At 71.6% G+C, this 56,182-nt stretch carries 48 protein-coding genes and 3 pseudogenes (1 of these 51 only partly in view); 30 read left to right on the top strand and 21 right to left on the bottom strand.

Features of this window, described 5'->3' with window-relative positions; all coding sequences use genetic code 11:
* Positions 1–53: 53 nt before the first annotated feature.
* On the top strand, positions 54–1,154 hold the full coding sequence (locus tag AAFF41_RS22415) for a citrate synthase 2 (RefSeq protein WP_060901754.1): 1,101 nt from the start codon (positions 54–56) through the stop codon (positions 1,152–1,154).
* A gap of 30 nt (positions 1,155–1,184) precedes the next feature.
* On the opposite strand, the gene AAFF41_RS22410 is transcribed toward AAFF41_RS22415, so the two are convergent.
* A complete protein-coding gene (locus tag AAFF41_RS22410) occupies positions 1,185–2,249 on the bottom strand; it encodes an isopenicillin N synthase family dioxygenase (protein WP_319748774.1) in 1,065 nt (354 codons plus the stop codon).
* Positions 2,250–2,915: 666 nt separating this feature from the next.
* Here AAFF41_RS22410 and AAFF41_RS22405 point away from each other — a divergent pair.
* Complete coding sequence (locus AAFF41_RS22405) at positions 2,916–4,301, top strand: PAS domain-containing protein (protein WP_343324523.1); 1,386 nt, start codon at positions 2,916–2,918, stop codon at positions 4,299–4,301.
* Positions 4,302–4,607: 306 nt separating this feature from the next.
* On the opposite strand, the gene AAFF41_RS22400 is transcribed toward AAFF41_RS22405, so the two are convergent.
* Positions 4,608–5,363 (bottom strand): SIS domain-containing protein, encoded by a 756-nt coding sequence (locus AAFF41_RS22400; protein WP_319748776.1) that lies wholly within the window; start codon positions 5,361–5,363, stop codon positions 4,608–4,610.
* A 275-nt stretch (positions 5,364–5,638) separates the two neighbouring features.
* Between AAFF41_RS22400 and AAFF41_RS22395 the strand changes: the two genes are divergently transcribed.
* Positions 5,639–6,331, top strand: a complete 693-nt coding sequence (locus AAFF41_RS22395) for an iron-dependent transcriptional repressor DtxR (protein ID WP_054235646.1) — start codon at positions 5,639–5,641, stop codon at positions 6,329–6,331.
* 951 nt (positions 6,332–7,282) lie between these two features.
* Positions 7,283–8,158 carry an alpha/beta fold hydrolase gene (locus AAFF41_RS22390; RefSeq protein WP_319748777.1) on the top strand — a complete coding sequence of 292 codons (876 nt, stop codon included), beginning with the start codon at positions 7,283–7,285 and terminating at the stop codon, positions 8,156–8,158.
* Between the two features lie 92 nt (positions 8,159–8,250).
* Here AAFF41_RS22390 and AAFF41_RS22385 read toward each other — a convergent pair whose 3' ends face one another.
* The 3 genes from AAFF41_RS22385 to AAFF41_RS22375 all read right to left on the bottom strand — a co-directional run bounded on the left by AAFF41_RS22385 (position 8,251) and on the right by AAFF41_RS22375 (position 11,436).
* Complete coding sequence (locus AAFF41_RS22385; protein ID WP_343324522.1) at positions 8,251–9,873, bottom strand: transporter; 1,623 nt, start codon at positions 9,871–9,873, stop codon at positions 8,251–8,253.
* Complete coding sequence (locus AAFF41_RS22380; protein WP_343324521.1) at positions 9,870–10,664, bottom strand: ABC transporter ATP-binding protein; 795 nt, start codon at positions 10,662–10,664, stop codon at positions 9,870–9,872. Before AAFF41_RS22380 ends, AAFF41_RS22385 begins: the two co-directional genes overlap by 4 nt.
* Before the next feature lie 109 nt (positions 10,665–10,773).
* Complete coding sequence (locus AAFF41_RS22375) at positions 10,774–11,436, bottom strand: bifunctional DNA primase/polymerase (RefSeq protein WP_319748780.1); 663 nt, start codon at positions 11,434–11,436, stop codon at positions 10,774–10,776.
* Between the two features lie 298 nt (positions 11,437–11,734).
* On the opposite strand from AAFF41_RS22375, the gene AAFF41_RS22370 reads away from it, so the two are divergent.
* Positions 11,735–13,120: an NsdA family TPR-like regulatory protein gene (locus AAFF41_RS22370; RefSeq protein ID WP_343324520.1), complete on the top strand. Its 1,386-nt coding sequence runs from the start codon at positions 11,735–11,737 to the stop codon at positions 13,118–13,120.
* Between the two features lie 225 nt (positions 13,121–13,345).
* Complete coding sequence (locus AAFF41_RS22365; RefSeq protein WP_343324519.1) at positions 13,346–15,094, top strand: hypothetical protein; 1,749 nt, start codon at positions 13,346–13,348, stop codon at positions 15,092–15,094.
* 22 nt (positions 15,095–15,116) lie between these two features.
* On the opposite strand, the gene AAFF41_RS22360 is transcribed toward AAFF41_RS22365, so the two are convergent.
* The gene (locus tag AAFF41_RS22360) at positions 15,117–16,445 is read right to left on the bottom strand and encodes an ABC transporter substrate-binding protein (RefSeq protein WP_319748783.1); all 1,329 of its coding nucleotides are present in this window, start codon (positions 16,443–16,445) and stop codon (positions 15,117–15,119) included.
* A gap of 171 nt (positions 16,446–16,616) precedes the next feature.
* Here AAFF41_RS22360 and AAFF41_RS22355 point away from each other — a divergent pair, with 171 nt between their 5' ends.
* Positions 16,617–17,063 (top strand): SCO4402 family protein, encoded by a 447-nt coding sequence (locus AAFF41_RS22355; protein ID WP_054235639.1) that lies wholly within the window; start codon positions 16,617–16,619, stop codon positions 17,061–17,063.
* A gap of 87 nt (positions 17,064–17,150) precedes the next feature.
* Positions 17,151–18,032, top strand: a complete 882-nt coding sequence (gene purU, locus AAFF41_RS22350; RefSeq protein WP_054235638.1) for a formyltetrahydrofolate deformylase — start codon at positions 17,151–17,153, stop codon at positions 18,030–18,032.
* A 63-nt stretch (positions 18,033–18,095) separates the two neighbouring features.
* Here purU and AAFF41_RS22345 read toward each other — a convergent pair whose 3' ends face one another.
* Together AAFF41_RS22345 and AAFF41_RS22340 are read right to left on the bottom strand one after the other, a co-directional pair.
* A complete protein-coding gene (locus AAFF41_RS22345) occupies positions 18,096–19,496 on the bottom strand; it encodes a zf-HC2 domain-containing protein (protein WP_343324518.1) in 1,401 nt (466 codons plus the stop codon).
* On the bottom strand, positions 19,493–20,074 hold the full coding sequence (locus AAFF41_RS22340; RefSeq protein ID WP_343324517.1) for a sigma-70 family RNA polymerase sigma factor: 582 nt from the start codon (positions 20,072–20,074) through the stop codon (positions 19,493–19,495). The genes AAFF41_RS22345 and AAFF41_RS22340 overlap by 4 nt, the downstream gene beginning before the upstream one ends.
* A 395-nt stretch (positions 20,075–20,469) precedes the next feature.
* Here AAFF41_RS22340 and AAFF41_RS22335 point away from each other — a divergent pair, with 395 nt between their 5' ends.
* Together AAFF41_RS22335 and AAFF41_RS22330 are read left to right on the top strand one after the other, a co-directional pair.
* Positions 20,470–20,853, top strand: coding sequence for an STAS domain-containing protein (locus AAFF41_RS22335; protein ID WP_319748786.1), 384 nt, complete (start codon positions 20,470–20,472; stop codon positions 20,851–20,853).
* Positions 20,854–21,008: 155 nt separating this feature from the next.
* The gene (locus AAFF41_RS22330; protein ID WP_319748787.1) at positions 21,009–21,521 is read left to right on the top strand and encodes an EF-hand domain-containing protein; all 513 of its coding nucleotides are present in this window, start codon (positions 21,009–21,011) and stop codon (positions 21,519–21,521) included.
* Positions 21,522–21,566: 45 nt separating this feature from the next.
* Here AAFF41_RS22330 and AAFF41_RS22325 read toward each other — a convergent pair whose 3' ends face one another.
* Complete coding sequence (locus tag AAFF41_RS22325; RefSeq protein WP_319748788.1) at positions 21,567–23,072, bottom strand: class I adenylate-forming enzyme family protein; 1,506 nt, start codon at positions 23,070–23,072, stop codon at positions 21,567–21,569.
* Positions 23,073–23,232: 160 nt separating this feature from the next.
* On the opposite strand from AAFF41_RS22325, the pseudogene AAFF41_RS22320 reads away from it, so the two are divergent.
* From AAFF41_RS22320 to AAFF41_RS22305, 4 genes and pseudogenes are all read left to right on the top strand, one after another.
* Positions 23,233–24,425: pseudogene (locus tag AAFF41_RS22320) on the top strand (amidohydrolase family protein).
* 7 nt (positions 24,426–24,432) lie between these two features.
* The gene (locus AAFF41_RS22315) at positions 24,433–25,587 is read left to right on the top strand and encodes an acyl-CoA dehydrogenase (RefSeq protein ID WP_319748790.1); all 1,155 of its coding nucleotides are present in this window, start codon (positions 24,433–24,435) and stop codon (positions 25,585–25,587) included.
* A 10-nt stretch (positions 25,588–25,597) separates the two neighbouring features.
* The gene (locus AAFF41_RS22310) at positions 25,598–26,527 is read left to right on the top strand and encodes an acyl-CoA dehydrogenase family protein (RefSeq protein WP_319748791.1); all 930 of its coding nucleotides are present in this window, start codon (positions 25,598–25,600) and stop codon (positions 26,525–26,527) included.
* Positions 26,528–27,003: 476 nt separating this feature from the next.
* Complete coding sequence (locus AAFF41_RS22305; protein ID WP_319748792.1) at positions 27,004–27,486, top strand: ATP-binding protein; 483 nt, start codon at positions 27,004–27,006, stop codon at positions 27,484–27,486.
* A 444-nt stretch (positions 27,487–27,930) separates the two neighbouring features.
* On the opposite strand, the gene AAFF41_RS22300 is transcribed toward AAFF41_RS22305, so the two are convergent.
* Complete coding sequence (locus AAFF41_RS22300) at positions 27,931–28,857, bottom strand: cyclase family protein (RefSeq protein ID WP_319748793.1); 927 nt, start codon at positions 28,855–28,857, stop codon at positions 27,931–27,933.
* 99 nt (positions 28,858–28,956) lie between these two features.
* On the opposite strand from AAFF41_RS22300, the gene AAFF41_RS22295 reads away from it, so the two are divergent.
* The 3 genes and pseudogenes from AAFF41_RS22295 to AAFF41_RS22285 all read left to right on the top strand — a co-directional run bounded on the left by AAFF41_RS22295 (position 28,957) and on the right by AAFF41_RS22285 (position 32,134).
* Positions 28,957–29,871, top strand: coding sequence for an SDR family oxidoreductase (locus AAFF41_RS22295; RefSeq protein WP_343324516.1), 915 nt, complete (start codon positions 28,957–28,959; stop codon positions 29,869–29,871).
* 58 nt (positions 29,872–29,929) lie between these two features.
* Positions 29,930–31,075, top strand: a complete 1,146-nt coding sequence (locus tag AAFF41_RS22290) for an acyl-CoA dehydrogenase family protein (protein WP_319748795.1) — start codon at positions 29,930–29,932, stop codon at positions 31,073–31,075.
* Positions 31,076–31,085: 10 nt separating this feature from the next.
* Positions 31,086–32,134: pseudogene (locus AAFF41_RS22285) on the top strand (Zn-dependent alcohol dehydrogenase).
* Positions 32,135–32,396: 262 nt separating this feature from the next.
* On the opposite strand, the gene AAFF41_RS22280 reads toward AAFF41_RS22285, so the two are convergent.
* Positions 32,397–33,464 carry a GlxA family transcriptional regulator gene (locus AAFF41_RS22280; RefSeq protein WP_343324515.1) on the bottom strand — a complete coding sequence of 356 codons (1,068 nt, stop codon included), beginning with the start codon at positions 33,462–33,464 and terminating at the stop codon, positions 32,397–32,399.
* Between the two features lie 16 nt (positions 33,465–33,480).
* On the opposite strand from AAFF41_RS22280, the gene AAFF41_RS22275 reads away from it, so the two are divergent.
* The gene (locus AAFF41_RS22275; protein ID WP_343324514.1) at positions 33,481–34,968 is read left to right on the top strand and encodes an MFS transporter; all 1,488 of its coding nucleotides are present in this window, start codon (positions 33,481–33,483) and stop codon (positions 34,966–34,968) included.
* Between the two features lie 37 nt (positions 34,969–35,005).
* On the opposite strand, the gene AAFF41_RS22270 is transcribed toward AAFF41_RS22275, so the two are convergent.
* The 3 genes from AAFF41_RS22270 to AAFF41_RS22260 form a co-directional block, all read right to left on the bottom strand.
* Positions 35,006–35,608: a flavin reductase family protein gene (locus AAFF41_RS22270; RefSeq protein ID WP_343324513.1), complete on the bottom strand. Its 603-nt coding sequence runs from the start codon at positions 35,606–35,608 to the stop codon at positions 35,006–35,008.
* Between the two features lie 68 nt (positions 35,609–35,676).
* Entirely contained in the window at positions 35,677–36,522 is an 846-nt protein-coding gene (locus AAFF41_RS22265) for an enoyl-CoA hydratase/isomerase family protein (RefSeq protein ID WP_343324512.1), read from the bottom strand.
* 73 nt (positions 36,523–36,595) lie between these two features.
* Positions 36,596–38,821, bottom strand: coding sequence for an acetate--CoA ligase family protein (locus AAFF41_RS22260; protein ID WP_319748801.1), 2,226 nt, complete (start codon positions 38,819–38,821; stop codon positions 36,596–36,598).
* 267 nt (positions 38,822–39,088) lie between these two features.
* Here AAFF41_RS22260 and AAFF41_RS22255 point away from each other — a divergent pair, with 267 nt between their 5' ends.
* Positions 39,089–40,432 carry a COG1361 family protein gene (locus AAFF41_RS22255; RefSeq protein ID WP_319748802.1) on the top strand — a complete coding sequence of 448 codons (1,344 nt, stop codon included), beginning with the start codon at positions 39,089–39,091 and terminating at the stop codon, positions 40,430–40,432.
* Positions 40,433–40,439: 7 nt separating this feature from the next.
* Here AAFF41_RS22255 and AAFF41_RS22250 read toward each other — a convergent pair whose 3' ends face one another.
* On the bottom strand, positions 40,440–41,735 hold the full coding sequence (locus tag AAFF41_RS22250; protein WP_319748803.1) for a flavin-containing monooxygenase: 1,296 nt from the start codon (positions 41,733–41,735) through the stop codon (positions 40,440–40,442).
* 230 nt (positions 41,736–41,965) lie between these two features.
* On the opposite strand from AAFF41_RS22250, the gene AAFF41_RS22245 reads away from it, so the two are divergent.
* From AAFF41_RS22245 to AAFF41_RS22230, 4 genes are all read left to right on the top strand, one after another.
* Positions 41,966–42,418 carry a DoxX family protein gene (locus AAFF41_RS22245; RefSeq protein ID WP_319748804.1) on the top strand — a complete coding sequence of 151 codons (453 nt, stop codon included), beginning with the start codon at positions 41,966–41,968 and terminating at the stop codon, positions 42,416–42,418.
* 31 nt (positions 42,419–42,449) lie between these two features.
* Positions 42,450–42,980, top strand: coding sequence for a Zn-ribbon domain-containing OB-fold protein (locus tag AAFF41_RS22240; RefSeq protein ID WP_343324511.1), 531 nt, complete (start codon positions 42,450–42,452; stop codon positions 42,978–42,980).
* A 30-nt stretch (positions 42,981–43,010) separates the two neighbouring features.
* Positions 43,011–43,634, top strand: coding sequence for a GNAT family N-acetyltransferase (locus AAFF41_RS22235; RefSeq protein ID WP_319748806.1), 624 nt, complete (start codon positions 43,011–43,013; stop codon positions 43,632–43,634).
* A 76-nt stretch (positions 43,635–43,710) separates the two neighbouring features.
* Entirely contained in the window at positions 43,711–44,610 is a 900-nt protein-coding gene (locus AAFF41_RS22230; RefSeq protein WP_319748807.1) for a GNAT family N-acetyltransferase, read from the top strand.
* A gap of 83 nt (positions 44,611–44,693) precedes the next feature.
* On the opposite strand, the gene AAFF41_RS22225 is transcribed toward AAFF41_RS22230, so the two are convergent.
* Positions 44,694–45,599, bottom strand: coding sequence for an SDR family oxidoreductase (locus AAFF41_RS22225; RefSeq protein ID WP_343324510.1), 906 nt, complete (start codon positions 45,597–45,599; stop codon positions 44,694–44,696).
* Between the two features lie 207 nt (positions 45,600–45,806).
* Between AAFF41_RS22225 and AAFF41_RS22220 the strand changes: the two genes are divergently transcribed.
* The gene (locus tag AAFF41_RS22220; RefSeq protein ID WP_343324509.1) at positions 45,807–46,784 is read left to right on the top strand and encodes a LysR family transcriptional regulator; all 978 of its coding nucleotides are present in this window, start codon (positions 45,807–45,809) and stop codon (positions 46,782–46,784) included.
* Here AAFF41_RS22220 and AAFF41_RS22215 read toward each other — a convergent pair.
* Together AAFF41_RS22215 and AAFF41_RS22210 are read right to left on the bottom strand one after the other, a co-directional pair.
* On the bottom strand, positions 46,721–47,392 hold the full coding sequence (locus AAFF41_RS22215) for a pyridoxine/pyridoxamine 5'-phosphate oxidase (protein ID WP_343324508.1): 672 nt from the start codon (positions 47,390–47,392) through the stop codon (positions 46,721–46,723). The two genes, AAFF41_RS22220 and AAFF41_RS22215, sit on opposite strands and share 64 nt — an antisense overlap.
* A 10-nt stretch (positions 47,393–47,402) precedes the next feature.
* Positions 47,403–47,810, bottom strand: coding sequence for a hypothetical protein (locus AAFF41_RS22210; protein ID WP_319748811.1), 408 nt, complete (start codon positions 47,808–47,810; stop codon positions 47,403–47,405).
* 71 nt (positions 47,811–47,881) lie between these two features.
* Between AAFF41_RS22210 and AAFF41_RS22205 the strand changes: the two genes are divergently transcribed.
* Entirely contained in the window at positions 47,882–48,712 is an 831-nt protein-coding gene (locus AAFF41_RS22205) for a helix-turn-helix domain-containing protein (RefSeq protein WP_343324507.1), read from the top strand.
* Positions 48,709–48,888, top strand: a complete 180-nt coding sequence (locus AAFF41_RS22200) for a DUF397 domain-containing protein (protein ID WP_319748812.1) — start codon at positions 48,709–48,711, stop codon at positions 48,886–48,888. Before AAFF41_RS22205 ends, AAFF41_RS22200 begins: the two co-directional genes overlap by 4 nt.
* A 10-nt stretch (positions 48,889–48,898) precedes the next feature.
* On the opposite strand, the gene AAFF41_RS22195 is transcribed toward AAFF41_RS22200, so the two are convergent.
* A complete protein-coding gene (locus AAFF41_RS22195; protein ID WP_319748813.1) occupies positions 48,899–50,068 on the bottom strand; it encodes a thiolase C-terminal domain-containing protein in 1,170 nt (389 codons plus the stop codon).
* Positions 50,069–50,182: 114 nt separating this feature from the next.
* On the opposite strand from AAFF41_RS22195, the gene AAFF41_RS22190 reads away from it, so the two are divergent.
* Positions 50,183–51,373 (top strand): acyl-CoA dehydrogenase family protein, encoded by a 1,191-nt coding sequence (locus AAFF41_RS22190; RefSeq protein WP_319748866.1) that lies wholly within the window; start codon positions 50,183–50,185, stop codon positions 51,371–51,373.
* On the top strand, positions 51,373–51,909 hold the full coding sequence (locus AAFF41_RS22185) for a nitroreductase family deazaflavin-dependent oxidoreductase (RefSeq protein ID WP_343324506.1): 537 nt from the start codon (positions 51,373–51,375) through the stop codon (positions 51,907–51,909). The genes AAFF41_RS22190 and AAFF41_RS22185 overlap by 1 nt, the downstream gene beginning before the upstream one ends.
* A 41-nt stretch (positions 51,910–51,950) precedes the next feature.
* On the opposite strand, the gene AAFF41_RS22180 is transcribed toward AAFF41_RS22185, so the two are convergent.
* Positions 51,951–52,586, bottom strand: coding sequence for a TetR family transcriptional regulator (locus AAFF41_RS22180; protein ID WP_054234406.1), 636 nt, complete (start codon positions 52,584–52,586; stop codon positions 51,951–51,953).
* 166 nt (positions 52,587–52,752) lie between these two features.
* On the opposite strand from AAFF41_RS22180, the gene kbpA reads away from it, so the two are divergent.
* Both kbpA and AAFF41_RS22170 read left to right on the top strand, forming a co-directional pair.
* Complete coding sequence (gene kbpA, locus AAFF41_RS22175) at positions 52,753–53,505, top strand: AfsK-binding protein KbpA (protein WP_343324505.1); 753 nt, start codon at positions 52,753–52,755, stop codon at positions 53,503–53,505.
* A gap of 160 nt (positions 53,506–53,665) precedes the next feature.
* The gene (locus AAFF41_RS22170) at positions 53,666–55,993 is read left to right on the top strand and encodes a serine/threonine-protein kinase (RefSeq protein WP_319748816.1); all 2,328 of its coding nucleotides are present in this window, start codon (positions 53,666–53,668) and stop codon (positions 55,991–55,993) included.
* 120 nt (positions 55,994–56,113) lie between these two features.
* On the opposite strand, the pseudogene AAFF41_RS22165 reads toward AAFF41_RS22170, so the two are convergent.
* A pseudogene (locus AAFF41_RS22165) lies at positions 56,114–56,182 on the bottom strand (enoyl-CoA hydratase/isomerase family protein); it runs 713 nt beyond the window's last position.

Below are 56,182 nucleotides of genomic sequence, written 5' to 3'. Positions count from 1 at the left end.
CCCACCATCACCCCCATAAATCCCCCGTCGTACACATCACGAGGAGCCGCCTGATGTCCGACTTCGTACCCGGACTCGAAGGAGTCGTCGCGTTCGAGACGGAGATCGCCGAACCGGACAAGGAGGGCGGCGCACTCCGGTACCGGGGCGTCGACATCGAGGATCTGGTCGGCCACGTCTCCTTCGGAAACGTGTGGGGCCTCCTCGTGGACGGCGCCTTCAACCCCGGCCTGCCGCCCGCCGAGCCGTTCCCGATCCCCGTCCACTCCGGCGACATCCGCGTCGACGTCCAGTCCGCGCTCGCCATGCTCGCCCCCGTCTGGGGCCTCAAACCCCTCCTCGACATCGACGAGGCCCAGGCCCGCGAGGACCTCGCCCGCGCCGCCGTCATGGCCCTCTCGTACGTCGCCCAGTCCGCCCGCGGCCAGGGCCGGCCCATGGTTCCGCAGAGCGAGATCGACAAGGCGCACTCCGTCGTCGAACGCTTCATGATCCGCTGGCGCGGCGAGCCCGACCCCAAGCACGTCGCGGCCGTGGACGCCTACTGGACGTCCGCCGCCGAGCACGGCATGAACGCGTCCACCTTCACCGCCCGCGTCATCGCGTCGACGGGCGCGGATGTCGCCGCCGCCCTCTCCGGCGCCGTCGGGGCCATGTCCGGGCCGCTGCACGGCGGCGCGCCCTCCCGTGTCCTCGGCATGATCGAGGAGATCGAGCGAACGGGCGACGCGGAGGCCTACGTCAAGAAGGCCCTCGACAAGGGCGAACGCCTGATGGGCTTCGGCCACCGCGTCTACCGCGCCGAGGACCCGCGCGCCCGTGTCCTGCGCCGCACGGCCCGCGAGCTCGGCGCTCCCCGCTTCGAGATCGCCGAGGCGCTGGAGAAGGCGGCCCTGGAGGAGCTCCACGCGCGCCGCCCGGACCGCGTCCTGGCGACGAACGTCGAGTTCTGGGCCGCGATCATGCTCGACTTCGCCGAGGTCCCGGCGCACATGTTCACGTCGATGTTCACGTGCGCCCGTACGGCGGGCTGGTCGGCGCACATCCTGGAGCAGAAGCGCACGGGACGGCTCGTACGGCCGTCCGCGCGCTATGTGGGCCCCGCTCCGCGCAGCCCCCAGGAGATCAAGGGCTACGAGGACATCGCGCACTGAGCCCCCGTCGAGTCCAGGAGTGGCCGGTCATCACGCGGGGGTGAGCAGCTCCGCGTGATGACGGGTGGCGACCAGGGGGTGGGCCCGCAGTTTGCCCTTCAGCTCGTTGAAGCCGTACTCCGCGAACAGCGGGTTCGCCGGGTCGTCGGTGACACCGGGAGCGGCGGAGGCGTGCGGGAAGGGCAACGGCTCCACGTGCGCGTCCAGGCGCGGGTTGTAGAAGAAGGGCACGGAGAACCGCTCGGTGGCCCCGGGCGGACTGACGACCCGGTGGTTGGTGGCGACGAGGTAGCCGTTGGTGGCCACTTCCAGCAGCTCGCCCAGGTTGACCACGAACGCCCCCGGCAGCGGCGGCACCTCGTGGAACAGACCGTCCTCGCGCTGCACCTGAAGGCCGCCGACCTGGTCCTGGAGCAGCAGCGTCAGGAATCCGTAGTCCTTGTGCGCGCCCACGCCCTGGTCGGCGCCGTCGCCCGCGCTGCCCGGGTAGCGCACGAGCTTCAGATGCGGATGGGCCCGCTCGCCGAAGATCGGCTCGTAGAAGTCGGCGGGAGCCCCGATCGCGGTGAGCAGCTCGCGCAGCAGGCGGGCCGCGACCGAGCTGAGCCGGTCGATCCATGCCAGCGCGGCGGTCCGCAGCTCCGGCAGTGCGGCAGGCCACTGGTTGGGCCCTTCCAGCCACCAGTAGGCGGGTTCGCCGGGACCGGGCCTGCGCGCGGGCCGCTCGGCCCCTATGTCGAGCTGGTCCCGCCAGTCCCGGCTGCCGCCCGTGCGCTCGTCGCCGGTGCGCGTGTACCCGCGGAAGTGCGGCGAGTTGACGTTGTCGAGGGCGAGCCGCTCGGCCTCGGGCAGCGCGAAGAACCGGTGCATGGCGTCGAGCAGGGCGGCGGTCTCGCCCTCGGTCACCCCGTGCCCGACGAGCTGGAAGAAGCCCACGTCGTGGGCCGCGCTGTGCAACTGCGCGTGCAGCAGGGCACGGGCCTGGGGGCCGCGCTCGGCCGCGGAGAGATCGATGATCGGAAGCTGCTGGTAGGGCCGGTGCTGTCGGCTCTGCCGGCTCTGCAGGTACTGAGCAGAAGACGTGTGCGTCGTCATGAGGTGCGTCCGCAGGGTGTACGGGTGCCCGGGCGGCCGCCGGGGATGGGGCGGGGGCCACGGGAGCCAAGGGGAAGAAAGGGGGCCGAGGTCAGGAAGAAGCCCGACAGCCCATGCTCGTGACGCGCACGAAGTCCACGTGTCGGCGTCGAACGAGCATCGGAAGCATGGTCCAAGAGTACTGCGGACCCCGTGAAACGCATGTGCCCCACCTCACATGCCCTGCGAAACGCAGACGACCCGCGAGCTCGGGTCCCTCCGCCTCGCGGCGGAGGAGCCGGCCGGACGTACCGGCGAGCTCGCGGGTCGGGTGACTGCTTGGGATTGGGGCCGGCTGCGCGCTCAGTTCACGCGCTGGTCCGGCACCGCACTGGATGTGGTGACGGGCCGCTAGCCCGCAGCCACCTCACGCGTCCGGTTCTTATACATCTGCCGAACCACCTCCCTTCTCGTGTAGACCACACCTTAGGAACCGATCGCCGAGAGCTCAACCACTTTTTTTTCGACCCTGCGATTCCTGGGGCTGACGGGGCGGAATCCCTGCGTACAACGATTTCGTCCAATCTTTGGGGAACACGATGTGGGCTGGGTCACGTTCGAGTTGAATGAAGGCGAGTGAGCGAACTGTCTCGCCGTACGTGCGGACGCAGCCTGCAGGGGGTCCAGGTGAGTGCTTCCCGGCGTAGTGGGACCACCGACGAGCTGGGGCCGGACGAGCCCGAGCCGGCTGGTTCCGATCTGCTTGCCGCGCTGCTGGACGGGATGGACGCGGCGCTGTGCGCGTTCGACGCCGACGGGGTCGTCACCCATTGGAACCGCGAGGCCGAGCGGATTCTCGGCTGGACCGCGGCCGAGGCCGTGGGGCGGCGCGGGTTCGCCGGGTGGGCCGTGCGGACCGCGGACGCCGAGGAGGTCGAGGCGCGGCTGCTGTCCGCCATGGAGGCCCCCGGACGTCAGGTGCACGAGTTCGCGCTGCTGACCAAGGACGGCGGGCGCGTGCTGGTGCGGACCCAGTCCGCCGCCGTGCGCGGAGCCGACGGGAAGCCCGCCGGGGTGTACTGCGCCTTCAGCGAGGTGCACGCGCAGATCGATCTCGAGCGGTCCATCGCTCTGAGCGAGGCGTTGTTCGAGGACGCCAGCTGGGGTGTGGTGCTGGTCGACGCGGACCTGCGGCCCGCCGTCGTCAACGCGCATGCGGCCCGAGCCCTGGGGATCGGGCGTACGGCGGTGCTCGGACGACCGCTGGGGGAGCTGCTCTCCCAAGGGGTCGAGGAGCTGGAGAGCGCGCTCACGCACGTGCTCGCCGAGGGCGCGCCGCCCGCGCCCGCCGAGATGTGGGTGAGCGTGCGGTCGGCCGAGGGCGAGAAGCGGCGGTGCTGGCGCAGCGGGTTCCTGCGGCTCGCCTCGCCGCTCGCGGAAGAACCGGTTCCGCTCGGGGTCGGGTGGCTCTTCCAGGACGTGACCGAGGCCAAGCACACCGAGCAGGAGGCGGCCCTGCTGCGGTTCAGGGCCAACCAGCTGCACCGGGCCGCCCGGGCGGCGGCCGAGTGCGAGGACCCCGGGGAGGCCGCCACCGTCCACCTCGACTTCGCACTCGCCGGGTTCGCCGACCACGCGCTGATCGACCGGGTCGCGACCGGGTGGTCGGCGGGGGACGAGGACGGGCCCGTACGGCTGGTACGGGCCGTCACCACGCCCGCCGGGGCGCCCGGGCCGAGTCTGCTCACCGGGAAGGCGGGGCTGCCCGTGCGGTACGCCGAGGGGCATCCCGCGCTCCAGTGCGTGGAGCGGGCCGGGTCCGTGCGGGCCAGCTCCGGTGAGACCACCCCCGAGCGCAAGCGGGAGTGGGCCACGGCCCGCCAGTGGCCGCCGGACTCGGTGCACGCCCTGTGCGCGGTCCTGCGCAGCCGGGGGCGCACGCTGGGCGTCGTGACGTTTCTGCGGGGGGCGGGGCGCAGCCAGTTCGAGCGCGCGGACGCGACGTACGCGGAGGACGTGGCGGTACGGATCGCCACGGCGCTGGATCTGGAGGGCCTGGCGGGCCACACGTAGGCCGCCGCACCCCCACCCGATCGGCCCAACGCGGCTGGAGGATTCCGGGTCGGCCCAGTGCGGGTGGAGGACTCCCGGTCGGTTCAGCGGGGTTGGAGGAGCCGGGTCGGTCCAGCGACCGTGGAGAGGCACGTTCGGCTCGGCGTCGGTCGAGGATCCGGGTCGGCTCAGCGGCGTGGGGGATCCCGGTGGGCCCAGCCGTGGTGAAAGATCCCGATCGGTCCCGTCACGGTGAAGGATCTCGGTCGGCTCAGCCGTGCTGAAAGGCCCTGGTCGGCTCGGCCGGGCTGAAAGATCCCCGTCGGCTCAGCGGCGGTAGAAGATTCGGTCGCCGTACTCCGTCATCACTCGGCCGTTCCACTCGTGACCGCCGTCGACGTTGCCCGAGCGGAGCAGGGGCGGCTCGATGCCCCGGTCGGCCAGCGCGCCCGCGGCCGTGGCCATGACGGCCTGGAGGAGGGCCGTCGTGACCACCGTGGAGGCGGGGGCGAAGGGCGCCTCGATCGTCTCCAGGGTCAGTTCCGCGTCGCCGACCGCGATCTTCGAGTCGAGGACGATGTCGCAGTGGTCCTTCAGATACGTCCCCGAGACGTGCCGGGACTTCGTCTCCGAGGCGTAGGCGACCGAGGTGACGCCGATGACCTTCACGCCCAGGGCCCGCGCGTTCATGGCCATCTCGACCGGGAGCGCGTTGCGGCCGGACAGGGAGATGATCACGAGCACGTCGCCGGCGCGCAGCGGGCTGGAGTCCAGGACCGCGCTCGCGAGGCCGTCGACCCGCTCCAGGGCCGAGCCCAGCGTCGCCGGCATGACGTCGACGCCGACCACGCCCGGCACGGCGAGCAGGTTCATCAGGGCAAGCCCACCCGCGCGGTAGACGACGTCCTGCGCGGCGAGCGAGGAGTGCCCGGCGCCGAAGGCGAACAGCCGGCCGCCGTCCGTGACGGTGTCGGCGATCAGGGCGCCGGCCGCCTCGATGTCTCCCGCGTCCTCGTCCCGCACCCGCCGGAGCAGGCCGATCGCCGCGTCGAAGAACTGCCCGGCCAGCTTGCGGTCGCTCATCGGCGAAGCCCCTTAGAAGTCTCGTCGGCGTCGGGTGGGAGCTGGGTCACGCTTCGTGTCGCGGATCACGTTGCGGTCTGGACCAGTGCGCTGTCAATACGGCCTGCGGAGCCGCCCGCGGAGGCACCCGGTGGGGCGTGCGCAGGGGCACTCGTCACCCTGCGGTTTCAACGGCGAGGCACGCTTGTCAGTGGTATGCGTCAGAATTGGGTTCAGGGCCAGCGCACACGCCGGTGAGCCACCGAGCCTTCGGCAGAGCTAATCAAGGGGCACGTATGTCCGGACTGATCGACACCACGGAGATGTATCTCCGCACCATCCTCGAGCTGGAGGAGGAAGGCGTGGTCCCCATGCGCGCCCGGATCGCGGAGCGGCTCGACCAGAGCGGGCCGACGGTCAGCCAGACGGTGGCGCGCATGGAGCGCGACGGTCTGGTGGCGGTCGCCACCGACCGGCACCTGGAGCTGACCGAGGAGGGCCGTCGTCTCGCCACCCGAGTGATGCGCAAGCACCGCCTCGCGGAGTGCCTGCTCGTCGACGTCATCGGTCTGGAGTGGGAGCAGGTCCACGCCGAGGCGTGTCGCTGGGAGCACGTGATGAGCGAGGCGGTGGAGCGGCGGGTGCTGGAGCTCCTGCGCCACCCGACCGAGTCGCCGTACGGCAACCCGATCCCCGGACTGGAGGAGCTCGGCGAGAAGGACGGCGCCGACCCGTTCCTGGACGAGAGCATGGTGTCGCTGGCCGAGCTCGACCCCGGCCTGGACGGCAAGACCGTCGTCGTGCGCCGGATCGGCGAGCCCATCCAGACGGACGCGCAGCTGATGTACACGCTGCGGCGCGCGGGTGTGCAGCCCGGCTCCGTGGTGAGCGTGACGGAGTCGGCGGGCGGCGTGCTCGTCGGCAGCGGTGGTGAGGCGGCGGAGCTGGAGTCGGACGTCGCGTCCCACGTGTTCGTCGCCAAGCGCTGACATCCGGTGATGGTGGGAGGCCTCGCACCCCGGTGCGGGCTTCCCGGCCCTGAGCCCGCGAGGGGCAGCTCCCGGGGGTGGGCCACGGGGTCCGGCATCCGCCGAACCCCGGGTCGGCCTCCGGGCGCCCGCCGGCCATCGTGGGCCGGCATCGACTCGGCCCGCCCGCTGCGCGTCGGTGGCGATCGAGCCCGCGCACGGCGACACCGCTCGTGGGGGACGACCCGGAGCTCCGTTCAACGCGCGGGGCGCGGGCATGGGCGCCCTGGCGCAGGTCGCTCGCCCTGGAGCGTGTCGTCCGCCCGCGGTGACCCAACGCTCCACCTCCTTCCCGCGCCTCCGTCGACTCACCTCGGTCATGTCAACTCCCGCGACCACAGGGGCAGTTGTGATGTTTTCGCTACCTGGCCGAAACCAAGATTCAGTGTGCGGAATCGCAGCGCCGCGACCATTTGCGTGCGAGGCTGACCCGTGAGGCATATGACCTGAGGGCTCTTGACCGTGTCCAAGAGGGATGTCGCACGGTTGGGGAAGGGGCGGGGAGGATGTGCCGTAGATGTGGAGAGGGCCCCGGCACCTTATGGCGCCGGGGCCTGTCCTCCCCTGTGCTGACCCGGAGCCCCGAGCTCCCAGGGTCATCCCCTTCGGACCGATTTCCCCGAGTGGTCCGCCTCCCGCTGAAGATCTCCCCTCGGCGGCGGCGGTCAATCCCCGAGTGGGGTCACTCGAACGAGGGGTGTTGCCGCCGAGAGGAGTATTTTCGAATACTCATTCGATAACCTGGCGGCGTATCACAGGCACATCGGGTACACGTAGAGCAGCACATCAGCAGACTCAACGGCATGAAAGCGGCACGACAGCAGCAGCAAGCGCGGCAGGAAGCGGTACGAGTGGACCGGCCGACTCGAGCGGGAGCGAGCGGTCCGAGCGAGCTAGGGGGGTGCCAGACCTATGGTGCGGCGCATCGACGTGACGGGCGCGGGCGGCCTACGGCTCGCTGCCTGGGAGTTCGCCGATCCTCCCAAGAGCGACCCGCCCAGGACCCCGCCCGCCCCCGGCGTGCTGCTTCTGCACGGCCTCATGGGCCGCGCGTCCCACTGGGCGTCCACCGCCCGCTGGCTCTCCGAGCGGCACCGCGCGGTCGCCCTGGACCAGCGCGGCCACGGCCAGAGCGACAAGGCGCCGGAGGGGCAGTACACACGCGAGGCGTACGTCGAGGACGTCGAGGCCGCTCTCGAGCAGCTGGGTCTCGCCCCGACCGTCCTCATCGGCCACGCGATGGGCGCGCTGACCGGCTGGCAGCTCGCCGCCAAGCGCCCCGACCTCGTCCGGGGGCTGATCATCTGCGACATGCGGGCCTCGGCGTTAGGGGCCGCTTCGCAGCGTGAGTGGGAGGACTGGTTCAAGGCCTGGCCCACGCCCTTCGCCACGCTCGCCGACGTACGGAAGTGGTTCGGCGAGGACGACCCCTGGGTGGAGCGCCCGAACCCGTCCCGCGGCGAGTTCTACGCCGAGGTGATGCACGAGTCCGCCGACGGCTGGCGCCCGGTCTTCGAACCCGAGCAGATGCTCAAGTCCCGCCAGACCTGGGTGTACGACGCCCACTGGGAGGAGCTCGCCCAGGTCCAGTGCCCCGCACTGGTCGTACGGGGCCTGGACGGCGAGCTCGGCCGGGCCGAGGCCCAGGAGATGGTCCGCGTCCTGCCGCACGGCCGGTACGCGGAGGTGGCCGACGCCGGTCACCTCGTGCACTACGACCAGCCGGAGGCGTGGCGCGCGGCGATCGAGCCCTTCCTCGACGGCGTACTCGCCGACCAGGACCGCTAGGACCTGTCCGGCGGATCATGCCGCGCCCGCGGGCCCTGACAGCTCGCTCTCCCCGTCGGCACGTCGGCCTCCCCGGCGCTCTCCCCGCCGGCTCAGCCCTTGCTGACGGCCGCCAGGATCTCCGGCAGCCGTCGAGCCGTCCGCGGCGCCGCCATCCGCAGCCCGAACGCCGTGATCAGCGCCCCGTATCCGGCCCCCAGCGGCAGCAGCAGCCAGCTCCACCGGTCCCCGTCCGCCGTCACATTCAGCCAGATCGTGACGGCGATGACGGGAGCGGTCAGCAGCGCCGCCGAGACCATTCCGCCGAAGATGGCGATCCAGGCGAGGCCCGCCTGCCCAGGGGCCACGTTCTTGTAGCCCTCCTGCGGGATCGAGTACGGGAAGCGGGCCGAGGACCAGGCGCCGGTCGCCAGCATCGCGCCGAGCAGCGCGAAGGACAGGCCGAGCACCTCGGGCAGCTTGGACCAGTCGTCGAGCATCGCCGTCGTCAGCACGGTCACGAGCGTCGCGTACGGCAGGGTGATCACCAGCAGCGCCAGCGCACGCCCGCGCAGTTCGACGTACGCGTCATGTGGGGACGCGATGGTCATCGCGACCATCCAGAACGCGGAGGTGTCCTGACCGAACTGGTTGTACATCTGGATGCCGAGCATCCCGGCCGCGAAGCACGCGAAGTAGATCGAGCCGGTGCCCTGCAGGGCGTTGAACACGGGCACGATCAGCCCGATCGCCAGCGAGGTCACCCACGCGGCCTTCGTCTTCGGGTCGCGCCACACGTACCGCAGGCTGCGCTCCATCACGGTCCCGGTGCGCCCCGGGGGCAGCAGCCGGCGCAGCCCGCCCGTGGGCACCCGCTCCCGCGCCGCGCTTTCGCCCGCCTGCAACGTCGACCCGTCCGGGGAGGTCATCAGCCGGGTCAGGTGCCTCGACCAGAGCGCCAGCAGCCCCACCAGCGCCGCCACGCCCAGGACGAGTTGGGCGACCCCCATCGCGTACGAGCCCCTGCTCATCGAGTCCACCGCGCCGATCGCCGACCCGGGGGGCACCCAGCGCAGCACGTCCGCCGCCGGGTCGAGCCGGGACAGTCCGCCCGCCGAACCGAGCCGCTGCGCGCCGAAGTTGACGAGCTGCGCGCCGATCGCGATGACGAGGCCGCTCAGTACGGCCAGATCGCGGCCCTTGCGGCTGGACAGCAGCCGGATGTTGGCGGCGGCGACGGCCCGCGCGAGGGCCACACAGACGAGCAGCGCCAACGGCACGGCCACGACACCGGTGACGTACGCCGCCGTGCCGTGCGCCACGGAGATGACGGAACCGACCAGCAGACACAGGGTGAACAGCGGTCCGATACCGACCAGCGAGGCCACGAGCAGCGCCCGGACCAGCGGGTGCGGTCGCAACGGCAGCATGACCAGGCGCGTCGGGTCCAGGGTCTCGTCGCCGCTGGGGAAGAACAACGGCATCACGGCCCAGCCGAGGGCCATGACCGCGATCAGCAGGACGGTGACGGACGCGGCGTGCCCGTTGCCCCGCAGGGCGATGAGGCCGAGCAGTTGGAGGGCGGCGAAGAGGAGGACGACGACGACCGAGGTGATGTACGCGGCCCGCCGCCCGGCCGACTGTCGCAGCCCGTTGCGCAGCAGCGACAGCTTCAGCCGTACGACGACCGGGGTGATCGAGGCCTCGGAGGAGACTCCGGAGGTGCTCGTGCTCATCGCGCCGCCCCGCCGCCCAGCCAGTCCAGGTCGGCCCCGCGGTCGCGGCCCTGTGCGCCGACCAGTTCCAGGAACGCCTGCTGGAGGGAGGGCGCGTCGCCGCGGACCTCCGCGAGCGGGCCGTGCGCGCGGATGCGTCCCGCGACCATGACGGCCACCCAGTCGCACAGCGATTCGACGAGTTCCATGACGTGGGAGGAGAAGACGACCGTGGCGCCCGATGCCGTGTAGCGCTCCAGGACGCCGCGGATGGTCTGCGCGGAGACGGGGTCGACGCCCTCGAACGGCTCGTCGAGGAAGAGGACCTCGGGGTTGTGGAGGAGAGCGGCGGCGAGGCCGATCTTCTTGCGCATGCCCGTCGAGTAGTCGACGACGAGTTTGTGCTGGGCGCCCGCGAGGTCGAGGACGTCGAGGAGCTGGGTGGTGCGCTTGTCGACCTCGGCGCCGGGCAGGCCGCGCAACCGGCCGGTGTAGGCGAGGAGCTCACGCCCGGAGAGTCGTTCGAAGAGCCGCAGGCCCTCGGGGAGTATGCCGATCCGGGCCTTCACCGCCGCCGGGTCGCGCCAGACGTCATGGCCGACGACCTCGACGCCGCCCTGGTCGGGCCTGAGCAGCCCGGTCACCATCGAGAGGGTGGTCGTCTTGCCCGCGCCGTTGGGCCCTACGAGCCCGATGAACCGCCCCGCGGGCAACTCCAGATCGATCCCGGCGACGGCGACCTGCTCCCCGAACCGCTTCCAGAGCCCCTGCACACGTACGGCGGGAACGTCTGCCCCTGTTTGCTCGGCCATGTGAGCACCCTAAGGGCGAGCGCCCTGCTTTTAGGCTTTTAGGGGCGCGAGGAGAACTGCGCGACCAGCCACGACGAACCCGCAGGGAAAGTACGACGCCCAACCGGCCTTACCGATCCCTGCCGCACGCATAGGCAAGCGGCGAGATCAATTCCTCCGCATCCGGCAGCCACCGATTCGCCGGCGTCGGCCGGCAGGCCCACTGCACCGCACCCCGCGAACCGAACCGGGTGGGCGGAGCCGCCACGTACGAGCCCTCGCCCAGGGTGACCAGGTCGAGCGAGGCGGGCGGCCAGCCCAGCCGGCGTACCAGGTCGGGGACCTTCACCGCCGCGCCGGGAAGGACGAAGAAGTGCATGCGCCGGTCCGGCGTGCACGTCACCGGCCCCAGCGTCAGCTCCATCCGCTCCATGCGGGCGAGCGCGAGGAACCCGGCCGTCTCCGGCACATCGATCGCGTCGAACGTACGCCCGGTGGGCAGCAGGATCGACGCGTTCGGCTGCTTCGACCACATCCGGCGCGCGACGGTCGCACTGCCCGTCGCCTGCGTCGCCCAGTCCTCGCGTGCCGCGTGTGCGCCCGGCGCGGGGCAGGTGGCCTCGCCGCAGGAGCAGCGTTGCATCCCCTCGACGGCCTCCAGCCACGTGCCCGGGAACACGTCCCAATGGCGCTCTTCGGCATATCGCACGGCGGTGTCAAGCAATGATTCGCCACGCTGCTTCGGGATTTGGACGGCCTCGGGCCCCGCGATGGTCTCTTCCACGATGAACACAACTCTAGCCGCCACAGGGGGTTACGGGGGTCCCGTGCGCGGGGGAGGGGCATCGTTCCCGCGTGTGGGGCGCATGGATGCACGGGTGGGGGCGCGCAGGGGGAATGACAGCGGGTCGTGGGTAACCAGGGGTGGGGTCGGGGCAACCGCCTTTACCCCGGCAATCCTCACATGTCTCGCATCTTCGGTATGTCGGCGGGGCATTGATCTTCACGGCCGACTTCCTTCGCTGTGGTTGGCCGATGAGGACACGTCAACTCGGTGCGTGGGCAGGCACCGCAGCCACAGGGGGTACGCCATGGCCGCAAGGCCTCTCGTCGCCAGGCAGCCGAACGAACGGTTGCAGGCGCTCATCCAGGAAGCGGGCTGTTCCAACGCCGGCCTGGCCCGCCGGGTCAACATGTGCGGCGCCGAGCACGGCCTCGATCTGCGCTACGACAAGACCTCGGTGGCGCGCTGGCTGCGCGGTCAGCAGCCGAGGGGGCGCGCTCCCGCGATCATCGCCGAGGCGCTCGGCCGCAAGCTGGGCCGTACGGTCACGATCGACGAGATCGGCATGGCCAACGGCAAGAACCTCGCGTCGGGCGTGGGGTTGCAGTTCTCGCCCACCGTCCTCGGCGCCATCGAGCAGGTGTGTGAGCTGTGGCGCAGTGACGTCGGGCGCAGGGACTTCCTGTCCGGCTCGTCCGTCGCCGCCTCCGCGCTCGTCGAGCCGAGCCGCGACTGGCTGATCTCCGCGCCGGACTCGCAGGTGGCGCGTGCGGCGGGTCCGCGGGTCGGGCTCTCGGACGTGGCGGCGGTCCGCGCGATGACCCAGGCGCTCACGGACCTGGACCACCAGTACGGCAGCGGGCATGTGCGCCCGGTCGTCGTGCACTACCTCAACAGCGTGGTCTCCGGGCTGCTCGCGGGTTCGTACCGGGAGGGCGTCGGCCGCGAACTCTTCTCGGCGGTATCGCGGTTGACGGAACTCGCGGGCTACATGGCCATCGACACCGGTCAACCGGGCCTCGCCCAGCGGTACTACATCCAGGCGCTGCGGCTCGCCCAGGCGGCCGGGGACCGGGGATACGGCGGGTACGTGCTGGCCGCGTCCATGAGCCACCTGGCGGCGCAGCTCGGCAACCCGCGCGAGATCGCGCAGCTGGCGCGCGCGGCGCAGGAGGGGGCGCGGGGTCGGGTGACACCGCGCGCGGAGTCGATGTTCCACGCCGCGGAGGCGCGCGGGCACGCCCTGATGGGCGACGCGCGCGCCGCTCAGGTGGCGTCCGGGCGTGCGATCACCGCGCTCGAGGGCGCCGACGCGGCCTCGGGGGACGACCCGACGTGGATCGCGCACTTCGACGAGGCCTATCTCGCCGACGAGTTGGCGCACTGCCACCGTGACCTGGGTCAGGCGGAGGCCGCCGCGCGCTGCGCCGAGGAGTCCCTCGCCGGGCATCCGGAGTCGCGGGCCCGCCGCCGGGCCATCGGATACGTCCTGCTGGCCACCGCGCAGGTCCAGCAGCGCGAGGTGGAACGGGCGTGCCACACGGGTCTGCGCGCGGTCGAACTCCTCGGCACGCTCCGCTCCAACCGCGGCGCCGAGTACCTGGACGACTTCCAGCAGCGCCTGGAGCCGTACCGGGACGAGGCGGTGGTACGGGAGTTCGGGGCGCGGCTGGAGTTGCAGGCGGCGGCGTGAGTGGATCGTGTGCGCGCCGGTGAACACGCGGTGTGCACGGGCGTGAACGCCGGGCCAACGAAGGCGCTTGGAGTGGGAGGAGTCAGATACAGCGCACAGTGGGGCGTATTCGTTACCTCGGTCACAGGAGGTGGGGGTGACGCCCTGTGCTGCGTGGCACGGGCGCGTGGGGACCCGGTAGCGTGAGCCGACGATTCCGAAGGTCCCCCATTAGTAGGAGTCCCGGTGACGCAGAGTGGACAGGGCGAGCAGCCCTCGGCGCGCACGGCGCGCGAAGGCATCGTGCTGCCCTCCGACGGCGGCGAACCGCTGTTGCCGGGCATGACGGGCGACCGGCCCGTTCCGGCGGCCCCGGCGATCCCGGCGGGCGGTCAGACCTGGGACCAGCCGTGGGGACCGGACCCGTCGGCGGCACCGGCCCCGCAGCCCGCCGAGGGCTGGGGAGCGCCCGTGAACGGCACCCAGACGTGGAGCGGCTCCGAGCCGTCCCCGTCCGGCGCCCCCACCCCGGACTGGGGCGGTCACGACCCGTCCACCCAGACCTGGGCCGCGCCCGAGCAGCCGGCGCAGGGATGGGGCGCCGCCGCCCCGGCCCAGCAGCAGGGCTTCCCGGCCCAGCAGGCCCCCGGCGGCCCGCTGCCGGCCGAGGGCACCCAGCCGCCGTCGTACGGGGAGCAGCGACCGTACGGGGAGCAGCAGCCGCCGTCGTACGGCGGCCAGGAGACGTCCTCCTACGGAGGCCGACAGGATCCGGCGTTCGGCGGCCACCAGGGCGGTGCCCTACCCCCGCAGCAGCCGCAGGGCGCGCAGGCCGCCGCGCTGCCGCCCGCCGTCGACGAGGGCGCCACGCGGTACATCCCGCCGGTTCCGGCCGCGGCCGAGGGCGCGACCCAGTTCCTGCCGCCCGTCCCGGCCACGCCCGACGAGGGGGCCACGCAGTACATCCCGCCGGTGGGCCCGGGTGCGCTGCCGCCCGAGGTGCCTTCGGGGCCGTTGCCCCCGGCCGCGCACCCCGACGCCGAGGCCACGCAGTACATCGCCCCCGTGCCCGCCGAGCCGGGCGCGGCGCCGTACGGGATACGTCCGGGCGGCCCGGAGGACCGGCAGCCGCCCGCGGAGTTCGACAACCTGTTCCGCAGCGCGCCCGGTGCGCAGGGCGCGTCGGAGGGGCCCGCGTCCACGCAGCAGCTGCCGCGGTTCGAGGCCCCTGCCCCGCACGCCCCTCACACCCCGCACGCCCCGTATGCCGCGCAGGCACCGGGGATGCCCGGAGCGCCGGGCGGGCGGGCCGCCACCCGGCGCGGCGCGGCCGACGACGACGGCGGCGGTGGCCGCGGTGGACGGAGCCGCTCGCGCGTCCCGCTGATCGCGGGCGTCGGTATCGGCATCGTCGTGCTCGGCATAGGGGCCGGCGCCATGCTCAGTGGCGGCGGAGGCAGCGACGGCGGCAAGAACGGCAGCAGCAAGAACGTGTCGGCGACGGCACAGGCCACGGACGGCTCGTCGTCGGGGGCCGACCCGGCCAAGGCACAGGCCGTCGCGCTGGACAAGCTCCTCGCGGACAGCAACAACAGCCGCGACTCGGTGATCAACGCCGTGGAGAACGTGAAGGCGTGCAACAACCTGGACCAGGCGGCCAGTGACCTGCGCGACGCGGCCAAGCAGCGGTCCGAACTGGTGACCAGGCTCGGCGGACTCTCGGTCGACAAGCTTCCGGACAACGCCCAGCTGACCGCCGCGCTGAACAGCGCCTGGCAGGCCTCCGCGTCGGCCGACAACCACTACGCGGCCTGGGCCGACCAGGTCAAGGACAAGAAGGGCTGCAAGAAGGGCCACGCCCGTAGCACCGGCCAGAGGGCGGCGGGCGACCAGGCCAGCGGCACCGCGAGCGCGCAGAAGGCGAAGGCCGCCAGGCTGTGGAACTCGATCGCCTCGACGTACGGACTGACGCGGCGCACGACGACCCAGCTGTGACCGCCCGGTCCGAGCCCGCCGATCAGGTCGAGTCCGCGTTCTCCAGCGTCTTCGACACGTCGATGAACCCGTTGCGCTCCGAGGCCAGCTGACCCTTGCGTACGACCTGGAAGGTGACGTGGGCGTTGACCAGGCGCGGGAAGTCGACAGCCGCGATCAGGTCCTCGTAGCGCCAGCTGAGGGTCGGGGTGAGTCGGCCGGTGGTCACCTTGAGGCCGTTGTCGAGGGCGTGCCGGATCGCGAGCGAGGTCACCTGGCTGTCGCCCAGGGACTCGACGACCGACTTGAGCACGTTGTACGCGATCCAGGTGGTCTGCACGCCGGCGTCCGCGGGGTCGATCCGGTTGTCGCCGAAGGCCTGCTCCTTGATGACCTTGCGCATCGGGTCCCAGCGCTTGTCGCTCGCCACCGGGTACCAGCCGGTGACGTGCGCGCCCTCGTACGGGCTCGACGGGCCGCCGGTGGAATCGATCAGGGACTGGTCGAGGCTGCCCAGCACCGTGCCCGTGCCGACCTTCGGATAGTCCTGGCGGTCGCGCCGGAACGAGTCCATGAAGGTCTCCGTACGGTCCCCGAGCGCGGACACCACACAGCCCCGCTTGAGCGGGTCCGAGGTCGCGCGGCCGAGCGCGAGCTCGGTCTGCTTCGAGTACTCGGTCGCGTCCTCGGCGGCCCGCTGGTCGGTGCCGGGCGCGTGGCCCTCCGCCTTCAGGCCGGCGTTGAGCAGCACCGGGAGCTGGTCGCCCGCGACGGTGTCGGGGCGGACGAGCGCCACCGGGCCGCACGCCTTGCCGAGCTGCTCCCCGAGACCGGCCAGCAGGGCGGGCTCGCCGCCGTTGATCGGATAGGAGAGCGGGCTCGAGAACTCGTCGTCGGTGACGCCGTAGCCGCCGATGTACGGGATGCCGGCGGCCTCCAGCGGGGCCAGGAAGGAACGGCCGTGCTGGCTGTAGGAGCCGACGACCGCGACCACGTTCTCGTCGGCCGCGCGCCGGGCGCACTTCGCCGCGTACACGGTGTCGTTGTGGTCGTTGCAGGTCAGGACCTTGAGCTTGTGGCCGTTGATGCCACCGTTCGCGTTGACCCAGCGCGCGTAGGCCTGGGCCATGGCGGGCATGCCGGGCTTGTTGGTCGCGGGGGTGTCCTGCGGCGCCCAGGTCATGACGGTGATGGTGTCGTCCCCGGAGCCCCCCGTGATACCGGGGACGACACCACACCCGACAGCGATCGACGCACACGCCACCGCCGCGCCCGCGAAGAGGGCTCTGGCCTTGACCTTCGTCGAGACTCTGGATCCGGTCCGCTGGGGGAGGACGGGTGGGGTGGTGCTGGTGCGTCGCCTACCGGTCATGGACACGCACGATTCCGTCACATCACTAACCCGCGTGTGACCCGTGGTCAACGTGGGGTGACGTAGAGGTGAATTACGGGGGGCGATGATCGCATTTTCGCGGAGAACGTACGATCGTCGACTGTGCAAGGTTCGGAGAACTCTTCCCGTCGCGGCCGTCGCTCCTCCACCATGGGCGGCATGCCACTGAACGACATGCCCTGGTGGCGCTGGCGCAGCAATGTGCGTTCCGCGCTGCACATGCTCTCCGACCCCACCTTCCAACGTGACGTCTGGCTCGCCGGGATCGACGGGTACGGGGACGTCACCGACGCCGTGTACCGCCTGGTCGAGGACACCTGGCTGGACAACTGGTCCGCCGAGAAGTACGTCGGCACGATCTTCCGGGACTCCCAGGAGGCGGCCCTCGTCGACACCGCCGTGCTCCGCGTCCTGCGGATCATGCACCAGGTCGGGCCCGACGCACCCGTCTCCGCCTACCTCGACCACCAGGCGTGGCCGGAGGCACTGCGGGCGGCGCGTGACGCGCACGTACGTCTCGCGGTGAGCGACGGCGAGGATCCGGACACTCCGCCGCGGACGCTGGAGGTCCTGCGGATCCTGACGCGCTCGGCGTAGCGTCCGGGGTGGCCGGACGCCCGGTGCCGCGTCCGCGTGGCGGGACGGTTCGTCCGGCGCGGTGCCTCGTATGGGACCCTGTCCTGCATGAACGATCAGTCCACCCGCGCCGCCGCGCCCGCCGAACAGTACGTCCTGACCCTCTCCTGCCCGGACAAGCAGGGAATCGTGCACGCCGTGTCGAGCTACCTCTTCATGACCGGCTGCAACATCGAGGACAGTCAGCAGTTCGGCGACCACGACACGGGACTGTTCTTCATGCGTGTCCACTTCTCGGCGGAGGCGCCGGTGACCGTGGACAAGCTGCGCGCGAGCTTCGCGGCGATCGGTGACTCCTTCCACATGGACTGGCAGCTCAACCGGGCCGAGGACAAGATGCGGGTCGTGCTGATGGTCAGCAAGTTCGGCCACTGTCTGAACGACCTGCTCTTCCGCGCGCGGACCGGCGCGCTGCGCGTCGACATCGCGGCCGTGGTCTCCAACCACACGGACTTCGCCGAGCTCGTGGCCTCGTACGACGTCCCCTTCCACCACATTCCGGTGACGAAGGACACGAAGGCGCAGGCCGAGGCACAGCTGCTGGAACTGGTCCGCTCCGAAGGGGTCGAACTGGTCGTGCTGGCCCGCTACATGCAGGTCCTCTCGGACGACCTGTGCAAGCAGCTCAGCGGCCGGATCATCAACATCCACCACTCCTTCCTGCCGAGCTTCAAGGGCGCGAAGCCGTACCACCAGGCGCATGCGCGCGGTGTGAAGCTGATCGGCGCGACGGCGCACTACGTCACCGCCGACCTCGACGAGGGGCCGATCATCGAGCAGGAGGTCGAGCGCGTCGGCCACGACGTGACGCCCGACGGGCTGGTCGCCATCGGGCGGGACGTGGAGTGCCAGGCGCTGGCGCGCGCGGTGAAGTGGCACGCCGAGCGCCGGATCCTCCTGAACGGCCGCCGCACGGTGGTGTTCGCCTAGGACGCGCGGCGGCTTCGCCCCCGGCCCCGAGGATCGTTTCGGCCGCGGGCGGACGGGGGCGGCCTACATCCGGCTCAGGGACGCGGCGGCGAAGAGTACGTCTCTGATGGCCTCGCGGTCGCCCACCTGACCCGCCGCCGCTTCCTCCGGCGACACATGCCCCGCCGCCAGCCGACAGAACTCCACCCCGTCCAGCGCGACATGCGCGACCTCGTGCTCGGCGGAGGCGACGCTCGCCGGGGAGTCGAGCGGGATCAGCCACTCGCCCCCACCGGAGCCCTCGATCTCCAGACGCAGACTGCGTCCGGGCGCCCCGGCGGCGACGAGACGGCGGGGCGCCGGAGCCGACAGCCCGGCCCGCCGCCGCTCGGCGAGCGACACGGGCAGCATCCGCGCCGCCAGGTCGATCATCCGGTGCAGATGACGTGGCGCGGGCGGCTCGTACGGATAGTCCACGGCGTCCGCGATGTCCCCCGCGTGCACCCAGCACTCGAAGGCGCGATCCAGCATCGAGTCGCTGAGCGGCAGTGCGAAACCGCCGTACGACACGGCGAGCCGCCCGGAGCCTCCGCCCGCGAACGACACCGTACGCACGATGTGGTGGCTCTGCTCCCGCCAGGGCGCGCGCACGGCCCGGGTGGGCGGGAAGTGCGAGGCCCGCCAGTACGCCTCGGTGCGCTGCGAAGGGGTCGGGGCGCCCGCAGCCGCCCCTTCCGCCTCGGTCTTCTCGGCCGTCGCGGCGCCGAGCGGGTCCTCCAGGCCCAGCGCGACCCCCACCAGCCCGTCCACGGAGAGCAGATGCGCGATGACCCCGGCCACGGTCGTACGCCGGCTCACGGGCCCGTCGCCCTCGAACCAGCGCAACCGCACCGGCGCGTGCCACTCCGCGTCTCCTATGTCCTGCAACAGCGCGTCGAGCCGCGCGGCCTCCGCGTCGTAGGGCGCCGCCCACTCGGGCACCGGGATACGCGCCGGACGCCGGTCCAGGCAGCCCTCCAGGACCCGGGTGCGCAGCGACGGGTCGAGATCGAGGCTCTCCGGGGGATGCAGCAGCCCGACCGCGCCGCGCAGCCGCAGCGCCTCGTCCGCGCACGAACCGCACTCCCCGAGGTGCTCCTCGACCGCCGCCGTCTCCTGCGCCGAGCAGGCGGCCAGCGCCCACGCGCCGAGCAGCGACTTCAGCACCCGGTGTTCCAGGACGAGCGGCGCGGGTTCCGGCAGCGGCAGTCCGGTGTCCTCGACGGAGGAACGCGGCAGGGGGACGCGCGGCGGCTGTCCCGACCCTGCGGGACCGGTGAACCCTCCGCCGCCCCCGTCCTCGCCGTCCCCCTCACCGTCCTGCTCTTTCGCCTCGTGCTCCTCGTGCTCCTCTTTCGCCTCGTGCTCCTCGTGCTCCTCGTGGTCGTCGAGAGGCCTGTCGAAAGGCTCGTCGAAGGGCTCGAACCGGTCCGCTCCTCCGCTCACCGCGCACCTCCGTATTCGGGCGGCGTCCCGGAGAGCCCGGTGTCGTGGGCGGTGGACAGCAGTTGCAGGCCGAGGCGGAGCCGGCGGCGGGCCTCGTCCTCGGTGACGCCGAGGTCGGCGGCGGCCTGGCGGTAGTCGCGGCGCTGGAAGTACGCCAGCTCCAGGGCGGCCCGCAGGGGGGTCGGCATGGACGTGACGATGTAGTCCGCGCGGGCTGCGACGGAGGCGCTGCGCACCTTGCGTTCCAACTCCTCGGTGGTGCCGCCGCCGTCCAGGGCGAGCGCGGCGGTCTCGGTGGCGCGCAGCCGCTGCACGGCGAGCCGGTGGGTCAGCGTGGCGATCCAGGAACGCAGGGGACCCTGCTTGGGGTCGTACGACTCGGAGCTCTGCCAGACGTGGGCGAACACCTCGCGGGTGAGGTGGTCGGCGGCCCGTTCGTCGCCGAGTACGCGGTGCGCGAGGCCGTGCACGAGCGAGGCGAACCGGTCGTAGAGCTCACCGAGCGCGGCCGCCTCTCCGCGTGCGAGCCGCTGCTGCATCTTGCGGTCCCAGCGGGGCGGTGCGTCCTTCGTCGCCATGCGGCCCCCTCGCTCTGCTCCTGCCCGGCGCCTGTCCCTGTGTCCCTGTCCGTACCCGTCGGCGGCCGGCGTCCCCGTCCAGCCTGTGTGCATCGCTGTCTCGAATGTAGTCGGCACGTCCGACAGCGCACGCCCCTTTACGTCAATGTGCGCCCCTGGACGGGGTTCGGATGGTAGAAGCCCATCGTTTCCCCCCTTGGATCCGATCGAAATAGACCGTACGCGACCACTGGACGACCGAAACAGCTCGGTCGTCCAGCATTTTCGACCGTAGACCGACGTTTCATCGATCGCGTACCGGTGTTTCATGGAACGACGGTGGGGCAGCCGCGCTGACAGGAAGCGTAGGAAGTGCTTCCGTTTTTCGGCGGGCGAGGCGAGCGGGAGGCGTTGTGGTGACGCTCAAGGTGACCGACGACGAGTGGGGCGTGTGGGGTGAGTGGGCCGTGCTCCGGGTGTCGGGCGAGATGGATCTCGTGACGTCTCCGGTGCTGCGCCGACGGGTGCACGAGGCGGTGGCGGAGGGTCGCCACAGTCTGGTCCTCGACCTCTCCGAGGTCCTCTTCTGCGACTCCAGCGGCGTCGGCGTCCTCATCGCGACCCGCCGCCTGGTCCGCTCGTGCCAGGGGCGCCTGCGGCTGATCCTGCCGGCCCAGGGCGCGTCCGACGTCTCCCACGTCAACCGCGTTCTCGGGGCCCTCGGCGTGCGCCGCCTCTTCGACGTCTACCCGGACGTCGTCTCGGCCGTCGACGAGGAGTCGCGCCCGCTGTCGGCGTGAGCCCGCGCCACACAGTTGTCCGGGAATTCCCTCGGTCTTGGCACAACCGTCGTTTTCCCGCACCCCCGGTTGCCCGGGCGTCGTACGCTCCGTGCCAGATGAAACCGCAGTCCGGCTGAGAGTCCGGCTGAGTTGTAAGGCGGTCCGAGAAGACCATGGTCAGTACCGAGTACGAGCGCAGGATTGCCGCCCGCTTCGCCGGCTTCGACCAGGACGGCAACGGCTACATCGACCGGGAGGACTTCAACGCCGCGACGAAGGCGGTTCTCGCCGAGTTCGATACGGCGGCACGGTCGGACAAGGGCCAGGCCCTGTACGTCGGCGCGGAGGCGTTCTGGCAGGGCATGGCGGGGATAGCGGATCGTGACGGCGATCAGCGCATCACCCGGGAAGAGTTCGTGAACGGCGCCGTGAAGCGGCTGCGCGACAATCCCGACCGCTTCGGGGAGATCGCCCGCCCCTTCCTGCACGCGGCCCTCGCCGTCGCGGACACGGACGGGGACGGCGCGGCCACGGTCGAGGAGGCCGCCCGCGTACTCAGGGCCCTGGGCGTGCCCGACGGCGTCGCAGCCGTGGCGGCCGCCGCGCTCGACACGGACGCCGACGGCCGGATCGGCGAAACGGAGGTCGTCACCTCGTTCGCCCGCTACTTCACAGTCCCGGAGTAGCCCCCTACGGCACCCGCACTCCCACTGGCCGACCGGTCCCCACCCTCACCCCTCCCCCGAAAACCGCTCCCGGAGCTTGTACTTGAGTACCTTCCGGAGCGTCTCGTTGCGGGGGAGGGCGTCCACGACCTCCAACTGCTCGGGGAGTTTGTGGACGGAGAGTCCCTCCTCGCGCAGGTACGCGACCACGACGGCGAGCGTCAGTTCGTCGGCGCCCGGGGGTTGTTCGACCACGGCGCAGACCCGCTCGCCGCGGTCGGCGTCCGGGAGGCCGATCACCGCGACGTCCCCGACGGCCGGGTGCTGGTGCAGCAGGTCCTCGATCTCCTTCGCCGAGATGTTCTCGCCCTTGCGGATGATGACGTCCTTCAGGCGCCCGGTGAGGACGAGATGCCCGCTCTCCGTCAGACGACCGACGTCGCCGGTGATCAGGAACCCGTCCTCGTCAAAGGCGTCGGCGGTCTGCGCCGGGTCCAGGTACCCCTGACAGACGGCCTCCCCACGCAGCCGTACCTCGCCGTCCACGATCCGTATCTCCATGCCCGCCGGCGGCCTGCCCTCCGTCGTCGCGAGGTTCTCGGCCGTGTCGTCCGGCGCCCCCATCGTGATCATCGGGACCTCGGTCATCCCGTACCCGTGGGTGAGCTGCACGCCCATCTCCCGCACGACCGAGTGGTACACCTCGGGCGGCTTCGGCGCGCCCCCGCCCGCCAGCAGCCGTAGCGTGGGGACGACCGGCTCGGACGGCCGCTTGCGCTGCTCGGCGAGGAACATCGAGTAGAACGCCGTCGAACCGCCCGCCACCGTCACTCCGTGCCGCCGGTACTCCGCCAGCGCCTCCGGCAGCGCGAAGTGCTCGAACATCACCGCCGGGAAGCCGTACAGCAGCAGCATCACCGTGTAGTCGGGCCCGGCGATGTGCGCGTACGGGAAGGCCATCGAGCCCACGTCGGCGGCCGACAGCCGCAGCGCGTGGGCGAGACACGAGCCGCCCGCGATCAGCGAGCGATCCGAGTGCAGGACCCCCTTGGGGTCGGACGTCGTCCCCGAGGTCCAGTAGATCCAGCGGACCGAGGTGCCCTCGGCGGGCGGCGCGGGCAGCGCGGCGGGATCGCCGTCCGGCAACACGTCGTACGCCTCGAAGACGCCCTTCGCGCCGAGCCGCCGTGCCATCCCCGTGTGGTCGAACCCGCGCCACTCGCCCGGTACGGCGAAGTACTCGGCCTTGGACTCCCGCAGCGCGAAGCCGACCTCGCGGTCGCGGTAGAAGGGGATGACCGGGGACTGCACGGCGCCGAGGCGGGCCAGGGCGAAGGACAGCAGGGCGGTCTCGATACGGGTGGGCAGCTGCCAGGCGACCACCGTGCCGGGGCGTACGCCCATGTCGTACAGGCCCGCCGCCACCCGCTCGGCTCGGTCGCGCAACGCGCCGAAGCTCAGGGTGCGGTCGCCCTGGAGGAGGACCGGGCGGTCGGGGGTGAGGTCGGCCCGGCGGGCGACCAGTTCCCAGAGGGTGCGGGATGCGCTCAGTGCGTGGGCGGTGTCGTTCACGGCGGCGGCCCCCTGTGACCGTGATGGAACTGACGGACAGTCAGATCGTGGGCAGAGCGTAGGGCTCGGCGCCTTGTCGGTCCAGGGGTGCGGGACTAGCCTGCTGGGGAAGTGAAAATCTGACGACCCATCAGATAAGTACGCCAGGCGGAGGGGAACCATGATCGAACTGCCCCGCATCATCAGCGTCGACGACCACGTGATCGAGCCCGCGCACCTCTTCGAGACCTGGCTGCCGAAGAAGTACCAGGACCGGGGACCCAAGCCCCTCACGGCCGGAATCGGTGAACTCGCCTACGTCGGCGGCAAGTACCAGATCACCATGGACCCGGACGGCCCGCCCGCCGACTGGTGGATCTACGAGGACCTCAAGTTCCCGTACAAGCGCAACATCGCCGCCGTCGGCTTCGACCGCGACGAGATGACCCTGGAGGGCATCACGCGCGCGGAGATGCGGCGCGGCTGCTGGGACCCCGTCGAGCGGCTCAAGGACATGGACCTCAACCATGTCGAGGGAAGCCTCTGCTTCCCGACCTTCCCCGCTTCTGCGGGCAGACGTTCGCCGAGGCGCACGACAAGGAAGTGGCCCTGGCCTGCGTGCGCGCGTACAACGACTGGATGGTCGAGGAGTGGTGCGGCGACAGCGGCGGCCGGCTGATCCCGCTGTGCCTCATCCCGCTGTGGGACATCGAACGGGCGGTCGCGGAGATTCGGCGCAACGCCGCGCGCGGAGTGAAGGCGGTGACCTTCTCCGAGATCCCCACCCACCTCGGCCTGCCCTCCATCCACTCCGGCTACTGGGACCCGTTCTTCGCGGTCTGCCAGGAGACGGGGACGGTCGTGAACATGCACATCGGTTCCTCGTCGCAGATGCCCGCCGCGTCCCCGGACGCGCCGCCCGCCGTACAGGCCTCGCTGTCCTTCAACAACGCGATGGCCTCGATGATGGACTTCCTCTTCAGCGGGGTGCTGGTGAAGTTCCCACGCCTCAAACTCGCCTACTCGGAGGGGCAGATGGGCTGGATCCCCTACGCCCTGGAGCGCGCCGACGACGTCTGGCAGGAGCACCGCGCCTGGGGTGGCGTCCGGGACCTCATCCCCGAGCCGCCCTCGACGTACTACTACCGGCAGATCTTCTGCTGCTTCTTCCGCGACAAGCACGGCGTCGCCTCGCTGGACGTCGTGGGACGGGACAACGCGACCTTCGAGACCGACTACCCACACGTCGACTCGACCTTCCCGCACACCAAGGAGGTCGCCCTCGACCATGTGAAGGGCCTCGACGACGAGACCATCCACAAGCTGATGCGCGGGAACGCCATCCGCATGCTCGACCTGGACCTCGACGAGTAGCGGGCCCATGGATCTCACGTACACCCCCGAGGAGCAGGAGTTCCGCGCCCGGCTGCGGGAGTGGCTCGCCGAGGTGCTCCCGTCGCTGCCCCCGAAACCGTCCCCGGCCGACTGGCCCGGCCGGCGGGCGTACGACCTCGGGTGGCAGCGGATGCTGTACGACGCCGGGTACGCGGGGCTGCACTGGCCCGTCGACGCCGGGGGCCGGGGCGCCACGCCGACCCAGCACCTCATCTACCTGGAGGAGACGGAAAAGGCGGGCGCCCCCTACGTGGGGGCCAATTTCGTCGGACTGCTGCACGCCGGGCCGACCATCGCCTCCGAAGGGACCCCCGTACAGCGGGCGCGCTGGCTGCCGCCGGTGCTGCGCGGCGAGGAGGTCTGGTGCCAGGGGTTCAGCGAACCGGACGCCGGCTCGGACCTCGCGGCACTGCGCACCCGCGCGTGGCGGGACGGCGACGACTACGTAGTGAGCGGGTCCAAGATCTGGACCTCCCACGCCGAGGTCGCCGACTGGTGCGAGCTGCTGGTCAGGACCGACCCGGCGGCCCCGAAGCACCGCGGGATCTCGTGGCTCGCGATGCCGATGGACGCCCCCGGGATCACCGTCCGGCCACTGCGCACCCTCGCGGGCTCGACCGAGTTCGCGGAGGTCTTCCTGGACGAGGTGCGGGTGCCCGTTGCGCACCGGGTCGGTGCCGAGAACGACGGCTGGCGCGTGACCATGGTGACCCTGTCGTACGAGCGCGGTACCGCCTTCGTGGGTGAGGTCGTGGCCTGCCGACGGGTGCTCGGGGAGGTCGCGCGCGAAGCCCGGAAGAACGGCCGCTGGGACGATCCGGCACTTCGGCGGCGGCTGGGCGGGCTCAACGCGGAGTTCCGCGCGCTGTGGCGGCTCACGCAGTGGAACGTGAGCGAGGCACAGAGCAACGGGGGAGTGCCGGGGGTCGGCGGTTCGGTTTTCAAACTGAGGTACTCGCACGCGCGGCAGGAGCTGTACGACGCCGCCGCCGAGGTTCTCGGGCCCGAGGCGTTGGACCTGGGCAGGGAGTGGACGCTCGACCGGCTCAGCTCCCTGTCGTACACCATCGCGGCCGGCACCTCGCAGATCCAGCGCAACATCGTGGCCGAGCGGATCCTGGGCCTGCCGAAGGGACGGTGACTACTTTCCCGTGGACTTCCAACTCACGGACGACCAGCGAGCCTTGAAAGCGGGCGTGCGCGAGCTGCTCGCGGCGCGGTTCGGCCGGGAGCGGCTGCGCGCCGCCGTGGACGAGGGGCCGAGGCTCGACCGGGCCCTGTGGCGCGAGCTCGGCGAGGCGGGGTTCTTCGCGCTGCGCCTGCCCGAGGCGGACGGCGGCGTCGGACTCGGCCTCCCGGAGACGGTGCTCGCCTTCGAGGAGGCCGGGCGGGTCCTGCTGCCCGGCCCGCTGATCGCCACGCACCTCGCGGCGGGCGTGGTGGACGGGGCCGCCACCGGAGAGGCCGTGGTGACGGCCGTCGACGGCCGGGGCCTGGTGGAGTGGCTGGCCGAGGCGGACGTCGTACGCGGGGACGCGACCGGCGCCGAGCCGCTGCGGCCGGTGGACCCCCTGACACCGCTGCACCGGGTACCCGTATCCGGTGGGGCCGGTCTCATCGACGCGCGCCCCGTGAGTTCCACCGGCGCACTCCCCACGGCTTCCCTCACTTCGCTCTTCACGGCGGCCGAACAGCTCGGCACCGCCGCCCGCACCTGCGAGACAGCCGTGCAACACGCCCGGACCCGTGAGCAGTTCGGGCAGCCGATCGGGGCCTTCCAGGCGATCAAGCACCTGTGCGCGCGGATGCTGGTGCGGGTGGAACTGGCGCGCGCCGCGGTCTACGCCGCCGCCGTCACGGCCGACCCCGTGGACATCGCGGCGGCCCGGCTGCTCGCCGACGAGGCCGCCGTGCGCGGCGCCCGCGACTGCCTCCAGGTGCACGGCGGCATGGGCTTCACCTGGGAGTCCGACGTCCACCTGTATCTGAAGCGGGCCTGGACGCGGACTCAACGTGCGGGAACGGCTACGGAGAGTGAGGAACTGTTGGCGGCCGACCTCGTGTCCGGAGTGGGCCGATAGGGCTCTGTGCAGGCACGGTCCGGAAAGGGGTGCAATGAATGTCGCGGATCGTGGCATACCGGAATTACGGAGCGTTGATATCGGGTTGTGTCCTACGCGTGACTTGTCACGGCCTGGAGTCGGCGGCGGGCTCGGGTACCTTGTGTGGGATGCGAGTGGTTCCGAGATCGAGCGATCCCGGTGTTGCCCCTGAGGCCGCGCCGGATCCGGCGATGCTCGCCGCTCGCAAGGCAGTGCGGACCCCCGCGACTGCCTGTTCGACTCCCCACGGCGAGCGTCGCACAGTATGCCGCACGCGTACTCCTTCGCGCTGGAATATGCCCGAAGCGCTTGTTGGGGTGACTGTACGTCAACCATGCTGTCTCTCAAGGGAATCACGTTCCGTGATCCTGGTTCTGGTCATGCAGGTCATGGCCACGATCGTGGCCCTCGTGAGGCGCGAGGCGATGTGTCCGCCGGTTCGGATGGTGTGAGCGGTGCAGGTGCTTCAAGTGCAGCTGGAGATCCGGCCCGACCCCGCGGAGGTGGGGCGAGCTCGGAGATGGGCCCGTTCGCGGCTTGCCGGGTCCGGGATAGGGGTCGATGAGCCGCTCGCCGAGACGCTGATCCTGCTCGTCTCCGAACTCGTCACCAATGCCGTGGTGCACACCGGCTGTCCGGCCGTGCTGCGGCTGTCCCTGCCGGGCGTCCTCGGTGAGTCCATCGGTACCGTCCGCCTGGAGGTGGCCGACTCCAGCGCCCGCCCCCCGGTACCCCGGCACGCCGAGGGCGACGAGACCAACGGCCGCGGCCTGGAGTTGGTCGACGGCCTGGCGGACCGCTGGGGCTGGAACCCCGAGGGTGCGGGCAAGAGCATCTGGTGCGAGGTCGACCGCTGTACGCAGGGCGCCCGGGCGGGGGGCGCGTGCGCGGCGTCCCCCTATGAGGACTTCGCGTACGAGGCGTACGAGGCGGTCTAGGCCTGTGCGGCGTGGTCCGCCGGACGGACCCTGGTCCGCGGACGCACTCACTCCCGCACCTCTGGTGCGGGGGCACGGTTCGTGCATCTGTGCACGCGTTCCGTCTCCGCGGCCCTGTCGGGGCCGAATGCGCCGGGATGTGCTTCCGTGCGCGCCTTCGTAAAGGGTACGTAAGTGATAATTCCCCGAACGGGTGTTGACGTGGCGTGTCCGTTTGATCACGCTTGTGTTCAGCGATTCGCCGCGAGGGGACGACGAGGGTTTCGGTGACGGGAGCCCTCGGCGAGTGCGGGTCGTGATTCGGCGTCGGCTCCTACAGGGCCAGAGGGAGCAGGGCGGGTACGCCGGAACCGGATGGCGGCGCGCGATGCCGTGCTCGGGGCGCGCAGTGGCGCGCCGCCAGCCGACCCTTTCCCCGGGGGCTCCAGGGGCTCATCGGGGACCTCAGAGGATGGCCACCGGTGCCACGGGGGTCCCTGTGCCGCCCACGAAGGGTTCCGGCATCGCGGAGAGCAGGAAGGCGTAGCGATTCTCTTGTCCACAGGCTGTGGACAACTTTTCGAGATTCCAGTTCTGGCCCTGCAGCATCCCCATTTCGACCAGGTCGAGCGCGTGTACGGGCAACCACAGGTCCTCGATTTCGGGAGGAAAGATCTCAAAAGTGAGAGTGTCGTTCGCGACGGCCGCGACGTCGCGTGCGTGGAACCACTCGGGCGTACGGATCGACAGCCCGGGCGACGGATACCCGTACGCGTGCTTGTCGCCGGCCAGGTAGACCTGGATCTGCCCGGTCCGTACGAGCACGATGTCCCCGGACCGCACCCGTGTGCCCGCCAACTCCTCCGCCGCGTCGAGGTCTTCGGGGGTCACGGCGTGCCCGCCGTCGAGGCGGTCGACGCCCCGCGCGCGCGGGATGTCGAGCAGGACGCCCCGCGAGACGATGTGCCGGGGCTTGTCGATGCCGCTGAACTCGGCGCCACCGTGGGGGGTGATCGTGCCGGCCGGGCGGCCGTTGTAGAGCTTCCCCGAGTGCGAGACATGGGTGAGCGCGTCCCAGTGGGTCGCCGCCTGGAGTCCCAGGGTCACGGCGTCGTCGCTGCACGCGACCGTTCCCGGACCGAAGATCTCCTGGTTGATCTGCACCATGACGTGCAGCGGATTGATCCGCCCCGGGATCATCCCGGTCTGCACGCCGTCCTCCTGGAGAGGGAGCGCGAGCGGGACACGCCGTCCCGTGCGGACGCAGGCGGCGGCCTCTCGTACCACCTCGTCGGTGATCAGGTTCAGGGTCCCGATCTCGTCGTCGGCGCCCCAACGCCCCCAGTTGTTCACGCGCTTGGCGATGTCGTGGAACTCGACCGGAAGTGACATGAGTCCTCCGCGGGGCTTGTCTCCGGGTATCCGACGGGTCGTAGAATCCGAGGGGACCGAATCTAACGGACCGTCAGAAACTGCGGGAAGGGGCCGGACGTGGGGAACTTCTTGGCAGGAAAGGTCGTCGCTGTGACGGGGGCGGGCCGCGGGATCGGCCGCGCCGTCGCGCTCGGCGCGGCGGCCGAGGGCGCACGGGTCGTCGTCAACGACTACGGGGTGTCCATCGAGGGCGCCGAGCCGACGAGTTCGATCGCCGACGCCGTGGTCAAGGAGATCGAGGCGGCGGGCGGGGAAGCGGTCGCGGTGGCCGACGACATCTCCACGATGGCCGGCGGCCAACGGGTCGTCGACGCGGCGCTGACCTCGTACGGACGTATCGACGGAGTGGTGTGCGTGGCCGGCATCCTGCGTGAACGGATGCTGTTCAACATGTCCGAGGAGGAATGGGACCCCGTCGTCGCCACCCATCTGAAGGGCACGTTCACGGTCTTCCGGGCGGCCTCGGCGGTCATGCGCAAACAGGGTGCGGGCACGCTGGTCGGCTTCACCAGCGGCAACCACCAGGGCTCGGTCGCGCAGGCCAACTACAGCGCGGCGAAGGGCGGGATCATCTCGCTGGTCCGCAGCGCGGCACTGGGCCTGCACAAGTACGGGGTGACGGCGAACGCGGTGGCACCGGTCGCCCGTACCCGCATGTCGGCCCATGTCCCCATGGAGCTGAAGGAGATCGGCGAACCGGAGGACGTGGCCGCGCTGGTGGTCTACCTCCTCTCCGACCGTGCCCGCGAGGAACGCATCACCGGGCAGGTCTACACGATCGCCGGCCCCAAGATCGCGGTGTGGGCACAGCCGCGGGAGCTGCGTGCCGGGTACGCGGAAGGCGGCCCCTGGACGCCCGAGCGGATCGCGGACTTCCTGCCGGGGACCGTGGGCGTGGACCCCATGCCCCTGCTGGAACAGGTGGAGGCGATGGCGCGGGCGGCGGCGCGCAAGGCGCGGCCGAACGCGTGAGGTGAGGGCGAACGCGTGAGGTGCCGTTGTTCTTTGGGTCCGTGGGCGAGGGGGACACATGGAGTTCGGATTCGACGCCGAGGACGAGGCCTTCCGGCGCACGGCACGGGACTGGCTGACCGCTCACCCGGTCGGTGATCCGGTCGTCCGTCAGGACTGGGAACGGGAACTGGGCCGGGGCGGCTGGATCGGCCTCGGCTGGGCGGAGGACGGCTACGGCAACCGGCGGGCGAGCCTGACCCAACAGGTCGTCTGGGCCGAGGAGTACGCCCGTTCCAGGGCCCCGGCCCGCTCGGGCCACATCGGCGAGAAGCTCCTCGCCCCCACCCTCATCGCCCACGGGACCCCGGAACAGAAGGCCCGCTTCCTGCCCCCGGTCGCCCGCGGCGAGGAACTCTGGTGTCAGGGATACAGCGAGCCGGGCGCGGGTTCGGACCTGGCGGGGATCCGTACGGCCGCGGTACGGGACGGCGACACGTACCGTGTCAGCGGCCAGAAGATCTGGACCTCGCTCGCCCACGAGGCGCACTGGTGTTTCGTCCTCGCCCGTACGGAACCGGGGTCGAGCCGTCACCACGGCCTGTCCTTCCTTCTCGTCCCGATGGACCAGCCCGGCCGCGTCGAGGTCCGTCCGATCCGCCAGCTCACCGGCACGAGCGAGTTCAACGAGGTCTTCTTCGACGGGGCGGTGGCGCGTGCCGAGCACGTGGTCGGCGGCGCGGGCAACGGCTGGCAGGTCGCCATGAGCCTCCTCGGTTTCGAACGAGGGGTCTCGACCCTGGCCCAGCAGATCGGTTTCGCGGAGGAGCTGGGCCGGGTGATCGAGACGGCCGTCGCCACGGGCGCGGCGGCCGACCCGGTCGTCCGCGACCACCTCGTACGCCAGTGGGCGGAGCTGCGCACGATGCGCTGGAACGCCCTGCGGACGCTGGGTGGTTCGGGCGACGCGGGCGCGCCCAGCGTCGCCAAGCTGCTGTGGGGCCGCTGGCACCAGCGGCTCGGTGAACTCGCGGTACGGGTGCGGGGGGCGGAGGCCGCGACCGGTCCCGGGGACTGGTCGGCCGTGGCCCCGTACGCACTCGACTCCTCTCAGCACTTGTTCCTGTTCAGCCGGGCCGACACCATCTACGGCGGCTCGGACGAGATCCAGCGCACGATCATCGCCGAGCGCGTGCTCGGCCTGCCGAGGGAACCCAAGGGCTGAGGGAGTCGCGATGCGAGGCGTGATCTTCGACGGCAAGCGGACCCAGGTCGTGGACGACCTGGAGATACGGGATCCGGGGCCCGGCGAGGTGCAGGTCGCGATCTCCGCGGCCGGGCTCTGCCACAGCGACCTGTCGGTCGTGGACGGGACGATCCCCTTTCCCGTCCCCGTGGTCCTGGGGCATGAGGGCGCGGGGATCGTCGAGGCGGTGGGCGCGGGTGTCGGCCATGTCCGACCCGGCGACCATGTCGCGCTCTCCACGCTCGCCAACTGCGGGACGTGCGCGGAGTGCGATCGGGGGCGGCCGACGATGTGCCGCAGGGCGATCGGGATGCCGCGGCAGCCGTTCACGCGGGGCGGGCTGCCGCTGTACCAGTTCGCGTCCAACTCCGCGTTCGCGGAACGGACGGTGGTGAAGGCGGTCCAGGCCGTCCGCATCCCCAAGGACATCCCCCTCCCGTCCGCCGCGCTGATCGGATGCGGCGTGCTGACGGGAGTGGGCGCGGTCCTGAACCGCGCGAGGGTGGACCGGGGGGACACCGTCCTCGTCATCGGCACCGGCGGAATCGGGCTCAACGTTCTCCAGGGCGCGCGGCTCGCGGGCGCCTTGAAGATCGTCGCGGTCGACGCCAACCCGGCGAAGGAGGCCGTGGCCCGGCGGTTCGGCGCGACGCACTTCCTGACGTCGACGGAGGCCGTGAAGGACATCCTTCCGACGGGGGCGGACCACGCCTTCGAGTGCGTCGGGCGCGTCGAACTCATTCGCCAGGCCATCGATGTGCTGGACCGCCACGGACAGGCCGTCCTCCTCGGCGTACCCCCGGCCACGGCCGAGGCGTCCTTCCTCGTCTCCTCCATGTACCTCGACAAGTCCATCCTGGGCTGCCGATACGGCTCCTCCCGCCCCCAGCGTGACATCGCCCTCTACGCCGACCTCTACCGAGACGGCCGCCTCCTCCTGGACGAACTGGTCACCCAGACCTACCCGGTGGAGGACTTCGACAAGGCGGCACAGGACGCGGAGGGGGGAGGGTGGCGCGGGCGGTGCTGACGTTCTAGGGGGCGGTTCATTCGTCTGCGGGTGGGCGGGGGCCGGCCGCGCGGTTCCCCGCGCCCCCAGGGCGGGGGCTTCGCCCCGCATTCCCCGCCCACCCGATTCGCTTGGCCGTCGGCCGGTGGGGGGCGAAGCCGAGAGCCTGGGGGGAGGGTAGGGGCGGCGGGGGCGAGGAACCGTTGGGCCGGTGACCGCGGACGGAGTTATCCACAGGGCGGGGAAATCCCGTGGGTGGTGTCGGACCCGTCCCTGGCGTCGTCGCACGAGCTACCGAGACGTCGCCACCAAACGGGTCCTGACCTGGTCCGTCGTCGCCACCGGCGCCCGTACGCCGGTCGCCACGACCCCCCTGGAGCTCCGGAAGGTGCGCCGATACGCGGTGGGGGTGACCCCGAGCACCGCCTGCAGGTGCTGCCGCATCGACTGGGCCGTGCCGAAGCCGGCGTCCCGCGCGACCTGGTCGACGGACAGGTCGCTGGTCTCCAGCAGGTGCCGGGCCCGTTCGATGCGCTGCTGGGTCAGCCAGTGCCCGGGGCTGACCCCGACCTCCTCGCGGAAACGGCGCGTGAAGGTGCGTACCGACATGGCTTCCTGTTCGGCCATGTCGCGCAGCTGGATCGGCTCGTGGAGGCGGGCCAGGGCCCAGGCGCGGGCGGCGGTCGTGGTGGCCGCCTGCGGCTCCGGCACCGGCCGCTGGATGTACTGCGCCTGCCCACCGTCGCGGTGCGGGGGTACGACGGTGCGGCGGGCCACGTCGTTGGCGACGGCGGTGCCGTGGTCACGGCGTACGAGATGGAGGCACAGGTCGATTCCCGCGGCGACGCCGGCGGAGGTGAGGACGTCGCCGTCGTCGACGAAGAGCACTTCGGCGTCGACCTTGATCTTCGGGAAGAGCCGCTGGAAGTGCTCGGCGTGCATCCAGTGGGTGGTGGCCGGACGGTCGTCGAGGTAGCCCGCGGCGGCGAGGACGTAGCTGCCGGTGCAGATGGAGACGAGGCGGGTGCCGGGGCGGATCTGGGCGAGGGCGGCGGCCAGTTCGGGGGTGAGGATGCCTTCCTCGTGGACGGGGCCGAGTTCGTAGGAGGCGGGGATGACGACGGTGTCGGCGGTGGCGAGGGCCTCGGGGCCGTTCGCGACGAGGACGGCGAAGTCGGCGTCCGTCTCGACGGGGCCGGGCGGCCGGACCGAGCAGGTGACGATCTCGTACAGCGGCCGCCCGTCGGCGTCGCGTGCCTTGCCGAAGAGGCGCTGCGGGATGCCGAGCTCGAAGGGCAGCAGCCCGTCGAGGGCGAGCACGACGACGCGGTGGCGAGGATGCGTACCGTGAGAGACCATGGCCCGATCCTAGCGAATGCTGTCCTTCGGGCCACTCGTTCGCGGGAACGGCAGGCCCGAAGCTCGATGGCGTGACCCAGACAACCGATGCCGCCTCCCGGGGGGCGCCGCAGCCGCGGAGGACCCCCGCCCCACCGAGCCGACCGGCTCCACCGACTCGATCGAGCCGACCGACTCCGTCGAGTCGACCGTCTCGACCGAGTCGACCGACTCCGTCGAGCCGACCCGCGCCTCCGCTCCCCGCGTCCGCATCCACCGCGCCTGGTTCGTCGCCGCCGTCACCTTCGTGACGATCATCGGTGCGGCGGCCTTCCGTTCACTCCCGGGTCTGCTGATCGACCCGCTGCACCAGGAGTTCCACTGGTCGCGCGGCACGATCGGCGCGGCGGTGTCCATCAACCTCGCGCTGTACGGGCTGACGGCGCCGTTCGCGGCGGCACTGATGGACCGCTTCGGCATCCGCCGGGTGGTGGCGGTCGCCCTGATGGTGATCGCGCTCGGTTCCGGTCTGACCGTGTGGATGACGGCGGCCTGGCAGCTGCTGCTCTGCTGGGGCCTGTTGGTCGGTCTGGGGTCCGGCTCCATGGCGCTGGCCTTCGCGGCGACGGTCACCAACCGCTGGTTCACGGCGCGCAAGGGCCTGGTCACGGGCATCCTGACGGCGGCCTCGGCGTCCGGCCAGCTGATCTTCCTGCCGCTCCTCTCCTGGATCGTCACGGAGCACGACTGGCGCCCGGCCGCGGTGACGGTGGCCCTCGCGGCGCTCGCGGTCGTCCCCTTCGTATGGCTGCTGCTGCGGGACCACCCGGCGGACGTGGGCGTGAAGCCGTACGGGTCGGCGGAGTTCGTACCGAAGCCCGCGCCCGTGCAGGGCGCCGCCCGGCGCGCGGTGACGGTCCTGCTCTCCGCCGTCCGCACCGGCCCGTTCTGGCTGCTGGCCGGCACCTTCGCGATCTGCGGTGCCTCGACGAACGGCCTGGTCCAGACGCACTTCGTGCCCGCGGCCCACGACCACGGGATGCCCATCACGGCGGCGGCCTCGCTGCTCGCGGTCATCGGGGTCTTCGACGTGGTCGGAACGGTCGCCTCCGGCTGGTTCACCGACCGCTTCGAACCGCGTCGGCTGCTCGCCGTCTACTACGCGCTGCGCGGCGTCTCTCTCCTCTTCCTCCCCATGCTCCTCGCCCCCTCCGTCCACCCCCCGATGATCTTCTTCATCGTCTTCTACGGCCTCGACTGGGTCGCCACCGTTCCGCCCACCCTGGCCCTGTGCCGCGAGCAGTACGGCGAGGACAGCGCCATCGTCTTCGGCTGGGTCCTCGCCTCCCACCAGGTCGGCGCCGCCCTCGTCGCCTTTCTCGGCGGTGTGGCGCGGGACGCGTTCGGCTCGTACGACGTGGTCTGGTACGCCTCGGGCGCGCTGTGCGCGGCGGCGGCCCTGATGGCACTGGTGATCCGACGGCGCCCCGCGACGGGCACACCCGCGGTGGCGGCGATCGCCTGACGATTCCGGCACCCCGACCGGGCGGCCTGCCGGCGAGCTAGAGGAACCGCCCCCTGTGGAACAGCAGCGGCGCGACGTCGTCGTCGTCGCTCGCGCCGAGCGCGTCCACCCGTCCCACCACGATCAGATGGTCCCCACCGGTGTGCACCGCGTGGATCGTGCAGTCGACCCAGGCCGCGGCCCCCGCGAGACGCGGCGAACCGGAAACGGGCGCCGCGTCGTACACGACCCCGGCGAACTTGTCCGCCCCGCTCACCGCGAACCCACGGCACAACTCGCCCTGGTGCGCCCCCAGCACGTTCACACAGAACACGCCCGCGCGGGCGATCCGCGGCCAGGTCGCCGACGTACGCCCCACCATGAAGCAGACCAGGGGCGGATCGAGTGAAAGCGACGCGAACGACTGACAGGCGAACCCGGCCGGCCCCTCGCCACCGGCCTCGCCCTCGACGCCCGGTGCGGTGATGACGGTGACGCCCGTCGCGAAGTTCCCCAACACCCGCCGAAACGCCACCTGATCGACCGGCGCCCGCTCATCGTCCCCCACCGCGCGCAACTCCGGCCGCGGCAGCGCCTCAACATGCCCCGCGACGGTGGAAGCCCCGGCCGACCTGAGATAACGGACGGCGGCGGCCGCCATCCCTGCGTGTCCCATCACACCACCCATTGAAGCTGACGGGGCGTCAGATAGGAAGGGGCGGGACTGCCTCAGCGGCCCCGGTAGTGGGGGGTTCGGCGTTCCGCGAAGGCGGTCACGCCCTCGGTCGCGTCCGTCGTGGTCATGTTGATCTCCTGGGCGGCGGCTTCGGCGGCGAAGGCTGTGGTGCGGTCGGTGTCGAGGGAGGCGTTGACCAGCTGTTTGGTGAGGGCGAGGGCGCGGGTCGGGCCGGTGGCCAGGCGCTCGGCCCAGTCGCGGGCGGTCTTCTCCAGATCGTCCGCCGGTACGACCCTGTTGACGAGCCCGAGCCGCGCCGCGTCCGCCGCCGTCAGCGCGTCGCCGAAGAACATCAGTTCCTTGGCGCGCTGGGGGCCGATGAGCCGGGGCAGCAGATACGCGCCGCCGCCGTCGGGGACCAGGCCGCGGCGTACGAACACCTCGATGAACTTGGCGGAATCGGCGGCGAGTACGAGGTCGCAGGCGAGGGCGAGGTGGGCGCCGAGGCCGGCCGCGGTGCCGTTGACCGCCGCGATCACGGGCTTCTCGCAGTCGAGGACCGCGCCGATCAGGCGCTGAGCGCCGAGCCGGATCATGCGGGCCACGTACCCGGCCACCCGCTCCCCGGTCGGCGGCCCCCCGCGCAGGTCCGCGCCCGCGCAGAAACCACGTCCGCTCGCCGTGATCACGACGGCCCGTACGTCGGGGTCGCAGGAGGCGTGGGAAAGGTGCTGGATGAGGCGTTCGCGCTGGTCAGGAGTGATGGCGTTGAGGGCTTCGGGACGGTTGAGGGTGATCCACGCGACGTGATTGTCAGTGGCGTGCAGTACCAATGAGTCGACGGGATCGGCCGATTTCGCGGCCGATTTCGCGGCAGATCTCTCGGGGGAGGATGTCATGGGGGTGCTCCGGTTTTTACGGGGGGCGGTGCGGCGGGGGCGGGCGATGGCGCGGAGGCTGGAGCGCTGGGGGTCAGCGGCAGACGACCAGCGCGTCCAGCGCGACCGCTCCCTGGCCCCTGGGCAGCACCATCAGCGGGTTGATGTCGAGCTCGGCGATGTCGTCCCCGAGTTCCAGCGCCATTCGCTGTACGCGCATGACGACCTCGACCAGCGCGTCCACATCCACCGGCGGCCCCCCGCGCACGCCCTCCAGAAGGGCCCGCCCGCGCAGTTCGCCGAGCATGCCCCGCGCCTGGTCCTCGCCGAACGGCGGCACGCGGACGGCCGCGTCCCGCAGCACCTCGACGAGCACGCCGCCCAGCCCGACGGTCACGGTCGGCCCGAAGAGCTGGTCGTGCGTGACACCCACGACCATTTCCACGCCCCGCTCGACCATCTGGCACACCAGCACCCCGTCCAGCGAGATCCCCTCGTAGCGCGCGATGTCGGTGAGCTCGCGGTAGGCGTCCCTGACCTGGCTGGCGGAGGTCAGCCCGATCTTCACCAGACCCAGTTCGGTCTTGTGGGCGATCTGGGCGCCGGACGCCTTCATGACCACGGGGTACCCGACGAGACTCGCCGCGCGCACGGCCGCCGCCGCGCTGGTCACCAACTGCTCGCGCGGCACCCGGATCCCATAGGCCCGCAGCAGCTGCTTCGCCGCGTGCTCGCTCAGCTGCTGCCCCGGCCGCATCAGCGCCTGCGTCTTGCGGAAGGACGGCGAGGGAGTGCGGGGAGCCTCGTCGAAGGGGGAGCGGTAGGCGCCGACGAACCGGTGGTGGTCCAGGTAGGCGCGCACGGCCGTGATGCAGTTGGCGAAGGTCCGGAAGGTGGCGACCTTCGACGAACCGAGCAGCGTCTCGCGGTAGGCGGCCTCGGTGCCGACCGGCGAGCCCCACACCACGCACACCAGTTTGTCCGTCTGTTCCGCCGCGTCCACCAGGTCCTGCGCGAGCTTGTCGCTCATCGGAGGAAAGGGCCCGGTGATCGGACAGATCAGTACGCCGACCTCCGGGTCGGCGAGGATCGCGTCGATGATCTTCCGCCCGCGCCAGTCGCCGACCGGGTGCCCGCCGTTGTCGACGGGATTGGTCACGCTCAGGTACTCAGGTATCCACTGGTGCAGCTCGGCCTGCTTGGGGGCGGAGAGACTCGGCAGGGGCAGCCCCGCCGCCGTCGCCAGGTCGGCGAAGTGCGCCCCCGTGCCGCCCGAGATCGAATAGACCACGACACCCTCCGCCCGCGGGGCGCGGGCGCGGGCCAACAGGGCGGCGGTGTCCTGGAGTTCGTCGAGCCCGTCGACACGGATCACGCCGTACTGCCGCATCGCCGCGTCCACCACCGTGTCGGCGCCGGTCAGCTTGCCGGTGTGTGAGGCGGCGGTGCGGGCGCCGGTCTCGGTGCGGCCGACCTTGACGGCGACGACGGGCACTCCGCGGCGGGCGGCGCGGTCGGCGGCGAGCAGAAAGGAGCGGCCGTCCTTCAGCCCCTCGACGTAGCAGGCGATCGCTCCGATCTCCGGCTGCTCGGAGAAGTAGGAGATGAAGTCGGCGGTCTCGAGGTCGGCCTCGTTGCCGGTGGGCGCCCAGTGGGAGAGCCGTACGCCCAGCTCCTGCATCGCGAACACCGGCCGGCCCTGGTGTCCGGACTGGGTGATGAGGGCGATCGCGGGACCGTCGAGATCGTCGCGGAACTTCTCGAAGGCGTTGAGATTGGTGTTGGGCCCCAGGAGCCGGAGGCCCGCGCGGCGGACGGCGGCGGCGAGGTGGGCCTGCGCGGCGGCGCCCTCGGCCCCGGTCTCGGCGAACCCGGAGGCGAAGGCGACGGCGAACTTCACCTTGGCCTCGGCCAGTTCCCCGATCACGGGGAGCGGGTCGCCGACGAGGAGCACGGCCAGATCGACCTGCTCGGGCAGGTCGGCCAGGGAAGGGGAGCAGGGGATGCCGAAGACGGACTGACGGGTGGGGTGCACCGGGTGCAGCCGGGCGCCGACCCGCTCGGCCCAGGCGATCAGCTGCCGGGTGATGCCGGTGTTCGGCCGGCCCTCGGCGTCCGAGGCGCCGACGACGGCCACGGACTCGGGACGGAAGAAGCGGTCCAGATCAGGTGTGTCGGCGTACAGCGGACGGCCGCTGACGTCCAGGTCGTCGACGTCGGCCGGGCGGCCGTGCACGACGGGTGAGGGCTGCTCGCCGCAGGCGATGACGCGGGCCCGGCGGGAGTCGGTGGTGAGGGTGCCGTGGGTTGATCCAAGCATCGGTCCGCCCGCTCCTGTGTGACAGCCAATTAACTGACGCACTGTCAGATTACTTAACTGACGCCGCGTCAGGAACCGTCGTGCAAGCAAAAGGCTGGGCGGCGGGGATCTGGTTCGTACCCGCCGCGCGCGGGGCCGGAACCCGTGGAGGTGCCGCACAACCTTCAACTCCCCTTGATCGTCTATGACATGGTCCTGTCGTCTCACGTCGGCCAAGCCACCGCTTCTCTCCTTCTCCTCACCTTTCTTCTCACCCTGGGGGATGTCATGAGACCTGTCTCCTTCGGCCGCGCGCTGCGGCTCGGAGCCTGTACGACGCTCGCGGCCGGACTTGTCACCGTGGGGCTCGCCGTCGCCCCCGCGTCGGCCGAGACCGAGTCCGACCAGCTGTGGATCGACGCACCCTCCGAGCAGGCCCTGCCGCTCGGCACGGACGGCGGCGCGCCGCAGAGCCGGACGATCGACGTGGGGATCTACCACGACAACGGCCACTTCACGGTGACCGACGGCAAGGTGAGCGTCGACGCCTCCGGGCTGGCCGGGGTCGGCGAGGTGACCTGGCCGGACAACTGCGCGCCGAACGGCGCGACCGCGGTGTGCAGCGTGCCGGACGTGCCCGTGATCGGGTCCGACTACAGCCGGCAGATCCACCTCGGGATCCGCGCGGCCGACGGTGCGCGGGCCGGGTCGCAGGGCAGGATCACCTACGGGGCGACGGCCACCGGTGGCCCCGACGGCACGCTCACCGCGCCCGAGGACAGTTTCGAGACCGACGTCACGCTGGCCTCGGGCCCCGATCTCTCCCTCGCCCCCGTGGCCGACGTCGAGCACGCGCAGCCGGGTGGCACCGAGACGATCCCCTTCGCGCTGACCAACAAGGGCAACGAGAGCGCGCACGGCGTCACGGTGAAGATGACGGCGTCGTACGGGGTGGACTTTCTGAACAAGTACGACGCCTGCACCTACACGCGGACGGGCGGTGACGAGTACGCGCCGATGACGGACGCGACCTGCACGTTCGACCAGGTGCTGGCTCCCGGTGACTCCTTCGAACTGCCCGCGCCGCTGCAGCTGGCGATCGCGCGGCACGCGTTGAACGACCGACTGGACATCAGTGTCGACCCGGCCGACGGCGCGACCGACCTCGCGAGCCGCGACAATTACGCGGCCCTGCAGATCGGCACGGACAACACCGCGGACTTCTCGGTGACCGGCGCCGCGGTCACCGGTACGGCGGGCCAGACGGTCACCGCCCCGCTCACCTTCAAGAACAACGGCCCGGCCTGGTTCGCGAACCTCGGCTCCGGCGACCCGGCGGCCAAGGTCAGGCTGCTCGTCCCGACCGGTACGACGGTCACCGGCGTCCCCGCGGACTGCGTCCCGCACACCCTCACGGGCGGGTACTACGAGAAGCGGACGGGCGCCCCGCGCTACGACTGCGCCCTCCCCTACTGGGTGTCCGAGAACACCGAGCGCACGTACGTCTTCCAGCTGCGGATCGACACGGCGGTGCCCGGCACGACCGGTGAGGTCAGCATCCACCCCGAGTTCGGCGACTTCGCCTTCGACCCGGACACCACGAACAACACGGCGGTTCTCGCCGCCAACTGACGACGACTCAGCGCGCGGCGCGGGTGTCGCCCGTGTCGCGCGCCCCCGTCTTCGCCCCCGCCGTCGCCCCTGCCCCCGCTTTCGACGTCGCCCTCTCCGCCGCCTTCTCCGCCTTCTCCGCCTTCTGCGCGGTCCTCGCGACCGCCTTCGCGATCTTCTCCGCGTCGAGGGCGAGTTCGCGGAACATGCCGCTGATGGGGTTGGTGAAGCCGGTGAAGTAGAGGCCGGGTGCCTTCTTCGGGGTGTGGGCGCCGTGCACGACCGGGCGGCCACGCCCGTCGAGGACGTCGAGGTGGCCGACGATGCCCTCCAGGGCGCGTACGTACCCCGTCGCGGCGATCACGACGTCCGGGTCGATCCGCCTCCCGTCGGCGAGGACGACCTTGTCCTCCTCGAAGCCCTCCACCGCGGCCACGACCTCGACGCGCCCCTTGCGGACGGCGTTGATGAGGCCGACGTCCTGGACGGGGATGGAGCCTTCGTTGACGCGGGAGTAGAGGCCGGTGTCGGGGCGGGGCAGCCCCTGCGCCGACAGGTCCGGCACGCTGACCTTGGCCATCGGCCCGGCGAGTGCGTCGACGAGGCGCACCGGCAGCCGTCGTACGAGGATCCCGGTGAACTGGGCGGCCCAGCCCGCCGTGGAGCGGCGCACGATGTGCGGCGCGGTGCGCACGGCGAGCCGTACCCGGGAGGCGCCGCCCTCGACCAGGTCCACGGCGATCTCGGCGCCCGTGTTGCCGACGCCGACGACGAGGACGTCACGGCCGGTGTAGGGGGCGGGGTTGCGGTAGTCGCCGGCGTGCAGGAGTTCGCCGGTGTACGAGTCGCGGCCGGGCCACTCGGGCAGGCGCGGGGTGTGGTTGTGGCCGGTGGCGACGACCACGGCGCGGCCGGTCAGCTCGCGGCCGCCGGTGGCGTGCAGCAGCCAGCCGTCGCCACCCGGGGCGGGCTCGACGCGCGAGACCTCGACGCCCGTGACGATCTCCAGCTGGTGGTGCTCGGCGTACTTCTCCAGGTAGCGCACCACGTTGTCGCGCGAGACCCACCGCCCGAAGGAGCGCGGCATCGCGAGGCCGGGCAGGCCGGACAGCCGCCGGGTCGTGTGCAGGTGCAGCCGGTCGTAGTGGCGCCGCCAGGACGCCCCGACCTGGTCGGACTTCTCCAGTACGACGGCCCGTACGCCCTGGGCGCGCAGCGCGTACGCCGTCGCGAGCCCCCCGGGGCCGCCGCCGATGACGTACACGGGGCGGTCTTCGTGGGACGGCACCGGGCGGGGTGTCGAGGAAGCAGTCGAGTCGGCCATGTGCGCGAGCGTAATCACGTCGTCACTTGATAGGTCTCGGTCAAGCCCGGAATCGGTTGCGAACTGATCACGACTGTAGGAGGAGTGGGTGGGGCCGGTGGCGTAGGTCACTCGGTTGTGTTCGAAGAGGGGGGACGAGTGAAGGGGAGGGCGGCCCACGCCTCTTGCGCGGGCGTGCTCCGTGCGCTGAACTGACGTACCGTCAGAAATCGAAGGGGGCGTGGACTGCCATGGACACGATCTGGCTCGGCGGAGCGGAGTGGCTGGCCGTGCTGCGGATCGGGCTCGGGCTGTGGTGGCTGGAGAGTTGGCGGCACAAGGACAAGAAGGGCTGGTTCGAGCGGGGGACCGGGATCGCCTGGGCGGCGGACGTCGCGGGCAAGCACCGGTGGAACGCGGTGCGCTCCGGCTTCGACGTCGTGGTCGCGCCCCGGCCGCGGACGATGGCGTACGTCGTCGTGTACGCGGAGTTGGCCCTCGGGCTGGGACTGGTGGCCGGGTTCCTGACGCCGATCGCGCTGGTCGGCGGGCTGCTCCTCAACGTCCTGTACTTCACCCTCATGATCCACGACTGGGCCGAGCAGGGGCAGAACGCGATGATGGCGCTGATCTCGGGCGTCGCCTTCTTCGGGATGGGGTGGCAGACGTGGTCGTTGGACAGTGCGATGGGCCTGTTCTCGTGAGGGGCGTGTCGACCGGGGTCGGGGTGTGCTCATGAGCGGGGAGCGCGCGTCGAGCGAGGAGCGTCCGTCGGGCGAAGTGCGTGCCGCGGACAGGGCGCCCGCGTCGGGCGGGGCGCGTTTCGATCTGCCCGAGGTCGATGCCTTCACCCGGCCGTACTGGGACGCGGCGGCGGAGGGTCGGCTGCTGATCCGCCACTGCGCGGGCTGCGACCGGGCCCACCACTACCCCCGGGAGTTCTGCCCGCACTGCTGGAGCGAGGACGTGCGCTGGCGGCCCGCGAGCGGGCACGCCACGCTCTACACCTGGTCCGTCGTGCACCGCAACGACCTCCCGCCGTTCGGCGAGCGGGTGCCGTACGTCGCCGCGGTCGTCGACCTCGCGGAGGGGCCGCGCATGATGACCGAGGTGGTGGAGTGCGAGGACGGCGCGCTGCGGATCGGGATGGGGCTGGAGGTCACGTTCAGGGCGGGGGTGCCCGTGTTCCGGCCACGGTCCGGCGCTGTTTCGTTTCCTTCCCCCGCCGTCCCATCCCCCTCCTCCGCGTCGAAAACCACTTCCTGAACCCCTTTGGGCCCCGTGAATAATGGCCGGATGTCCGACGTTCACGAGAAGTCCCTCGCCCATCCCTTCCCCGTGGTCGACGGCCACGGCCTGCGGCTTCGCCCCTGGGACCCGGAGTCCGAGGCCGATGTCGCGACCTGGCTGCGCGGGCTGTCCGACCCGGAGTTCCAGCGCTGGAACACCCCGGTCAAGATCGTCCGGGACCTGGACAGCGCCCGTGACTCGCTCCGCTCGCGCGCCGAGGCCGTCGCCGACGGCACCGCCGTCGCCTTCTGCATCACGGACGCGGCCACCGGTACGACCCTCGGTCACATAGGCGTCAACGACATCAACCACGTCATACGCGTCGGCATCGTCGGCTACTGGGTCCTTCCGGAGGCCCGCGGTCACCAGGTCGCCACCCGTGCCCTCGCCCTGGCCGCCCGCTACGCCTTCGGCGCCGTCCGTCTGCACCGCGTCGAACTGGGCCACGCCCTCGGCCACGACGCGTCCTGCCGGATCGCCGAGCGGTGCGGGTTCCCGTACGAGGGGACGCTGCGGGAGGCGATGTTCGAGTCGGGGCGGCACGACGCGTTCCGGGACGTACACCTGCACGCACGGATCGCGACGGACCCGGAGCCGACGCTGCCGCCGACGGGCTCCGGGCCCCGGTAGAACCCGGTCCGGCACGGTGCGCGGGGCCGGGAAAACCGGAGGCACCGGGCATGCCGTGCGCGGGATCATGCCGGGTATGACTCGTGACGCGCGTGGCTGGGTGTTCACCCACGATCTGGACGAATTCCTCACCAGCGCGGGGGACTTCCTGCGCTCGCGGCCCGCGGCGCACACCGTGGCGCTGTCCGTGACCGACGCGCTGCGCAGACGAGGGCCGGACGTGTACGGGGAGGAGGCACCGTTCTTCGGCCGGTTCGCCGACGCCGACAGGGCGGAGGAAGGGGAGGACGACGGGGTCGGTGCGGTGTCGGCCGTGCTGTTCCACACCCCGCCGTACCAGCTCAACCTCACCGACCTCCCGGCGGAGGGCATCGACGCGCTGGCCGCGCGGCTCGCGGACGAGGGGTACTCGTTCCCGGGCGTCGGCGGTCCGGTGGACACGGCCGCCGAGTTCGCCGCCGCCTGGGAGCGCCACGCCGGCGCGCGGGCCCAACTCAGAAGAAGCGAACGGCTGTACCGGCTCGGTACGCTCACGCCGCCGACGCCCGTTCCGCCGGGCCGCGCCCGGGTGGCCGGCGAGAGCGACCACGCGCTCGTCGCGCGCTGGTACTCCGAGTTCGCCGGGATCTTCGGGCGGAACGAGAGGCAGGACCCGGACCGCTGGGCCGAGAGCCGACTCGCGTACGGCGGTGTCACGCTCTGGGAGACGCCGGACGGCACGCCGGTGGCCATGGCCGGAGCGACCCCCCTGATCGCCGGGCAGATCCGGGTCGCTCCCGTCTACACCCCGGCACCCCTGCGCGGACGCGGCTACGCGGGGGCCGCCACCGCCGAGGTCAGCAGGGCCGCGCTGGCCGGCGGAGCGGACGAGGTGCTCCTCTTCACCGACCTCGCCAATCCGACCAGCAACGGCCTCTACCAGCGCATCGGTTACCGCCCCGTCGCCGACTTCGCCGTCTACGACTTCGCGAAGTAGCCGTCTGCGACAACCCGTCTGCGACAACCCGTCTACGACTTCGCGAAGTAGCCGTCTACGACAACCCGTCTGCGACAACCCGTCTACGACTTCGCGAAGTAGTGGCCCTCTTCGAGGTCCTCGACGAGGCCGGGCCGCTCGGGGTGCCATCCCAGCCGCTTCCGCGTGAGGGTGCTCGACGCAGGGATGTCCCTCGCGAAGAAGTGTCCGAGCCAGCCGAAGTGGTCGGCCGCCTCCTCGCGAGGGATGGCGGCGACCGGCAGCTTCAGGTATCGGCCGACGGCGTCGGCGATGTCGCGGACCGGTACGCCCTCGTCGCCGACCGCGTGCAGCCGCGTGCCGCCCGGCGCCTCCTCCAGGGCCAGCCGGTACAGGTGCGCGGCGTCGAGCCGGTGCCCGGCGGCCCAGCGGTTGGAGCCGTCGCCGGGGTAGGCGGAGCCGCCCTTCGCCCGGGCGACGGCGATGATGTGCGGGACGAAACCGTGGTCCCCCTCGCCGTGCACCGACGGCGGCAGCCGCACCACCGAGGCCCGCACCCCGCGCTCGGCGAACGACAGTGCCGCCGCCTCCCCCGGGATCCGGGCCGCCGCGGGCGAGGAGAGATCCTGCTCGTCGTCCTCGGTCGCGACACGGCCAGGCACGAGCGTGAGACCGGCGGTCCCGGAGGTCACGACGAAGGGCCGACCGGATCCCACGAGCGTCTCGCCGAGCGTCCGGATGGCGTGGATCTCCGTCCGGGCGGCGGCGGCGAAGTCGGAGGAGCCGTGCTGGAACGCCGTGTGGATCACGCCGTCCGCCGCGCCCGCGGCCGCCCGCAGGCTGTCGAGGTCGTCGAGAGCGCCACGGTGCGCTTCCGCCCCCGCGGCCGTCAGCGACGCGGCGGCCCGGTCCGAGCGGGCGAGGCCGAGGACCCGGTGTCCCGCGTCCAGCAGTTCGCGTACGACGGAGCTGCCGACGAATCCGGTGGCCCCGGTGACGAACACACGCATGGTGCACTCCAAAAAGGTGATGAGGTCCGGCCCGGCGGTTCCCCGCCCGGTGGTTCCCCGCCCAGGTGATTCCGGATCCACCGTGCGGCCACGTGGGGTCGCCCGTCCAAGGCCTGTATCGCAATGGCACATGCGTTTCAGGCATCACCGCAGGTCAATGGCGAAGGCTTGCGATCAGCCCGCAGTCACGGGGAATACCATGAAGACATGACGCCCGACTCGTCGCCGCAGGAGCAGCCTTCGCCTCCGGTCGACCTCGACCTGCGGCTCGTGCGGTACTTCACGGTCGTCGCCGAGCACCGGCACTTCGGCCGGGCCGCCACGGCCCTGTGCATCGCCCAGCCGTCCCTGAGCCGGCAGATCCGCCGCCTCGAACAACAGCTCGGCGCCCGGCTGCTGGACCGTACCCCGCAGGGCAGTCGGCTCACCGAGGCGGGCGAGGTCTTCCTGCCCCAGGCCAAGGCGCTGCTGCGCTCGGCCACTCAGGCCGCGGCGCGCACCCGGGCCGCCGCCCAGCCCAGCCGTGTCACCATCGGCTACACCTCCAGCATCATCGTCACCCCGGCGGTGCGCGAGATGCGCCGGCTGCACCCGGACGCCGAGGTGGTCGCCCAGCACCTCGTCTGGAACGACGCCCACGCGGCCCTGGTCGAGCACCGGGTGGACGTGGCCGTGACCCGCCTCCCGATGCGGACCGACCAGCTCCACGTCACGATCCTCTACGACGAGCCCCGCCTGCTCCTCGTCCCCCTCGACCACCGCCTGGCCGGCAAGGAATCCGTCACCCTCGACGACATCGCCGACGAACCCCTGCCCCGGGTGTCCGACGCGTCCTGGAACGCGTTCTGGCGCATCGACCCGCGGCCCGACGGCAGCCGGGCGCCCGACGGTCCGCTCATCGAGGCACTGGAGGACAAGTTCGAATTCATCGCCTCCGGGCAGGCCGTGGGCATCGTGCCGGCCGACCCGCGCGCCGACAGCATCCGCCCCGACCTCACCACGGTCCCCCTGCACGGCGTCGAACCGAGCCACGTCGTGCTCGCGACCCGCGCCGACGACCGAAGCCGCCTTGTGGCGGCCTTCCGCAAGTGCGCCCAGGCCCACCTGGCCCCTCCCGTGCCTCAGGGCCAGAGCAGCTCCTTGCGCCAGCCACCGCCCTCCGGAGAAGGTTCCGTGCGGCGGTAGACGAGACGTACGTGCCGACGCCTCGCGTCACCCTGGAAGAACTCCACCTCTTGCGGCCGGAGGCGGTAGAGGGTCCACGTCGGGGCCGGGGCGTCGGGCTCGCGCCGTGCGCGGTCCCAGGCCTCGTCCGAGACCCGCCGCAACTCCGCTACGGAACCCAGCACTTCACTCTGCCCGCCCACGAGCGCGGCGGCCAGCGCCCCCGTCGAACGGGCGTGCAGATCCGCCTGCCCCTCCTCGGCCGGGGCCACCTCGACCGGCCCCCGCAGCCGGATCTGACGGCCCTGGGCGGGCCAGTAGAACCCCAGAGCCGCGTACGGGCGCGCGGCCAGCTGGCGGCCCTTGCGGCTGGTGACATGGCTCGCGAAGGCCCAGCCGTCCGCGTCCGCGCCGTGCAGCATGACGATCCGGACGTCGGGCAGCCCGTCCTCGTCCGCCGTCGCCAGCGACATCGTGTGCGGTTCGCTCTGCCCCGCCGCGACCGCGTCCGCGAACCACTCCGTGAACAGGGGGAGTGGTTCGGCGGGTGCGGATGCCGGGTCGAAGGAGGGCAGCTCTACGTCCCACACCCGCAGTGACCTGAGCAGCTCGTGAAGATCCGTTCCCATGCCCCGAGTATCACTCGGAGTTCCGGCAAAGCTGCGCCATGAGCACCCCGTGCAGCAGCTCCGCGTCCACGAACTCACCCACCTCCGGTGCGCCGTGCCCCCAGCTCAGCGGGTACGTGTTCCCCTCCGGCGCGGGCACGCCCACGTACTCGTCGTGCGCCGAGCGTGTGAACCGGCGGGCGCCGGGCGGCCAGTCGTGCTCCGCGCCCTCGCCGGGCGCCAGCAGGAAGTACGTCCAGCGGCAGCCGTTGGATTCCCTGACGACCGGTCCGGGGTGACCGTCGGTGAGCGCGGCGAGGTGGTGCAGCACGGCTTCCCCGCGTACGCCGCACACGCGGATGGCGTCGAAGTGGACCCCGGCGAGGCGTAGTTGAAGACCGGACCTCGGGACCCAATTCGGGGTGAGTTTGTTCGTCATGACTATGAGCGTGACGGTGGTTGCGTAGCGTGACTAGGTGGACACGGTCCACATTGCTGGTTGTGGGGAGGATGGTGGTCGTTGTGGGGACGAATGGTGGGGCGTCCGTGGGGCGCAGGTTGGTGGGGGAGTTGTTGCGCATTCAGCGGGGGCGGCGGGGGCTTACGCAGAAGGAGGCCGGGGAGTTGTTGCTGGTCTCCGAGTCGATCTTCGGTGCGTACGAGAGGGCCGAGCGGATCCCGCCGATCGAGTTCCTCAAGGATGCGGACAAGGGGCTGGATGCGAGGGGTGCACTCATCGCATGCATCGAGATCACCGAGAAGGAGAAGTATCCGCCGACGTTCCTGGACTGGGTGCGGCTAGAGCGGCACGCGCGGGTGATCAGCGCGTACGAGACCATGCTGATCCCCGGGTTGCTCCAGACCCCGGCGTACACCCAGACGCTGTACGAAGCGCGGCGACCGGCGTACACCGAGGAGGAGATCGATCGTCACGTCACCGCCCGACTCGAGCGGCAGGCAGTGCTGACGCGTGACTCACCGCCGTATGTGGGCTACGTGATCGAAGAATCCGTACTGGAACGGGATCTCGGGGGCGCGGAGGTGTTGAAGGAGCAGTTGCTGCACATCTTGGAGTGCAGCCGGGCGATGAAACAGCACCTCACGGTCCAGGTGATGCCGACCAAGCGGCACACGCATGCGGGAATGCATGGTCCGTTGCAACTGATGGGCACGGAAGAAGGGCGCATGCTCGTGTACCAGGAATGGCATGGCGGCGCTACGGTGATCTCCAAGCCGGAGCAGGTGAACGACCTGTTCGAACTTTTCGGCATCCTGCGGGCGCAGGCGCTCAACCCCTGGGAGTCCGCGGAGCTCATCGAGCAGAAGGCGGGAGAACTTTGAACACGAACGAACTTGCCTGGTTCAAGTCGAGCTACAGCAGCAATGAGGGCGGCGCCTGCCTCGAAATAGCCACCGCCCCCACCGCCATCCACATCCGCGACTCAAAGAACCACACCGGCCCCACCCTCACCATCACCCCCACCACTTGGACGGCCTTCCTCCGTACCGTCCGCTGAGGCGGTCGGCTCACCCCCGTCCCAGCACCACCGTCCCCGACGAGCAGAACCACCCGCCCGTCCCGGAGGCCACCGCCAGCTCGGGAAGGCGTCCGCCCGTCTTCCTGACCTGGCGTTCCCCGGCCTCCCCGCGCAGTTGCCGCACGGCCTCCACCAGGAGGAACAGGCCCCGCATCCCCGGATGCTGGGCCGAGAGTCCACCCCCGTCCGTGTTCACCGGCAGCTCTCCGCCCACCGTCAGGCGCCCCTTCTCCACGAACTGACCGCCCTCGCCCTTCGCACAGAAGCCCAGGTCCTCCAGGGTCACGAGGGTCATGTACGTGAAGGCGTCGTAGAGCTCGGCCACGTCGATCTCGTCGGGCCGCACCCCCGCCCGCTCGAAGGCGAGGCGTCCGCTCACCGCGGCGGGGGAGACGGTGAAGTCCGGCCACTCGGACATCGTCGTGTGTGAGACGTGCTCGCCGGTGCCGAGGATCCACACCGGGGCCGTACGGCAGTCCCGTACGTACTCCTCGGCCGCCAGCAGCACCGCCGCGCCGCCGTCGGAGCGCAGACAGCAGTGCAGCTTGGTGAAGGGGTCGGCGATCATCGGGCCGGACAGGACGTCGTCGGTGGTGATCGGGGTGCGGAACATCGCCTCCGGGTTCAGCGCCGCGTTCGCCCGCGCCTGGACGGCCACCGAGGCGAGCTGTTCGAGTGTCGTGCCGTACGCGTGCATGTGGCGGCGCGCGGCCATCGCGTACTTGGCGATGAGCGTGTGGCCGTAGGGGACCTCGAACTGGAGGGGGCCCCGGGCGCCGAAGGAGAGATTGCCGGTGCGGCGGCCCGCCTTGATGTCGGCGCGGGCGGTCGAGCCGTAGACGAGGAGGACGGCCTCGGCGTGCCCCGCCGCGATCGCGTCCGTCGCGTGCGCCGCCATGGCCTCCCAGGTGGAGCCGCCGACGGCGGTGGAGTCGACCCAGGTGGGGCGCAGGCCCAGGTACTCGGCTACCTCGACCGGCGGCAGTGCGCCGAGGCCGGCCGACGCGAACCCGTCGACCAGTGAGCGGTCCATCCCCGCGTCCGCCAGCGCGCGCCTGGCGGCCTGGGCGTGCAGGGCGTAGGGCGTCGCGTCGTCCACGCGACCGCAGTCCGAGAGGGAGACACCCACCACGGCGACCTTGCGCTTCCCCGGAGTCATGAATCTGACGGTACATCAGTTATGGCGGCGCGCGGGAGGTCGTCGTGGCTCTGGGCATCCGTACCGCACGGCGCTAATGTGACGGACCGTCAGATCGGGAGAAAGGGCCTGGCCATGGACGCCCGTTTCACCGCCGAACAGGACGAGATCCGCCGCACCCTGCGGGAACTCCTGCTCAAGCGCTGCGGTCCGGAGGAAGTGCGGTCGGCCGTGCGCACCGGGGTCGGATACGACGCCGGGCTCTGGGAGACCCTCGCGCGGCAGCTCGGGCTGCCGGGGCTCGCCCTGCCCACGGCGTACGGCGGGGTCGGCTGTTCGTTCGCCGATCTCGCCCTCGCCTGCGAGGAGTCGGGGCGGGTCCTCGCGCCCTCGCCGCTGCTCGCCACGGCCGCCCTCGCGGCCCCGCTGATCCTCGCCCTCGGCACCGACGCCCAGCGTGCCGGGCTGCTGCCCAGGATCGCGGCAGGCGACCTGACCGCCGCCCTCGCGGTACCGGGTGCCGGGCTCCCCACCGCGCTCGGCCTGGTCGGCGACAACGGCGGGGACTGGGCGGGCGGCGGACGGGCCGGGGGCGTCCAGGCCCGGCCGGGCGAGGAGGGCGGCTGGCGCCTCTACGGGGAGGTGGAACGCGTCCTCGACGGGCACAGCGCCGGGCTCCTGCTGGTCGCCGCGCACACCGGGGGGTTCGCCCGGGCCCGGACGCGGATCTTCCTGGTGGCGGAGGGCGCCCAGGGGCTCGTACGGATGCGGCAGACGTCGTTGGACGAGACGCGGGCGCAGGGGCGGGTGCAACTGCGTCAGGTGCGGGCCGAGGTGCTCGGTGAGGAGGACGGCGACGTGCTCGGCGCGCTCGCCTCCGTCGGGGACGGCGCCGCCGCCGTGCTCGCCGTCGAAGCCGTCGGTGCCGCCGACCGGGCGCTGGAGCGGACCATCGCCCATGTGCGGCAGCGGGAGCAGTTCGGGCGGGCGATCGGATCCTTCCAGGCGGTGAAGCACCGGCTCGCGGACGTGTACGTGCGGGTGCAGGCGGCGCGGTCCGCCGCGTACTACGCCGCCTGGGCGGCGGGCGCGGGGGACGAGCGGGTCGGCGGGCTCGCGCTCGCCCAGGGGCTGGAGGCGCTGCGTACGGCCGCCGCCGAGGCGATCCAGCTGCACGGCGGCATCGGCTTCACCTGGGAGCACGAGGCCCAGCTGTACTTCAAGCGCGCGGCCGGCGACGAACTGCTCTTCGGGCCCGTGCACCGGCTGCGGGCGTACGCCGCCGACGCGGCGCGGCTCTTCGACGGCGCGGAGGTGGCGGTCTGATGGCGCCCGGAATCCGGTCGCGACTCGTCGTGCGGAGTGTGCAGAAGGTGTCCTCGACGCGGGCCTTCGCCCGGATCGCCCCGCACCTCGTCCCCGCCATGGACCGCGCGGTGCACCGGCTGACGCGCGGCAAGGTGCTGCTCAGCGCGCAGCTGCTGCCGGGGATCGTGCTGACGGTGCGGGGCGCCCGCAGTGGGCTGGAGCGGCGTACACCACTGGCCTGTATGCCGGAGGGGGAGGGCGGCTGGATTCTCGTCGGGTCCAACTTCGGGCGTCCCGATCATCCGGCCTGGACCGCCAACCTTCTCGCCCGTCCGGACGCCGTCATCAGCTGGCAGGGCGAGGACATCCCGGTGAGGGCCCGTCTGCTGGAGGGGGAGGAGCGGGACGCGGCGTGGAAGGCGGTGCTGGCGTTCTGGCCGCCGTACGCCACGTACCAGGCGCGGATCGACCGGGAGATCAGGCTGTTTCGCATCGTGCGCCGCGGCACACAGCGCAGCAGGCGGCAGTCCACGAGTGGACTGCCGCCTGCATGACAGGACGCGGGCCGAAGGGGGCCCCAAGAGATGCGGCCGCGCTACTTGGTCGGTTTTTTTCCGGTCACCCCGAGGTGCACCAACAGCGCCAGGTTCGGCTTGAGTTCGGCTTGCTTGACGCCCCAGGTCTGGAAGCCCTTCTGGTGCGAGGCCACCGCGGCGAGCATCGCGACGAGGGAACCGGCGATCGCCGCGGGGTTCACGTCCTTGTCGACCTTGCCCTTGGACTGGAGCTCGGAGACGGAGTCCGCGAGGGAGTTGTTCACCGAGTTCAGGATCTTCATGCGGATCTTGTAGAAGCGTTTGTCGCCCTCGGCGGCGCCCAGGTCGACCACGCGCAGGATCGCCTCGTTCTTCCGCCAGAACTCCAGGAAACCGTCCACGAGTTCCTGCGCGGTCGCCCAGCCGGCCTTGCCGACCCAGGAGCGTCCTTCGAGGAGCTGGGTCAACCCGGCGCCCTCCGCGGCCATTTGCTCGGCGATCTCCAGGACGGCGCCTTCGACGTCCGGAAAGTACTGGTAGAAAGTCGCCGGCGACGTGCCCGCCTTCCGGGCGACATCGATGACTTTGACGTCCCGGTACGGCGACGAGCTGAGCATTTCACTGAGGCAGTCGAGCAGTTTCTGCCTGGTCGCCTGCCCTCGCCGTCCGGCCACGCGGCCGTCGACGGTACGCACTTGTCCTGTCATGCCGTCAGCTTACCGAGGGGTGATCGGAGCGCGATTCGGCCGACTGCAAATGGGGTGCGTGGGGGAGTGCGGGCGGTGAGTGGGGGCCCTGGGCGATGCCCGGGAGTGTCCGGGTCGTCGCGCGGAGTGGATGAAAGGCCGTTAACTTGGCCGCATGGCCGTATCCCGTGCGTCCGACGCAACGCACGCCTACCTGGAGGGCGTCCCCTGTTGGGTCGACGCGCAGCTTCCCGATGTGGAGGCGGGCAGGCGTTTCTACGGTGAGCTGTTCGGCTGGACCTTCGGGGAGGGGTTCGAGCCGCACATGGAGGGCGTGTGGGCCCGCCATCACGGGGAGCCCGTCGCCGCCCTCGCACCCAAGCGGGACGGCCGGATGCCCACCGTGTGGACGGTGTCCTTCGCGACCCCGGACGTCGCCGCGCTCGCGGCCCGGATCCAGGCGGCGGGCGGGCAGGTGATCACCGCGCCCACCCGGCTGGGCCCCTACGGTACGACCGCCCTCGCGACCGACCCCGAGGGCGGGGTCTTCGGCCTGTGGCAGGCGGGCACCCATCCCGGTTTCGGCGAGCGGCACGAGCCGGGCTCCTTCTGCTGGGCCGAGCTGTACGCGCGGGACCCGGAAACCGTCGACCGTTTCTACGGCACCCTGTTCCACGAAGCCCTGTTCGGCCCCGACGCCTCGCCCGACTTCGGCCGCGCCCCGGTCTCCGGCGTCTTCCCGGCCGAGATGCCGCCGCACTTCCTCGTCCACTTCGGAGTGGAGGACGTCGACGCGGCTCTCGGTACGGTGAACCGGCTCGGCGGACGCGTCCAGGCACCCCCTTTCGACACCTCGTACGGAAGGGCGGCCGTCGTCACGGACAATCAAGGGGCGTCGTTCGCCGTACTCCAAGTACGGGGCCGGTGATTTTGTCCCGAGACACCCCGTTCCGCCCCCGGGTTCGCAACCTGTGGCGCGGACAGGAAGAATCGGGGTGCGTGCCGCCATGGCGGTGCGGTGGTGAGACGCTGCACGGGGCTGCGTTCATACGTGGATGACGTGGCTCGTACGGGGAGGTGGCAGGCAAGTGGTGGATCAGCTGACACAGCACGATCCGCGGCGGATCGGGCCGTTCGAGGTGCTGGGACGGCTGGGTGCCGGCGGCATGGGGCTGGTCTATCTCGCGCGCTCGGCTTCGGGCCGGCGCGTGGCGATCAAGACGGTCAGGACCGAGCTCGCCGAGGACCAGCTGTTCCGGGTCCGCTTCACTCGTGAGGTGGAGGCCGCGCGAGCGGTCTCCGGCTTCTACACGGCGGCCGTGGTCGACGCCGACCCGCGCGCGGCCGTGCCGTGGCTGGCCACCGCGTACGTTCCCGCGCCCTCCCTCGAGGAAATAGTGAACGAGTGCGGGCCGCTCCCGGCCCAGGCGGTGCGCTGGCTGGCGGCGGGCGTCGCGGAGGCCCTCCAGTCGATCCACGGCGCCGGGCTCGTCCACCGCGACCTGAAGCCCTCGAACGTGCTGGTGGTGGAGGACGGGCCGCGGGTCATCGACTTCGGCATCGCCTCCGGCGTTTCGAACACCCGTTTGACGATGACGAACGTCGCCGTCGGCACCCCGGCCTACATGTCCCCCGAACAGGCGAAGGACTCGCGCAGCGTGACGGGCGCGAGCGATGTCTTCTCGCTCGGCTCGATGCTGGTGTTCGCCGCCACCGGGCACGCGCCCTTCCACGGCGCCAACCCCGTCGAGACGGTCTTCATGCTGCTGCGGGAAGGCCCCGACCTGGAGGGCCTCCCGGACGAGCTGCGCCCCCTCATCGAGTCCTGCATGCAGATGGAGGCGACCGGCCGTCCCAACCCCGCCGACCTCCAGGCCCAGTTGGCACCCCACCTCTTCGGCTCCGGCTCCGACGACAGCGGTACGGCGTCGGCGTGGCTGCCCGAGCGGGCGGTGGGCCTGATCGAGTCGCGCCGCGGGGGCCGTCCGCCGGTGAAGCCGCAGTCCTCCGGCGGTCGCAGCGGGGGCGGACGCGGCCCCGCCCTGCCCCCTCCCCCCTCGCACGCTCCCTTGCCCGTCGGGGCGCCCGACGCGGGTCCCGTGCGGCTCGCGGGCGGTCAGGTGCCCATCGGCCCCGGGCCGCGCGTCGCCGACGCCCGTGCCGCCGCCGTGAAGGCACCTCCTCCGGAGGCGGGACTCGCCGCCTCCTGGTCCCGCCCGCGCGTCGGCGTCAACGGCGCCGACCCCGCGTCGGCGGTCGCTCCGCCGCCCGCCCCGGACTCCCCGTCCGGCTGGCGGCCCTGGCGCTTCCGCATGTCGAACGACGTATGGGGTACGCCCTCCGTCGCGGGCGACCTCGTCTACGTCACCTCCTTCGAAGTCCACGCCCTGGACGTGGCGACCGGCCGCCGCCGCTTCAAGACGCGGGACGTGGCCTGGTCCATGGCGGTCGCGGACGGCCGTATCCACGCCTCCGACGGCCCGACCCTCTTCGCCCTGAACGCGCGGGAGGGCGCGGACCTGTGGCGACTGTCCACGGACGCCTGGGTGTACTCCCTGAAGGCCGACCGCGGGACCGTCATCACCGGTACGCGCGGGGGCGGCGTGCAGGCCTGGGAGGCCTCCAACGGCCAGAAACTCTGGGAGATCACCGGTGCCCAGAGCGACTTCGAGTCCCCGGAGGCCGGGCCCGCCGTCCACGACGGCACGGTGTACGTCTGGAAGGACGCCCGGCTGCGTGCCCTGGAGGCCCGTACGGGCGAGGAGCGGTGGTCGTACCCGATCGGCGACGCGGCGTCGTGCGGGGGCGTACCCGTACGGATCACCTCCGCCCCCGACGGCTACGTCTACATCTCCGCGGGTACTCGCGTCCTCGCCGTCGACGTCGCCGGCGGGCACGTGCGCTGGCACTTCGAGGCCCCCGCGGTCTTCCTCTCCCCGCCGACCTTCGTGCCGGGCCCCGCGGTCACGGGAGGCGGCGTCTACCTCGCCGACTACCTCGGCACGGTGTACGCCCTCGACGCGACGGACGGTCGCGACCGCTGGCGCATCGCGACCGAGGCCCGCTCCTCGATCGATCCCGTCCTGGTCGCGGCCGGCCACGTCCACGTCGGCAGCGGCAAGGGGTTGTACACCCTCGACGCGGTCACCGGCACCCCGAAGTGGCGCTTCCAGGCCGGGGGCGACCTCGTGGGCGCGCCCGCGGTCGCCGAGGGCCGCATCCACTTCGGCTCCACGGACCATCTCCTCTACACCCTGAAGGCGGACGACGGGCGGCTTCGGTGGAAGCTGGCGACGGGCGGGGAGATCACCGGTGCGCCGGTGGTCAAGGACGGGGTGGTGTACGCGTGCAGCAAGGACCGGTGCGTGTACGCGCTGGACGCGGAGAAGGGGACGGGCACGGCCCGCACGACGTAGGGCCGACCGGGTCACCCGGGGTGCGGTGATTCGTCTGCGGCCGAGTGGGGGCTGGTCGCGCAGTTCCCCGCGCCCCTAAAAGCCTCCAGCCGACCGGCGCCCCACCGTCCCGCAGACTGATCACCGCACCCGGAACCCGTTCGGCCGGCGTGCGGAGAACAGTTCCGTCTGTCGGGCCGGGGGCAGGTT

It is taken from the genome of Streptomyces mirabilis, assembly GCF_039503195.1.
Lineage (GTDB): Bacteria > Actinomycetota > Actinomycetes > Streptomycetales > Streptomycetaceae > Streptomyces > Streptomyces mirabilis_D.
The sequence above is the reverse complement of the archived record's forward strand: the minus strand, read 5'-3'. Positions and strand labels throughout refer to the sequence as shown.

What these genes read in the sequence shown, in the direction of transcription:
- AAFF41_RS22415 (WP_060901754.1), top strand. Translation starts at nt 54, where the DNA reads ATGTCCGACTTCGTACCCGGACTCGAAGGAGTCGTCGCGTTCGAGACG.
- AAFF41_RS22410 (WP_319748774.1), bottom strand. Translation starts at nt 2,249, where the DNA reads ATGACGACGCACACGTCTTCTGCTCAGTACCTGCAGAGCCGGCAGAGC.
- AAFF41_RS22400 (WP_319748776.1), bottom strand. Translation starts at nt 5,363, where the DNA reads ATGAGCGACCGCAAGCTGGCCGGGCAGTTCTTCGACGCGGCGATCGGC.
- AAFF41_RS22395 (WP_054235646.1), top strand. Translation starts at nt 5,639, where the DNA reads ATGTCCGGACTGATCGACACCACGGAGATGTATCTCCGCACCATCCTC.
- AAFF41_RS22390 (WP_319748777.1), top strand. Translation starts at nt 7,283, where the DNA reads ATGGTGCGGCGCATCGACGTGACGGGCGCGGGCGGCCTACGGCTCGCT.
- AAFF41_RS22385 (WP_343324522.1), bottom strand. Translation starts at nt 9,873, where the DNA reads ATGAGCACGAGCACCTCCGGAGTCTCCTCCGAGGCCTCGATCACCCCG.
- AAFF41_RS22380 (WP_343324521.1), bottom strand. Translation starts at nt 10,664, where the DNA reads ATGGCCGAGCAAACAGGGGCAGACGTTCCCGCCGTACGTGTGCAGGGG.
- AAFF41_RS22370 (WP_343324520.1), top strand. Translation starts at nt 11,735, where the DNA reads ATGGCCGCAAGGCCTCTCGTCGCCAGGCAGCCGAACGAACGGTTGCAG.
- AAFF41_RS22360 (WP_319748783.1), bottom strand. Translation starts at nt 16,445, where the DNA reads ATGACCGGTAGGCGACGCACCAGCACCACCCCACCCGTCCTCCCCCAG.
- AAFF41_RS22355 (WP_054235639.1), top strand. Translation starts at nt 16,617, where the DNA reads ATGGGCGGCATGCCACTGAACGACATGCCCTGGTGGCGCTGGCGCAGC.
- purU (WP_054235638.1), top strand. Translation starts at nt 17,151, where the DNA reads ATGAACGATCAGTCCACCCGCGCCGCCGCGCCCGCCGAACAGTACGTC.
- AAFF41_RS22340 (WP_343324517.1), bottom strand. Translation starts at nt 20,074, where the DNA reads ATGGCGACGAAGGACGCACCGCCCCGCTGGGACCGCAAGATGCAGCAG.
- AAFF41_RS22330 (WP_319748787.1), top strand. Translation starts at nt 21,009, where the DNA reads ATGGTCAGTACCGAGTACGAGCGCAGGATTGCCGCCCGCTTCGCCGGC.
- AAFF41_RS22315 (WP_319748790.1), top strand. Translation starts at nt 24,433, where the DNA reads ATGGATCTCACGTACACCCCCGAGGAGCAGGAGTTCCGCGCCCGGCTG.
- AAFF41_RS22300 (WP_319748793.1), bottom strand. Translation starts at nt 28,857, where the DNA reads ATGTCACTTCCGGTCGAGTTCCACGACATCGCCAAGCGCGTGAACAAC.
- AAFF41_RS22290 (WP_319748795.1), top strand. Translation starts at nt 29,930, where the DNA reads ATGGAGTTCGGATTCGACGCCGAGGACGAGGCCTTCCGGCGCACGGCA.
- AAFF41_RS22280 (WP_343324515.1), bottom strand. Translation starts at nt 33,464, where the DNA reads ATGGTCTCTCACGGTACGCATCCTCGCCACCGCGTCGTCGTGCTCGCC.
- AAFF41_RS22275 (WP_343324514.1), top strand. Translation starts at nt 33,481, where the DNA reads ATGCTGTCCTTCGGGCCACTCGTTCGCGGGAACGGCAGGCCCGAAGCT.
- AAFF41_RS22270 (WP_343324513.1), bottom strand. Translation starts at nt 35,608, where the DNA reads ATGGCGGCCGCCGCCGTCCGTTATCTCAGGTCGGCCGGGGCTTCCACC.
- AAFF41_RS22265 (WP_343324512.1), bottom strand. Translation starts at nt 36,522, where the DNA reads ATGACATCCTCCCCCGAGAGATCTGCCGCGAAATCGGCCGCGAAATCG.
- AAFF41_RS22260 (WP_319748801.1), bottom strand. Translation starts at nt 38,821, where the DNA reads ATGCTTGGATCAACCCACGGCACCCTCACCACCGACTCCCGCCGGGCC.
- AAFF41_RS22255 (WP_319748802.1), top strand. Translation starts at nt 39,089, where the DNA reads ATGAGACCTGTCTCCTTCGGCCGCGCGCTGCGGCTCGGAGCCTGTACG.
- AAFF41_RS22250 (WP_319748803.1), bottom strand. Translation starts at nt 41,735, where the DNA reads ATGGCCGACTCGACTGCTTCCTCGACACCCCGCCCGGTGCCGTCCCAC.
- AAFF41_RS22245 (WP_319748804.1), top strand. Translation starts at nt 41,966, where the DNA reads ATGGACACGATCTGGCTCGGCGGAGCGGAGTGGCTGGCCGTGCTGCGG.
- AAFF41_RS22240 (WP_343324511.1), top strand. Translation starts at nt 42,450, where the DNA reads ATGAGCGGGGAGCGCGCGTCGAGCGAGGAGCGTCCGTCGGGCGAAGTG.
- AAFF41_RS22235 (WP_319748806.1), top strand. Translation starts at nt 43,011, where the DNA reads ATGTCCGACGTTCACGAGAAGTCCCTCGCCCATCCCTTCCCCGTGGTC.
- AAFF41_RS22230 (WP_319748807.1), top strand. Translation starts at nt 43,711, where the DNA reads ATGACTCGTGACGCGCGTGGCTGGGTGTTCACCCACGATCTGGACGAA.
- AAFF41_RS22225 (WP_343324510.1), bottom strand. Translation starts at nt 45,599, where the DNA reads ATGCGTGTGTTCGTCACCGGGGCCACCGGATTCGTCGGCAGCTCCGTC.
- AAFF41_RS22220 (WP_343324509.1), top strand. Translation starts at nt 45,807, where the DNA reads ATGACGCCCGACTCGTCGCCGCAGGAGCAGCCTTCGCCTCCGGTCGAC.
- AAFF41_RS22215 (WP_343324508.1), bottom strand. Translation starts at nt 47,392, where the DNA reads ATGGGAACGGATCTTCACGAGCTGCTCAGGTCACTGCGGGTGTGGGAC.
- AAFF41_RS22210 (WP_319748811.1), bottom strand. Translation starts at nt 47,810, where the DNA reads ATGACGAACAAACTCACCCCGAATTGGGTCCCGAGGTCCGGTCTTCAA.
- AAFF41_RS22205 (WP_343324507.1), top strand. Translation starts at nt 47,882, where the DNA reads ATGGTGGTCGTTGTGGGGACGAATGGTGGGGCGTCCGTGGGGCGCAGG.
- AAFF41_RS22195 (WP_319748813.1), bottom strand. Translation starts at nt 50,068, where the DNA reads ATGACTCCGGGGAAGCGCAAGGTCGCCGTGGTGGGTGTCTCCCTCTCG.
- AAFF41_RS22190 (WP_319748866.1), top strand. Translation starts at nt 50,183, where the DNA reads ATGGACGCCCGTTTCACCGCCGAACAGGACGAGATCCGCCGCACCCTG.
- AAFF41_RS22185 (WP_343324506.1), top strand. Translation starts at nt 51,373, where the DNA reads ATGGCGCCCGGAATCCGGTCGCGACTCGTCGTGCGGAGTGTGCAGAAG.
- kbpA (WP_343324505.1), top strand. Translation starts at nt 52,753, where the DNA reads ATGGCCGTATCCCGTGCGTCCGACGCAACGCACGCCTACCTGGAGGGC.